Below are 57,671 nucleotides of genomic sequence, written 5' to 3'. Positions count from 1 at the left end.
GTTCTTTCGCGAGCTGTTGATTGGTGTCGAGCAGGGCCAGTCCTTGATCGATATAGCTGCGAATTTCTTGTAGCGCGGGCGGGTTGCGGAACATGCCGCGCATGCGTGTACCTAGCTCGCCCAGCCGCTCATAGATATCCACCAGCTCAATGGCTTCAATGGCAATCGGCTCCTGAGCCTCGGTTACCAGGCGTAGGGATTTACGGTACTCCTGCCAGGCCTCATCGGCGTTGCCGCGTTGCCAGTGTGCGTCTCCCAGTTTAAAGTGCATTCGTACAAGCTCAAATGGCTCCGTCTCCCCTTCTTGCTGAAGCTCCAGGGCGTCATTGTAGGCCTGCAAGGCGCGTAGCGTGTAGTAGCTATGCAAGGCCTGGTCGCCCGCCAGTGTCAGGTATCTGATCGCGCGTTTGCGCAGCTCAGGGCGATCTATAATATGTGCCTGAGACCTGGCTCCACTGCCGAACTCCAGCGGGTTATAGGCCATATTAATAGACCAGTTTACCAGGGCCTGTTGATAGTGATAAGCCAGCAACTCGATGTAGGTATCGCGATCTTCTCGTGTCTTCTCCTCAAGCCATTGGGCCAGTACGGCGTGCTCACGCGAGCGGCGCGTGCGCGGAATATTGTTATACACCACGTCGCGAATGAGAACGTGCTTAAAGGCAAAGGTGCGGTCATCAGGAATAATGTTGCGTGTATGCTTCTCGATTTCAGTGATAAAGTCGCGTTGGATGAGGGCGTCAAGCGCGCTGGTGAGCACTTCTTGTTGAATATCGGGTGCCAGTTCACGCAGTTGCGAGAGCCAGAAGGTGCGCCCGATAATGGACGCATGCTGGAGCACACGTTTCTCAATAAACTTGAGCAGGTCGATGCGGGCCGCGAGCACGCCCTGAATGGTGTCGGGCAGATGCGACATTGGCAGAAGATAGGGCATATTGAGCAATTCATCGGAATGCTCTAAGGGTGAGGCAAACTCACCAAAATCCATCTCGTTATAGCGCCCCAGCCGCCAGTAGTCCTGCCCTGTATTGGGATCGCTTTCATATATCAGCGTGCCCTGATCGATCAGCATGCGAATGATTTCTTCTACAAAGAAGGGGTTTCCCTCGGTGCGGGCCAGGATCGACTGGCGCAGGAACTCAGGGAACTCTTCCGTATTGAGGTGGGCATCAATGAGCTCACTACTTTCCTCGGGCGAGAGGGCATCCAGCTCAATTGTCGTAAAGTTACGGCGGCCTCCACCCCATTCACGCCGCCGCTCAAAGAAATCGGGACGAGCTGGGCAGAGGAAGAGAATCGGCACATCAGTGACGCGGTCGGTCAGGTATTCCAGCAGGTCGAGAAGCGCCTCATTCGCCCATTGTAGATCATCGACGACGATTATAAGTGGTTGCTCCTCCGCCAGGGCTTCCAGAAAGATGCGCCAGGCCCGTAGGAGAGGACCTGCCTGGTTGCTGATCTGCTTGGGACTGAGCTCTTTCCCTTTCTCTTTCTCGGGGCTACCCTGTCGCTCATCCAGGCCACGACCAACGCTACGGATTATGGTGTTAACGATTTCGTCCGCCGACTCGGTGCGATGTGAACGTTGCAGGGCCTGTTTGATGCGCTCAGAGAGGCGGGCCAGGTATTGTTCATTGCTCTCGCTCTCCTCAATAGGTAGGAGTGAGCGCAGGATCTCGATGAGCGGCCAGTATGTGATGCCTTCGCCATAGGGAGGGCAGCGTCCCTTGAGCACGCGGGGAACCACCAGTTTACCATAGGACGAAGCGCTCTTGACCTTTTCCTGCTCGCGCTTAATAAATTCTCTGACGAGTCGTGATTTACCGATGCCGGGTGAACCCAGGATTGTGATGAGATGTGGCTGACGCTCGGCGAGGACGCGCGCATAATTGGCATGAATCAAGGTTAGCTCAAGGGAGCGCCCTACCAGCCTGACCTGGCGGCCCTTGATGCCGCGTGGATGTTGATCTGTGGTTGAAATGCCCTTGCGCTCATTTAGTACGACGCTGGCTGTGATTGGCTCAGCTTTTCCTTTGAGCTGTAAGGGCGCCATAGGGCTAAACTCGAAGACCTCGCGCGTCGTAAGGTAGGTGCGCTCGCCAACGAGAATTGTATCGGGCGCGGCCGCCTGTTGTAGACGCGCGGCTACATTGACTGCGTCACCTGTAATGAGAAAATCCTGTCTCTGGTGCGTATTACTATTGGGAATGGCGACCTCGCCAGTGTTAATGCCGATACGCATTTGCAGGCGCGTGGCCTGTGGATCGAGCCTGCCGCGTTGCTCATTGAATTGATTAAGTGCCGTTTGCATGTCTAAAGAGGCGCGAATAGCCCGGTCGGGATCATCTTCATGCGCGATAGGCGCGCCGAAAACCGCCATGACTGCGTCACCAATATATTTCTCAACGATGCCGCCATGTTTGCGGATTTGCTGCGTCATCAAGTTAAAATAGCCTGTCAGAATGGCACGCATATCTTCGGGGTCCAGGCGATCTGCCAGGGGCGTTGAGCCAGTGATATCGGCGAACATGATGGTGACAACACGCCGCTCCTCAGGTGGCAAAAGGAGAGAGGAAGCCGTGGACGTGGGCGCTGGTAGAGGCGCTGTATTGCTCGGACTTCGTGTCTCTGCCTGTACGACTGACATTGGCGCGGTAGGACCGCCTACGCTGGCCTTTGTTTGTGCCGCCTGTAACCTGGTGCCGCATTCAATACAGAACTTGGCGATGGGCAGGTTTACCGTCTGGCAGTTGGGGCAAACGAGCAGGCGATTCCCGCACTCAAGACAGAACTTCGCATTTGCTGGATTGATTGTCTGGCAGTTGGGGCAACGCATAAATTTCTTAACAGTCCGCATCTTCTGATCCGAAAACCCTGAGCGCGCTTGTCCCCGAATGGGGGGAGCGCTAGTCACGGCAGTGACGTTGGGTTTCGGAATAAGATTATTCTGATCCGAAAACCCTGAGCGCGCTTGTCCCCGAATGGGGGAAGCGCTAGTCACGGCAGTGACGTTGGGTTTCGGAATAAGATTATTCTGCTGATCTTGCAACAAGCTGGCGCCCTTCTGGCAAGCAAGGCGCACGTAGTAATATGGGTAGTAAGCAGGGTGTAGAAACACGCGCCAGCACCCATCAGCTTGTATTGTACAACACCAGGCCCCCAGAAGAAAGGCCAGGGATGAGGTGCGGAGGCACTGGAGGGGTTAAAGCTCTATTTACGGAATAAAAGGTGGGCGCAAAGCGTTTATTCAAACTGCAATGTAACAGACAGAAGTAAGCAAAGTGCCAGGCATAATGGGAAAAAGTATCTTTTATGCTTGACGTTTCAAGATAAGTTCCGTACTATGGGGTCGACGGAAGGGAGTATATGTATGCGGCAAGACTTTTTAGTAGAGTGTCGTAACTATGATAAGACGCTACGTGGCTCGTGGAAGGCACACCAGTTGAGCGCTGAGACGCAAGTGGGGGACGAAGAGGCAGAGGCGGCGCAGGGTTCCTTGCGACTCTGGCTGCCGGCTGGTACACCGATGAATTGGGAGCGAGGGACACGCCCTCTGCGCTCACATTGTCTGCAATTCTTCTGGCCCGAGCGCTGGTACATGTTAAGCGCATTTTATGACGGCGAGAGCCTGATTCATACATACGCCACCATTATTCAGCCTGCTATCCTGGGATATGAGCGCCTTTCCTATGTTGACCTGGATCTGAGCATGCTGGTCAAGCCCGATCTCTCGTACGAAGTCCTGACCCAGGCCGAGTTCGAGCAGGCCGCGGATGCGCTTGGCTATGACGAGGAGACGCGTATCAGCGCCCTTATGGCCCTGCGTACGTTGAGTAGTACCATTCAGCGTAGCCTGGGCGTTTTCTCCGCCGTGCCTCATCGCCTAAAGTCGGATCTTCTTCAATCCCAGCATTCAAAGCATAGCTACAGCTAACGCCATAAGTAAGTAATTCTGATAGGTGGTGTGGTACATGTTGACAGCCTGTGGCTGTCAACATGTACCACACCACCTATCAGGCGAGCGCCGCAGGCGCGAGGAGTCATTGTAAAGAATGTCAGCCGAGAATACCCCTAAGCGGATCGATCATGTGGCTATCATTGTCCGTAACATTGAACAGGCATTAACCTTCTATCGTGATACACTTGGTATTGAGCCGCGCGAGATCAAAGAGGTTCCAAGCGAGCAGGTGCGTATCGCCTTTCTGCCCATGGGTGGTCCCGGCGGTAGCGAAATTGAACTAATTGAGCCTGCCGCGACCAATGCCAGCCTACTCAAGTTTCTAGAGAAGCGTGGAGAGGGCCTACATCATATCTGCCTGGAGGTTGAGCATATCGATAAAGCCTTGCAGGAGATGCAGGCCCAGGAGGCACCCGTACTCGATCAGCAGCCACGCCTCGCCGCCGAGGGCCGCGCGATATTTATCCATCCCAAAGGCACCAATGGTGTCCTCCTCGAACTCCTAGAAAAAAATAAGTAGAAGATGAGAGTGTGTTCGTTGATACGGGCAAAGCCCGTATCAACGAACACACTCTCATCTTCTACTTAAAACATTTATAAGGGGATATTGCCGTGTTTCTTTGGTGGGTTGGAGTCGCGCTTATTTTTTAGCATCTCCAGAGCGTTGATCAGCTTCACACGCGTATGGCGTGGTTCGATAATCTCATCGACATAACCGCGACTGGCGGCGATGTAGGGATTATTAAACTTCTCCGTGTACTCAGCGATCAATTCTTTGCGTCGCTGCTCCGGATCGTCGGCACGCTCGATCTCGTCCTTGAAGAGGATATTGACCGCTCCCTCTGCCCCCATCACCGCGATCTCAGCGGTCGGCCAGGCGTAGTTGATATCGCCCCGGACGTGTTTGCTGCTCATCACATCATACGCGCCGCCGTAGGCCTTGCGCGTAATAACGGTGATCTTAGGCACAGTGGCCTCACAATAGGCGTAGAGCAGTTTGGCGCCATGGCGAATGATGCCTCCATGCTCCTGTCCGACGCCGGGGAGGAAGCCTGGCACGTCAACTAAGGTAAGAATGGGAATATTGAAGCAATCGCAGAAGCGAACAAAGCGGGCGGCCTTGTCTGAGGCATTGATATCCAGGACGCCTGCCAGTGCGCGCGGCTGTTGCGCAACGATGCCTACGGAGCGCCCATTCAGGCGAGCGAAGCCGATAAGAATATTCTGGGCGAAATGTTCCTGGACCTCAAAGAAATTGCCTTCGTCAACAATATGTTTGATGACTGCCTTCATATCATAGGGTTTATTTGAGTTATCAGGAATAATGCTGTCCAGGGCTTCCTCGACGCGGGTGGGACTATCGCTGGTGGCGATGCGCGGAGGATCCTCCATATTATTGGATGGCAGATAGCTGAGGAGCTGACGGAGCTGACGAATGCACTCTGGCTCACTGGGGCAGGCAAAGTGCGCGACGCCGCTGGTGCTATTGTGGATCTGTGCGCCACCCAACTGCTCGAAGGTCACATCCTCGTGTGTGACCGATTTGACGACGTTAGGGCCAGTGACGAACATATAGCTCGTCTCCTCGACCATAAAGATAAAGTCGGTGATCGCGGGTGAGTAGACGGCACCTCCGGCGCAGGGTCCCATGATGGCCGAGAGCTGGGGTACCACGCCCGAGGCCATGGTATTGCGCAGGAAAATGTCTGCATAGGCGCCCAGGCTCACCACGCCCTCTTGAATGCGTGCACCGCCCGAGTCATTGAGTCCGATGACGGGTGCGCCATTCTTCATCGCCATGTCCATGATCTTGCAGATCTTCTCCGCATGTGCCTCGGAGAGCGAACCGCCAAATACGGTGAAATCCTGGGAAAAGACGTAGACGAGACGTCCATCGACATGCCCGTAACCGGTGACAACGCCGTCGCCGGGAATTTTTTGCTCATCCAGACCAAAATCTGAGGCACGATGGGTCACAAACATATCCAGTTCGTTAAACGTACCGGGATCGAGCAGGAGGTCGATGCGCTCGCGGGCCGTTAACTTGCCCTTCTTATGCTGTACCTCGATGCGTTTAGAGCCACCGCCCAGCTTAGACGCCGCTTTGGCCTCGGCTAGATCGGCCAGTTTCTCCTGCGTTCCCTTGGTATGTGTTGTTCCCTGTGAGCTACGTTCGCTAGTGGTCATAAAACTCAATCTCCATTGATCTATGGCAAGAACAGTGCGTACGTATGGCAGTATATCACAGCCCTTTTTAACAGGGCTAGACTTCTCTCGCCTACGGCGCTCGCTGGTGATTGTGGATATGTGCAGCCAGGCAGCCGCAGGCTGCCTGGCTGCACATATCCACAATCACCAGCAATAAAAAGAGCGCCCCCGCAGGGGCGCTCTCAATCGGACGCAAGAGGAACTCACCGCTCGATGGGGGAGCGGACCAGGCTACCCCATTCAGTCCAGGAGCCATCGTAGTTACGGACGTTTGTATAGCCCAGCAATTGTGTGAGAATGAACCAGCTATAGGCTCCACGCTCACCAATGCGGCAATAGGTAACTACTTTGTTTTCGGGTGTAATGCCCTTGTCTGCGTAGAGCTTGCGCAGTTCATCGGCACTCTTGAATGTACCGTCTTCGCGCGCACCAGTGGCCCAGGGAATATTCTTCGCGCCAGGGATATGCCCACCACGCTGGGCGCCTTCCTGGGGATAGTTCGGCATAGCGATCAGCTCACCGCTGTACTCACCTGGGGAGCGTACATCTACGAGGCGCAGGTCAGAATCCTTCAGTTCGACCAGGACCTGGTCGCGGAAGGCCCGAATCTGATCGTTCTCTTCCTGGGCCTGGTAATGGGTGCGCTCGTATGTGGGAACCTCTTTGCTGTAGGCCTTACTGGCATGTTCCCAGGCAGCGCGACCACCATTAAGAATGCGTAGATCCTCATGCCCATAGAGCTTGAAGAGCCAGAAGGCATAGGCGGCGTACCAGTTGTTCTTATCGCCGTAGAGAACCACGGTGGTGTCGTTGGAGACGCCCCAGCGGCTCAACAACTGCTCAAAGCCCTCTTTATCCACAAAGTCGCGGCTCAAGGGATTCTGGACATCGACATTCCAGTCAAGCTTGACCGCGCCCGGAATATGACCAATTTCGTAGAGCAGAACATCTTCATCCGCCTCGATCAGGCGAACACGGGGATCCTGCAAATGATCCTCAACCCAATTAACGTCAACGAGTACCTCTGGATGTGCATACTCTGACATCGCGCTGGCTCCTTTGAAAAGTTGATTAAATAGATCAACAAAGTATTTTTCTCTTGAGCTAAGTATAAGTTCTGGCATAGGTAAATGTCAACCTTTAAAACGAGGTATTTTCGCGAAGGCGCATCAGAAATTGGGGAATAGCCGTCGAGAGGCCGCAAAGTGTTTAATATCGCTTCGGTTGATGCAGTGAAGCCGGTTGGTAGCCTGCAGGCTACCAACCGGCTTCACTGCATCAACCGAAGCGAGCGCCACAGGCGCGGGAGGTTAACCCAGTAATTTGCTCATAGCATTAATTAGTAGGACATAACCACCGTCATACCAACGGGTGCCCAGCTATAGTACCACTGTCCATCGCTGATGCGTGTATTGATACATCCATGTGAGCCAGTTGACTGGGTGCCATCAGGCAATGTATGGGGATTCTGCGTTCCAGGACCAAAGTCATTGTACTCTCGCCAGCCCGCGGTATGGATATAGATGCCGCCAGTGGTGAGCTTGAGCGCGTAATCAACATGCTCAGGCGAATAGTAGTAAGGCGAACCAACTGGCCAGGGAGAGTAGAACGTCAAATTAGCTCCCTTGCTGAGGACAGTGAAGGTACCGGCTGGCGTGTATAGCTCTGGGCGTCCACTTGCGATCGGGAAGGAGCGTACGACCGCGCCATTCTCATAGGCGTAGAGATACTGAGTTGAGAGATTGACAAAGATGACTTTTCCAGTCGCGACGGGTGCGGCAGGAGCTGGCGGTGGTGGCGGCGGCGGCCCAATGACCGGTAAACCAGCAGTCTTTGTAGGAACAGGTGTCGCCTTCGTATTGCTTAGGCGACCACCATAGATGTATTTGGGGTCACTGTTGCGATCAGAGACACGATACCACATCGAGACGCCATTGACCGTTTCTCCCTGTACATTGCCATAGACAGTAACGGCGGTTGCAGGAGCATAACTGGTCAGGATGGTGCCATCTGTATTGGGGGCATTGCGCACGATGGCGGTCCCCGTTGCATACATAGTGTAAGGATTTGTCCAACTAACCTGAACGGTCGTCGCGGGCGTCGATGGCTTGGTCAGGGTAACTGGTTTGCTTAATGTGACTGGAATCTCTTTCGCCTTTTGTGCCAGAGATGTGGTGGTTGGAGATGGCGCTACAGTTGCTGAGGAGGCATTGCCTGCACCACAGCCAGCCAATACAAGAGAGAAGAGAGCCATACACAAAAGAGGAAGAAAGTATTTTCTTCGCATAGTTATTTCCTCTAATTCCTATAAAAATATAGACGCATATAAATGTACGCAAATTATAGGAAAAATACAAACATGCAAATAACGCAAATTTATATGCATCAATATAGACGTGGTAAAACCTGAAGTATTACGTCTACATTACTTCTGGGGCAGACGACAATCGAAGGGCCGTTGAGGCAAGTGGAGGGACTGATAATGATGAAGAAAAGTTGCATAAAAAAGAGGATTGCTCCTATGCAGCCCTCTCTTTTTTATGCAACTTTTCTTTTAGACCACGGTTTTGAGATACTGGCAGTTGTTGTGGACGAGGGACATGATGCTCAGCATGGGGTTGACTCCCGAGGGGGCGGGGAAGAGGCTGCCATCGGCAACGAAGAGTCCCTTGATGCCATAGACCTCGCCGTGTTCGTTGGTGACCGAGGCCTTAGGATCGCTGCCCATGCGGCAGGTGCCCATCTGGTGCGCGGTAAAGGTCATATTGCGGTTGGGTCCCATGCCATGGCGCTCAATGGCGCGATCAAACGCACGCAAGTCCTGTACGCTGACACTGCCATCGCTTCCACGCTTCACGCCTGTGCGTTGATTATGTAGCGTCACGATCTCCCTGGCGCCTGCGGCGAAGTGGATGCGCGCGGACCGGCGTAGCCCGTGCATGAGATGTTTGCGATCATAGACCGAGACGACATAGTTAATGATCGGCTCTCCATGGCGATCAAGGGTGACGCTGCCCTCGCCCTTGTCTCGCGAAAGCACGATCATGGTTGCGATATGCGCTGCCTGGGCCATCTGCTCGCGATACTCGCGCGCGGAGAACCACGGTGTTGCCAGTCCCAGCAGGCCGGGATGAGTGGGTGGCACCTCCAGCTTATACCCATAGTTGGCATCGAGATGGCTAAACTGATCCGAGTATGCCGACTGCATGACGCCCTGCCAGGGATAGACCTTGTCGGGATAGAGACCCGCGAGCGTGGTCGTGGGGTGCAGGTGGAGGTGCTGCCCAATATGCTTATTGGTCAGGCCTGAGCGCAAGAGAATCGCGGGCGTATTGAGGGTTCCTGCCGCTACTACAACCGTTTTCGTGTGTAGAGTAAGCTCATAGGTGCGCCCGCTCTCTTTATTATGTACTGTCGCCAGGACGCCCCTTACCTGTCCATTCTCCATCAGCACCTTATCGGCCTGGCAGTTGACGATGATGCGCGCGCCATGGTCGAAGGCATCCTGCAAGTAGGTCTTCATGGTCGACTGCTTGGCCCCATAGCGGCAGCCATAGCCGCAGGTACCACAGCGCTGGTCACAGCCGACGGCGTTGCGAGGGATGGCCTCCGCGTGATAGTCCAGGGCCTTGCAGCCATCATAGAGCAAGCGGTTCTGGCGGTTATGCGCGCTATTCTCTGTGTTAACCTGGATGCGCTGCTCAACGGCGGCGAAGCTCTCCTGGTACTGCGCATTCGTAAAGCGGCCGCGTAAGCCAGAGATGGCCTCCCATTCTTCGAGCACATCCATGGGTGTGCGAAACGAGGTCGTCCAGTTGACGACGGTCCCGCCGCCAAGCGTGCTGCCCGCCAGGACGACCATGCCCAGGTCCTTCGAGGTTAGCAGGCCGCGATTCAAGTAGAGTTCGGGTGTGGCCTGGGCCTCTTGCAGGGTAAAATTCGCCTCGTTGTTATAGCCACCCTTCTCCAGCACGATCACGCTCTTGCCCGCCATGGCCAGTTCAGCGGCGGCGACCCCACCACCCGCTCCTGAGCCGATCACAATGGCGTCGGCGTCCAGCGTTGTGTCTTCTGTAATGGCCAAGGGGCGGATGGGCTGTGGCGCGTCGGTTGGTGGTGGTGGCGACGCCGGAGTATAGTCGAGCGCCTCCCAGTTGGGATTACGGCCCTCTTCAGTTGGCACAGAGAAGTAGATAAAACCCGCCAGGCGCTTCATGGCCTGATACCCCTGCCGCAACTGTCCCAGGGGGCTATTGGCCATCGCCAGGAGGTAGCGTGTGCGCTTTGCGGCAGAGAGCTCTAGAAACGCTTTAGCGCTACCAGCCAGGAGCAGCCCACTTACGGGACTCGCCATCAAGGCCAGCAACTGGCGAAACTCCGTCTGGGCCTCGAGAGTCTCCTGCGCCAGCGTCTCGGCGATCAGGCGGGCGAGATCGAGATTACGAGCGCTCCGGCGATAGTAGGCTTGCTCCACCTCTGAACTGCCAGCTGGAGGTTCAAGCGAGGGAAATAAGGTCTCACAAACAGCTTCTAAAATAGCGAACTCTTCGGGCGAGAGCCAGCCCGCGACGCGGCTCTCGCCATGGGTCGTAGAGGAGATAGTCGTGGTCATGAAGTGCCTCCTTCATTGGAGTAGAAAGATGACCGTCGATGTTGACAATGAGCCAAGTATACCATACTGCGGCTGTGTCTTTCCTGTATGTAGCAGGTCTGGTTTGGTGAGACAACGCATCTGCATGACTCGAGTCCGAGCTACTTCGCGAACGGCCGGACGGCCTGGTTGGCAGTTCCTTCTGGCGCGGGGATCGACACTGTGGGTAATGTAGTTTCGCTTAGCCAGAGCGGCTCGACAACTGTCAAGATATATGGTCGCCCTACGGGTAGCGATACCTATCAGATAGGCGACGCACCTAATGGTGCGCTCTTCGTCTCTGGCCTTACCGCTACTGACGATAGCAACAACCTCTGGTACGAGATTAACTACAATCATTGCCAGGCCTGGGTGTCTGCCACAGTGGTAACCGTGGTTAAGGCTCCAGGTGGAAGGTATCACCCTAACTAGTTGAGCATACAATGCAGGTACAGTAGAGATACATATTCTAGCGAAACTGCTAGCTAGAGGTATTCTCAGTCTCTACGATGCTTTGTTTGAATAGGGGATTGTAGTGCGGCATTGCTGCACTACAATCCAGCCTACTTTGCAACACGAATATCTATCTGCTAAAAGGATCTTCAGCCAGGAGCATGGGGGTATCCAGGTCGATGAAGTGGAAGCCACCCAGGCCAGCCACAAAATGCGCCGAGGCGCTGATTGCCAGGCGTGACTCGATCATCGCCCCAACCAGAATTCATGGATATCGCTCAGTATGTCCTCTAAGTCATGAGGTTCTATAAACATACCCTCATCAAGAAGAGAAAACTAACCTGATTCGATTTCCGCGTCTATAGTCAGGCTCGCAATCTGCTCACGAGACGCTCTCTTTCAAGCCTTGAGACTAATACCTCTTGTATTGATGACTGGCAAGATGGCATTCGCCTGAGACGATGCGCGTGTTGTTTGAGATGTGCATGCACACTGCCCGACTGAGCACCCTCTTTTCTCATGCTCTTGTGTCTGACAGCAGGCACAATGGGAGTGGTAATCAATGACACGCCCAAGGCGATCAAATTCGATGTGACAGCAATCGAGCACCATCTGCTTCAGCTTTTCGCGTGCTCGCTGCACTCGTGATTTGGCTCCTGAAAACGACAGGTCTAGACGCGTTGCCAGTTCTTTCTGTGAGAGACCTTGCACATCGGTCAGGAGAAGGGCCTCTTGATACGTAGGGGGCAAGCAGGTAATCATCGCAGCGACCGACGCAGCCAACTGTGCCTGGAGATCTTCCTCTGGAATTTCATCGAGGGGCAGCATCTCCTCAGCATCCTCCAGGGGAATATCCTGCCGCCCTTTGCGATAGTGATCAATAATGAGGTTGCGCGCAATCTGATACATCCAGCGTTCTAGTTTCTCCTGTTCGCGCAACGAGTCGATTTGTGTGTGCATTTTGAGGAATACCTCTTGGAGCAGGTCTTCGGCCTGCTCCTGGGTTGCCACGCGTCGGCGAATAAAGCGGTAGAGGGGGTCATGGAGTGTCTGCCAGGCAGACTCAACCGTGTGAAACATCAATTCGTACCTTCTCTTCTGATGGAGATCGTCTGCCTGTATTATGCACAGCACGTCAAGGGCTGAGAAGGGCAATAGATCTGCTCCTCAGCATTCCTCGATCCATCTGTGCCAAGGCGCAACAAAACCGCGTACTTGAGCATGCTGGAAACAAGTTTCATCCATGCGCTTTGTCTCTTGTCTGATGTCCTAGCCAAATGTGCCGCCTGGAAGCGATATAGATGGAGACGGGCCTGTTCATACTCTTGCTGACGCCAGTGCGCTAGTGCTTCTTCTCGAAACATTCTCAATGCCCTTTCTGTTCTTCGAACCATTTCTACTCAGGTAGACGGAGCATAATGAAAAAGGACGCATCTGGACAAGAAGCCATCCTGGTCTGGCTCCGATCACACCCTCTTTGCTTGCCGACTTCATGATCTGTCCACAGAAATTGCATGTGAGAGAGTTGCGTCTTTTGGCGAGGAACTACGTCTACTCAGATGAACATGCCAGAAGGGCATACACAGTTGAATAGATGACACGAACAACAAGGAGTACATATTCATGACTCAGGCCTCCAATTCGTCAAAGCCAGCAGCCAGAGGCGGTTTTCAGCATGGTCTCCCCACCGTTTCCACCTTACCGGTCCAGCAAAGTGGGTGCTGTGGCACGACCAGCCAGTCCGCAAGCACAGGATGTTGCGGAGAGCCCACATCCAGCCAATCTGTCGTTGTCTCAGATGCCCAGGTAACGAGTGGGTGCTGTGGCACGACCAGCCAGTCCACAGCAAGCACAGGGTGTTGTGGAGAACCCACATCCAGCTCTGCCCTCGCCACCGATACGCAGGTAGCAGGCGGGTGTTGTGGAGAACCCGTGCAAGGAGCTTCGCCTGCTGGACAACAGCGATGCTGCTAATAACAGCACCGGGAAGGAGAGACTGCATGATGACTGAGCAATTCGCTCCGCCTGACCTGCTCGCGGCCCTCACCCTTCTCGATTCAGTTCGCATGCTGGAGCACACACACCAGTTGTGTGCCCCAGTGTTTGCTGGTCGACGCGTGGGCACGCAAGGACATACAGAGGCAACGGATTTTCTGATAGAGCATTGGAAGAGCCTGGGGTGGGAGACGACGACACAGGCCTTTCCGCTTTCGGCCCCTGTCTTAGAACAGGCTGCCCCACTGCTGTTGGAACAGGTGACGGCTAAGGGTGAGATCCTCCGAACTTTTGTCCAGCGTACCGAGTACTGTGAGCATCCACGCTCCGCCTTTCAACCAGACATCGTCGAGGGGAGCGTTGTGAGGTTTTCGGAAGAAGGAGCGCTTGATCGCTATCAGGGCGCATGGGTCGCGCTCGATGCCGTTCCTCAGGGGACCGCATTCACGACGCTCGCCGACGAACTCGCACATCAAGGAGCGATAGGTTTGCTGACCCCTCTCTACGCAACCGCTGATGGCTACCTGGTGAAGCGTATCATTGCCGGTACTCCCGTGGCCCTTCCAGTGCTCTCAGTTCGAGCAGACCTGCACGTAGACCTGACGGGCACAAGGATACACGCGCGCGTTCCCGTCTATGCTCACCAGGCCCAAGGGGGCAACGTTCTGGCACACCGTCCTGGAACCGATGAGCATCTGGCAAGTTCTCCCCTGATCCTGGGGGCACATTATGATGGCGTTGGTGATGATGTGGAAGGACCACGCCTTCCAGGAGCGACAGATAACGCGGCTGGTGTCGCGGTCCTCCTTGAACTGGCGCGGGTCATCACGCAGGCTCGCCTCCAGTTCAGGCGCCCACTCCTCTTTGTTGCCTTCGATGCGGAAGAAGTCGGAGTACAAGGGTCCTCTGTCCTGGCTACTCAGCTCAAAGCTCAGGGGAGCACACCGCTCATGCTCAACCTGGATGGGGCTGCCTGCCTCAATGATGCGGTCTGGATTGAGCCAGGCTCGCAGACCGAGCCTTTGCTCCAGCCGCTTGATCAAGCAGGACGTTGGCTCGATATCCCGCTCATCGTCGGCAATATTGCCTCGGATCAGCGACCATTTGTGCAGGCGGGCTTCCCTGCGGTGGGAGTGAGTGTTGGGGCGGCACAGTTGCATACCCCTGGTGATGCGATTGAGCGCGTGCAACCAGAGGCGCTCCGCATCGCAGCGACCCTTCTTCTCACCGCCCTCTGGCAACTGGCGGCGTAAACGCTGAAAAGCATGACCGTGTTGGCAGGCAGGCCTCTCACACGGTCACGCTTTTCCTTTTCTTACAAAGCGTGTGGTGTCCATTGTCTGGCTGGAGGCGTGAGTGTGATGCCAATGCCCGCTAGGAGAAATCCCCCAGCACATAACCAGAATGCGAGGTCGTAGCGACCAAGCAGGTCATAGAGCCAGCCTGCGAGCAGGGGACCTGCCGCATTGCACAGGGCAATGGGCAAGCCTTGCAGGGCTGTTATGGTTCCATACGCTTTCTTGCCAAAATAGTCCGCAACAACGGAGGCTTTCAGCGGGGAGATCGCCCCAAAGGCCGCTCCATAGAGCAGCACATACACCAGTAACCAGGGAACCGATGGGGCCAGGATGAGGACCACGACACCCAGGGCCTGCACAACATGACAAAGACCAAGCAAACGCCGTGGAGAGACGCGTTCGCTCAAGAGATTGAGCCCGACCCGCCCTGGTAAACTTGCCAGCCCTAATCCTCCCGCAAGGGTCGCGGCGAGCACCGGATCATATCCGCGATGGATCAGGTGCGCAATCTGGTGTGTAAAGAGGACAGTATTGCCAAGCATGGCAATGGCAAACGAGACCGTCAACATCCAAAAAGGACGTTGGCGCAAGGCCTCTCGGGCAGTAACCCCGTCTTCTCGCAGGAAGGCGTGTTCTTGCTGCTTCTGTGCTCGTTGTGTGTCCTCTCTCCTTGGCGCTCGCCGCAGCAACAAGCCATGGAGTGGCATGGCAATGACAAGATGAAGTCCCCCAAAGAGAAGAAGCATATGGCGCCAACCCATGCTAGGGAGCAGGACCCCGCCAGGGGAAAGAAGATAGGTGATGCCAGCCCTCCCAGAAAGGTCAGGACCGCAAAGGCTTTGCCTCGCCCCTGTTCAAACCAGGTTGTGATGACGGTAAAGGTGACCGGGTAAAGGAAAAGCGCCATCGCAATGCCCATGCCTGCTGCCCACAGGAGCGCAAATTGCCAGGCAGCATGGGCAGAGGCAAGCCCAAAGAAGGTCAGTCCACCCAGCAGCGATCCCAGTGTCATGAGCAGGCGAGCACCATAACGATCCACCAGGTACCCAACAGGCACACCCAACAACCCGGCGAGGAGCAGGCTGACCGCATAGACACTGGAGATGCTGGCCCGATTCCAATGAAAGGTGTCACTCACGGGAACGACAAGCGTGCCAAAGAGATATTGGGTCGTCCCATAGGAAAGAATCGTTGTCAGGCCCAGGACTCCAACCAATATCCAGCCATAGGAAGAGCGCCTGGAAGCGAGAGGCTCCTTCCCCATTATGGGAGCGTCTGCGAGATGTTGCTGGGAAGAGAGAAGTCTCTCCCCAGCATCGTTGTTAGCCACAGCATTTCCCTGGCGTTACTACCTGGAGACCCTTCCCAGCGAATTGCCTGACCCCGAGATTCAGGGGAATCTCTTCAGGCTCTGCCGAACAGCAGGACCTACCATTATCTACCGAACAGACGCCCGTCTCTGGCAGTTCCAGTTCAACCCGACGCGCGCTCTCCCAGTCGCCAGTGAGGGCAGCCACAATGGAGCGGACCTGTTCGTAGCCCGTGAGCATCAAGAAGGTTGGAGCACGACCATAGCTCTTCATCCCCACGATATAGAAGTTGGATTCTGGGTGAGAGAGTTCATCCACGCCATGAGGAGGGACAGTCCCGCAACTATGCACATTTGGGTCGATCAACGGCGCCAGGGCAACCGGGCTTTCCACCGCAGGATCGAGTGCGAGGCGTAATTCACTCGTGAGCGCCCGGTCGGGACGGAAGCCGGTCGTCGCAATAATCTCATCAACCGCTGGCAATGTCTCTTCATAGCCAACCAGGGAGATACCTTCCTCTGTCTGCACGAGTTTGCGAATCTGAACGTTTGTCACCAATCGTACGTGTCCACGTTCGACCAAGGCGCGAATGCGTGTCCCGAGTTGACCGCGTTCGGCAAGCGCGTCATTCTCACCGCCACCATACATCTGGCCAGTATCACTGTGACGAATCGCCCAGAAGATCTGCGTGGTCGGCACCTCGCGGGCCAACACTTCCAGGTCGAGCAGGGCATTGAAGGCAGAGTGCCCACTGCCAACGACTAGCACGCGACGACCCGCATACCGCGCTCGATCCTTGCCCAGCACATCAGGAATGCCGTAGAAGATGGACCGTTGTAACGCCCATTCACCCACCGCTGGGATGCCCGATGCTCCCAGGACATTCGAGGTTAAATAGGTCCCTGAAGCATCGATTACTGCTTTGGCCAGCACATCGTCCTCCTCACCGCTGGCACGTTCAACGCGAAGCACAAAGGGGGCCTCCTCGCGACCTGGGGTTTTCATTTTGTCATATCCCAGGCGCGTCACCGCCAGGACCCGGCTCTTGAGATGCAGATGGGGTGTGAGTGCTGGCACCTGGGAGAGAGGTTCGAGGTACTGCTCTACCAGTTCGCGCCCCGTGGGATAGCCCTCAGCGTCAGGAGCTTGCCATTCCGTTTCCTCTAACAGGGAGACGGCCTCTTTATCGAGCATATAGCGCCAGGGTGAGAAGAGGCGAACATGTCCCCAGCGCAGAACTGAGGTCCCTACCGTGTCGCCTGCTTCAAATAGAAGCGGGGTTTCCCCCTTGCGCAGAAGATGGGCAGCGGCTGCCAGTCCAACCGGGCCAGCACCAATAATGGCAACTGGAAGCGAAGAGCTGTTTGCAGCAGTCCATGCATAATTCATTGTGTTATCTCCTTCTTAAAAGCATCGCTCTTGTTCTATTTTTGCTCTGCTATAGAGAATGACGAGAAGACGCGCCAAAGGACGCAGGAGCAAGATTGCTGGCGATGAGATATTCGACAATCACCACATCACGCCAGATGCCATCGAGTTGCCCATGTTTTTCGTAGATGCCCACTTCGCGAAATCCCAGTGAGCGTAGCAGGCCACGGCTGGCCTTGTTCTCCACGAACACGCGTGAAACAATTTTCCAGAACCCGGCAGTCGCGCTCTCCTGCATGAGGTGGGTCATGGCCAGGCGTCCTGCCCCCTTGCCTCGCCAATCGCGGCGAACATAGACTGAAAATTCCGCGATACCAGCGTAGCAGGGGCGCGAGCGATAGGAGGAGGTGGAGGCATAGGCGATAATGTCTTGCTCCTGCTCCACCACCATAATGGGATGGATGCCGTCAAACCAGGATGCCACCATGGCCTCGGTACGTAACTGCGTCTCAAACGTCCCCACCCGGTCCTCGATCCCCTGATTGTAAATGGTTGCAATCGCCGAGGCATCGGCAACCGTGGCTACTCGCACTCGCATGCTGCCTCTCCCTGATCCGTGTTTTCGCAGGTACCCGCTTCCGTCGTTAGGGTCTGTAAAGCTTGCTGGAGGAGCTCCAAAGAGGAACGGACCATCTCATGTTGTGCTGCGGGAATATGTTCAAAGGTTTGTGTTGCCAGGTCATTGAGGGTCCTATTCAGCTCGGCCAGACGTGCCTCGCCTGCGGCAGAGAGGGACAGTTGCACTGTTCGCCGATCCCGTGTACTGGGGATTTTCTCTACCAGTCCTTCCTGCACCAACTGCTCGATGGCGCGGCTGGTCCATCCCTTATCCAGGCCAATCCGGCGACTCAGTTCTGCCAACGTCACTTGCCCACTCCGCCCCAGTTCGGTGAGCACCGTACACTGGGTAGAGGTCGTTCCTCCACAATAGGCCACACAATTGCGTTGTAACTGCACATGTAAGCGGGCCACCTCGCGCAACAAGGCCCCTGCCGAGACATGCGATCTCATTGTCTTCCTCCGATCTTTTTCGTTGCTTGACACAACGAGCGATATGGAGAATGTATCATCTCTCTTATATTGTTGTCAATGGCAACGTTGAATGTAGCAACAAACAAAGGGAGACGCACTGTCGTGTGACCATGTTAGCAGTGCAAGCACTGATGTGTTGAGGAATCTTATATATGCCAAAAGGCAGATGCCCTTCAGGATATCTGCCTTTGTCTTTTCTCTTGAACCTCTTCGTATGAACAATTCCTGGTTAGGATACAGATACCCTCCTGGTGACGGTTCCGCTCAAATGGGAATTTTCGCTCTTTTTCAGCAAATTTTCTAGGAATGCTTAAGCTTTCGCTCCTTCTCAGGTCTTCCTGGAGGAAAGATAGGGAAAGCTGCAAGACGAAGGCCACGGCAGATGAGACAAGGATGCGAGCAAAACAAAACGTCTCCTCGCCAGCAATAAAACTGGCGAGGAGACACATACGAACTACAGAAGAAAAGGGCAGGGACTAATGATGCGGTGTTGGTGTCGCTGTTGGTTTGCCCGTGGTCCCGCTACTCCCATGATCGGTCCCGTTAGTGCTTCCGTTGCCACTATTGCTGCTCCCAGGGGTCCCTTGCTGGGTCGGCGTATTCGCTTTCACACAAGCAGAAATGGGATCGTTCGCGCACGTTTTTAGCGCCGCTGCGATGTATGTACTGAGTGTCTCGTCGCTAAGTTTCGCGTTCGCGGCGTTTTTATCCTGCCCAGCCAGGGATTGAGCGTAGGTGAGCAGATCCTCAATTTCGCCATATCCGAGCGCATGTTTGAGCCCTTTGTAGGTCCCAGTATGCAGCGAACAGATCAGTTGAATGGTGGCGCTCTTGCTCTCCGTGCTCAGTGAAAACTTCTTGGCCAGATTCTGGGCTTCAGAGAGCCCTGGGCAGTCATTTTTCTGATCACCTGACTGATTGTTTGTCGTACTCGTCTCGCTCTTGCCGTTCTGATCTTTGCCATGTTGTGTCGCTGGCGTCGAGGTTTGGGTTGGAGCAGTGATAGATTTTGTGATATTCTGTCCCATTGGGGTTGCTGCGAAAGCGACTGTCCCGCCACCAACAACCACAGCGCCCAGCAGGGCGGTGACAACAAGTTTGCCTTTGAGGGCTGCTACAATGGTGCTACCAATACTCATATGTCATACTTTCCTTTTGTCTCAAAAATATGTTCAATCAGTTGCAGGTGGGGAAGACAAGCGACATGGTAGGAGAGATGTTCCCCTCCACCTTCTCCTACCATGCGCTCATCGAGAACACGTGCTGAGCAAGATAAGGCCTTTTCTGGTGCCTCCTTACCTGCACTTGCGTTGTTCAGTTAGAGAGTGGTCTTTTTTTTGTTTTGGTTACGGCCTCCATCCGAAATAGTTCTTTTGGGGATACCTTTGGACGCAGACATGTGCAGATCCTCGACGAGTTGTGCCTGCTCGGAAGAGCGTAACAGAAATTTCTCCCCCTCCCATAACCACGAAGAGCAAAAAGACAACTAGAAGAGTGTAAGGACGCAGCATTATTTAGAAGGGAAGAGACGCGTATGGTTTCCTGGCCATGGTCATCGGAAATGGTGACTTCGGCACATGAGGAGCAGAACATGGTATTTGATCGTCTCCTCAGTTCTGCCAGGCAAGGCGAAGGGGAGGCACTTGGAGCGCTGTATCGTCACTTTCTCCCAGGAATATTTGGGTATATCGCCGCCCGTGTTCCTGACCGTTTTGTAGCGGAAGACCTGACATCCGAGGTCTTTTTAAAAATGGTTGAGGGAATTCACCAGGTCAAGGCCAGGAAAGAAGCCGGCGTTGCGGCCTGGCTTCTGGGCATAGCCCGCAACACCGTCGCTGGCTATTATCGTGGGCAGGAAAAACAGCCTCCACTTCTCTCATTGACACCAGTGTACGAGATGAGCGAACAGCATAACTATGACGGCCATGCCTATGCCTTACCAACGCACCATCCCGAAGATGATCCTGTCCATGTCTTTGAGACACGCGATGAATGGCAACGTGTCGTACAAGCGATGGAGAGGCTGACCGAGGAACAACGACAGGTGCTCGTTGGTCGATTGATTCTGGGATATGATGTCGCGACAGTCGCCAAAATGATTGGGAAAAAGGACAATGCCGTGAAAGCACTGCAATTTCGTGCGTTACAGAGCTTGCAGCGCTTCCTTCATCCACCCACACCAGACAAGAAGCAAACGGAAGGAGCCAAAGCGTCCCAGCGTCGCAAGGTATCCAAACAGGAGAAACGATCATGAAAACCCACGCAGACGATCTCAATCAACGCCTGGAGCAGCAATGGGCACAAGAGCACCGTTTCGAGAACGCTGAGCTCGTCACTCCTGCTGGTCCTGGCAGTACAAAGGATGAGATCGAAGAACTGATCACTGTGGCACAGTATGTGCGCAGTCATCCTGCACTCCAACCCGATGGTGCCTTCGCCCAACGCTTAGAGGGGCGAATTCGTGCTCGCGCATATACTCTCCAGCAAAAGCAAGCCACTGCTCCATGGTGGCGGTTACACTCTCTACGACCATTGGGCGTACAACTGGTACTGGCTGCTGGTGTGTTCCTTTGTCTCGTGTTGGGTACAGGTGTTGCGATGGCGGCGCAGGGAGCGACACCCAACAACCCACTGTATGCGGTGAAAAGTTGGGTACAGCAGATGCAGATAACCTTCACGACATCCCCGGCAGACCAGGCTGAACTCCGTCTGCAAATCGCACGCGATCACCTCTCTGGCTTGAAGACAGTGGCGACCACCTTGCAGGAAGATGCCTATACCCATGAACTGACGACCCTGGAGCAGCAGCTTACCACGGCCTCTCAATCCATTCATGCCATTCCAGCCGGTAAGAATCATGACCGTCTTTCCCAGGAATTCGCCGCACTGCAACAAGATGCACGCCAGACTCTACACACGCTGTTACCCTCCCTGAAGATGTCGGAGCAAGTGACGACCACGGCAGCGCTGGAACAGTTGGGCGAGCAGGTCACGCATCTGCAAACGGTAACGATCATTGTTTCCCTACCACCTCATGCCCAGGCAACACTTCTCCTGAAGGGTGAGCATTTCCAGCCAGGGGCACAGCTCTGGCTGAATAATCAGCGCGTAAGCGCCACAGGGACGCTGCAACATGGCACCTATGTGTTTCTGGTCGATTGGAACAGCAAGCAATCAATCAAGACGGTGAGCTTACTTAATCCCGACGCAACCGTGGTTCAGACAACGGCGATTACGGTCTCTACTGCGTCAAACAGTAGTTCCAATGGAAATTCGAACGGACAGGGAACAGGGAAAAATGGTTCTGACACGTCTGGCAACGGAGACAATACGCATCCCCATGGCCCGGGCGATACGAATACTGGTGGGGGAAAACCCAGTGTGACACCGACTCCTCATCACTAGGAGGGATGGAATGACACCATCCAGTGGATCACAGATCATAGAGAGGATACATGAACGGTTGAGAGAAAGGCACACATCAGGAAGAAGATATGGAGAATGTAATGGTATCGCAGAGAAAGCCGATGTCAACGAGATTCTTGCTCATTGTGGGAGAGAACGAAGCAACATGGAAGGGGCTCCAAAAAGCGATAAAGCAAGAAGCGAGGTATCTCACGCTCGTTGCACAGACGAGTGAAGAGGCCATTCATTTTGCTCGCAACATTCAGCCATCGCTTGTTCTGATCCCGTACCATCTTCCCGACTTGAATGGAATGGAACTCTATCATCGTCTCAAAACAATAGCTCCAGAGAAGGCCTTACCCGCTATTATGATCATGAAAGAGGGCGAAAAGGTGCGTCATGAGCACCTTCCAGAACTTCATTTGCTTGAAGAACCGTATTCTTTAGACATGCTGCTGCAACTCTTGAAACATCTCTCGAAGGGGTAAAAACGGATTTTTGCCTCTGAAGACGTGCATATGGAAGCGCTCAGCAACCATTCCAAGATTGGTTCTCAAATCAAAGCAGGGACGAGCTACTGATACGTAGCTCGTCCCCGCTTTGGTCTTGTAGGCGCTCGTTCCACCTCTTTGTGAGACGAGTAGGAGCGCTAGTGGCTCAAAGCACTCAAGAAGGTTTTCGTCGGTGTTCCAAGGCCCGTGACATCATCATAACCTGAGGTCGTCTGCAAACTGAGCGTCTGGTTCATCGTTCGCAAGGCATAAGCTGTACCAGCGCTTGGGTCGACACTGTTGACATAGTTGGCTCGTACGACTGTTACGGGAGATACCGGGCTCACGATATCAGTGAAGGACGAGGTCCCTGCCAGGCTATACAAGAGTGGGTTTACAAACCCATGGGGATGGCCTGCAGCCTGGTCAGCCAGAGCCATAATACCAGCTATGATGGGAGATGACAGGCTCGTCCCACCAATGCTCGGTCTTCTCTTCCACGAAAAAGCCATGAAACCTACTCTCCTAAAACCTCAAGGGAGCAGGTTTCATGGGTCTCTTTGATTAAAAGGGAGTGATACCATACCCATACGGGAATAAGGCACCCGTGCAGCTATTATTCTGATTGCAGGGTTCTTGCGTCACCGCATTCGGCCAGGTATAGGTCAATTTCCCTTGAAAACCGTAATCGCCAAAAAGGACATCGGTGATGCCTTCGCCTTCCGTTGAGCCTATCCACGAGGCGACGAATGCCGATGATTGGTTCAACTGGGTATTGATGATCATCGGACGCCCCGAGAACAACAAAACGACACACTTCGTGACGCGACTACACACGTCGGAAACCGCCGTTGCGTCGCTGTTGCTGAGTGCCAGGGTATTCGTATCGCCATTGCCTTCGGCATACGGTGTTTCCCCAACCGCGACGATCCCGACATCTCCTTTGTAATTGCCCTTCGTGCGCGTGCCAACGAAGTTGAGTTTCACCGAAGATGAGAGTCCTGCTTGCTGGATGGCCTGCCAGAGCGTTGTTCCAACAGTGGTGGTCCCACTTCCCCCCTGCCAGGAGATCGACCAACCCCCTAACTGGTAGCCCAGATTATCCGCGTGGCTGCCTCCTACCACCAGGGTATAGCTCCCGGTTTTTGATAAGGGGAGGACACCGTTATTCTTCAACAACACTTGCGATTCTCGCTCCGCCTGCCGTGCGACCGCGCGATGTGCCGCCGACCCCACGTTCGGAGTATAGCTGCGATTAGTGGAGGGTTGCGTAAACAAGCCTGCCGCGAACTTCTCCGTCAAGATGCGCGTGACCGCATCATCAATGCGGGACATCGGAATGCTCCCTGCCTTGATTTCGGTATCAAGAGTGCTGATGAAGGTTTTGTACTTGTCCGGGACCATCACCATATCGATGCCAGCATTAATCGCGGTGCGCACATCGTAGTTATAGTCCGAAGAAATCTGGTCGATGGCCTGCCAATCCGAGACCACGAAACCCTGGAACCCTAAATTGGGTGTGCCGTAGCTGTCTGTTCCCGTGCCTTTCAGCTTGGTTGTGATCAGATACTGGTTGGCGTGGTCTTTAAGTCCATTCCAGCTACTATAGGAGATCATCACCGAACCGACCTTGTTTGAGACCGCCGACTGATAGGGCGGGAGATCAATGGCATCCAACTGCTGCTCGGAAATCTGAGCATTACCCTCGTTGAGGTACGGTGACCCGGTCCCCCAGGCAGTATGACCATCGCCGATAAAGTGTTTTGCCGTCGCCAGGATATTGGTTGGTCCCAACGTGCCATTCGACCCCTGGAAACCCACAATGGCAGCGGAGCCATCAGTCGCATTATCAGAAGGATTCTCGCTATAACCCTCGTAGGTACGTCCCCAGCGAATATCCTGTGGCGTACACACACACGGCGCAAACGTCCACCGGACACCAGTCCCTAACACCTCGTCACGGGTCACCTGCTCTACCTGGGTGATCAGTGCAGGATCATGCATCGCTCCCAACCCGATGTTATGTGGAAAGAGCGTCGCGCCATACACGTTGTTATGTCCATGGACCGCATCAGCGCCGTAGATGAGCGGAATGCCCAAGCGGGTCTGGAGGGCGTAGCTCTGGAAATTGTCCACCATATTTGCCCACTGCGTGGCGGTGCCGCCCGCGCCATTAGGACCACCACCACCACCACTTAACACCGACCCGATAAAATAGGTCGTAATATCCGTTATCGAGTTGCCAGCCATGGTAAAGGCGTTTTTCTCTACCTGGGTCATCTGCCCCTCTTTTTCAGGCAGGGTCATTTTCGAGACACAGTCACTGGGTGAAATACACCCAGAGGACAGAGGGGTAAGCAGCGAGGCTATTCGAGCATTTGTAGCAGAAGCTGGCACTACCAATTGCCATAGCAGCAGTATCACAATCACAGGGAGAGCTGTCGTGGCGAAGCGCCTCGGGCGGCAATGCCCGAGTAACTTCAGAGAGAAGGATGTACGCGGTCGCATAAACCTCTCCTTTTTCTTGATCGCTGAGCAAAACGTGACGACGGTGTATCGTTGAGTGAATGCGATTCGACGCTTACGATTGTTTCTCCCATGTTTCTGCAAGAACAGGTACTCTGGGGAAGAGGATGACGGAGAACAACGCCATGTTATTCTCCTCTGTCACACCCGTTTCCCCAGACCCATTCCCTTACCCCTGCCGAAGCGGAGGCATGGGAATCGGCATAGCATAGGTTTGACCACCCACACCTACCCCACCTTCACATGTATTCGGAGGGGTTGTACAGGAGCCACGTGATGAAGGACATAAGCTACAGGCAGCGTGAAGTGCGAGGTGGCTTCCTGCCAAAGGAGATGCACAAATCCTCTCTGTGCATTTATCGAGCATACATCACAAATACGTAGCAATTGCTGCTATATATTTGTTGGCACTAGATGCTCTTAGCTAAGAGTATACGAATAAATAGACAAATGTCAATCCTTTGTTCAGCGATTGTCACTGTATATGTTTCTTGCAGTTCGACTGTGCATTCTCTTCACTGTACGGCTCTTTCGTTCATTCCTCCAGTTCTTCCAACCTGAAAACACATGCCTGGAAGCTCATTCCTACCCCATTTTGGGTGACCTTGGGATGAAGCCGTAACCAACGCCACTCAAAATGCAACTGTACTTACTGTACAGTCATCTCACGCTCGGCCCAGCCGTCGATGCGAAGGGATTGTGAGTACAAACGATACGAACCAACAGAAAGCATGTACCATGAAGAATGAACTCCTGGAAACGTCCTCTTCCACTGGACAGAGAAGACCATATATTCAACGCCTTCCATTCCTCATACCGATCCTCTGCTCCTTCGCGAAACGGGTCATACTCTAAGGCCACAGGGGCGCACGTTTGGACCCAGAATTACTTTGCCATCGATTCCGGCAGAAGGTACGCAGCGAAGAACAGATCACCAGCCAGTGGTCACAAAGCGGCCCCTCACCACCTCGCCACTGCGCCCATTGCCTCTCCCTTCCATCGCCAAGATGTCCTCTCCCCGTCGCATGTCTGCTGAGCCGAGGAAGGCACAGCCAACACCCATCCATGGCGGTTTTCTGAAGGAAGAGATGATGAGGACTATCAAGCTCGTCTGATTCAGACCTTTCCCTTACGAGCTGTGAAGAAAACCCGGGCGAAAAAGAGGTTTTCGACGCTTTTAGCCACATCAGTTCTCTTCTTCGCGGGTATAGTGGCTCTGAGTGCCTGCGTGGTTGTCATGGTTGTGGTTCCCAGCATAACATCGAAGCTCCAAGAGTTAATGGTCTTTCTTATTGTCTGTTCCTATGTTCTCAGCTTCCTGGTAAAACGTTTCTTCGAGGAAGGTAAATAGGCGTTGCTCACGCTTTGAACATGACCTGCTTGCGTGGAGAACGTGAGACACATTCTCCCCTTGCTTTTCGTTGCCTCTCGCGTAGCAGGTCAATTCTCATCATCGTTTTGGCAAAGAAAGCAGAGATGCTGCTGAGCAGGTGCTCTCATACGTGAGACGTTCATTGCTCGAAGCCACTGCTGTTATCGTCGCTCAATGCCCAAGCCACTTTTGACGGTCGAGAGATCATAGGTGCCTCCCCGTTGCTCGTAGCCCCCGGTGAAGGGATCTTCAGCCAGGAGCATGGGGGTATCCAGGTCGATGAAGCGGAAGCCACCCAGGCCAGCCACAAAATGTGCCGAGGCGCTGATCGCCAGGCGTGACTCGATCATTGCCCCGACCATAAGCTGCGTGTTTGTGCTCCGGCAGAGCGCGGCAATGTCCAGCGCCTGCACGAATCCCGACTTCATCAGCTTAATATTGATTACATTTACAGCTCCCATACTGATCAGGCGCCAGGCATCGGCCGGGCTGCTGACGCTCTCATCGGCGGCGATGGGCACCGAGGTGTGGTTGGTAATATAGCGTAGGCCCTCGAAGTCATCCTTAGCGACTGGTTGCTCCAGGAGCAGGGGGCGAATATCGCGATCATTCAGGGCTTCAAGGCAGAGTAGGGCTTCATTAGGGGTATAGCCCTGGTTAGCATCGAGGGTCAGACCTACATGGGGCGCACCACTGCGAATGGCCTCCACGCGGTCAACATCCTCGCGCAGACCTCCACCCACCTTGACCTTAATGCTGCTAATACCCTTCTCGACCGCGTCCTGCGCTAGTTCATAGCCGTGCTCAGGCGAGACCAGGGGGATACTCAAATCAGTCTCGACCGAGCTTGTGGCCCCACCAAAGAAGGTATAGAGCGGAATGCCATAGGAGCGGGTTAGCGCGTCGAGGATCGCCATCTCCATGCCAGTACAGACGGTGGCCTGGGCGTAGAAGTAGCTCCGAATCAGCTTGGCGAGGACACGCCAGTTGGCCACATTCTGTCCACGCAGCAGCTCGGCACAGCCACGAGCTGCTGCCAGAGCGGTTTCCTGGGACTCGCCCGTACTAGGCGGGAAGGGCGCGCACTCGCCATAGCCCACGCTGCCATCTTGTAAGGTAATAGTGATGAGGACGTTGCTTGCGGCATTCACGCTCCCAGTCGCGATAGCGAAGGGCTCCAGAAGGGGAATAGTTAAAGGTTCAACGGTCACAGAGGTAATGGTGGTACGAGCCATGCGAGCTGCTGCCTTTCTGCTTATCATTAATCAATGTACCCCGGCGTGTGGGACGCCCGCCAGAGCATAGCAAGAAATATACTTTTTAGTATGTTGGGAACGGCTTAGATATGCTTGTATTGTATAACATCAGGCAGACTTCCTAATAGCCACCAGGAGCCAGGGGAGCCGGTTACTTATAGCTCATGTGAAGATAAGCGCTTCAGCCAGATGGCTGAAGCGCTTATCTTCACATGAGCTATAAGTAACCCCTACAAACCGAAGCTGGTGCGGTTGCGCTGGCGGTCGGCGTGGCGCTCAAGGGCGAGCTCGACCAGGCGGTCAATCAACTCGGGATAGGGGATGCCGCTGGCCTCCCAGAGCATGGGATACATGCTGACCTTGGTGAAGCCGGGAAGAGTGTTAACCTCGTTAATGTAGACCTTGTTGGTCTCTTTCTCTAGGAAGAAGTCGATGCGCGAGAGTCCACTGAGGTCGAGCGAGGTGAAGGCGATGAGGGCTTGGCGGCGCATCTCTTGCGAGAGCTCCTGCGAGATTTCGGCGGGGATGATGACCTGGGACTTCCCGTCCACATACTTGGCTTTATAGTCGTAGAATTCGTTGCTGGGAACGATCTCGCCCATGACAGAGACAATAGGCTCGTCATTGCCCAGGACGGCGCACTCAAACTCGCGGCAGTTGATGTTGCGCTCAATGATGACCTTGCGGTCGTACTCGGCGGCGACATTGATGGCGTGTACCAGTTCGGCGCGGTCGTGCGCCTTGTTGATGCCCACACTTGAACCCAGGTTGACAGGCTTGACGAAGCAGGGATAATTCAACTGCTCCTCAACGGCGTTAAGGATGCTCTCGGGATCCCGTTCCCACTGGTTGCGGCGGTAGACGAGATACTCCCCAACTGGCAGTCCTGCGCGCTCGAAGATCATCTTCATCTTCTCTTTATCCATGCCCAGGGCCGATCCCAGGACGCCGCAGCCGACGTAGGGGACGTCCGCCATGTCTAGCATGCCCTGCAAGGCGCCATCCTCGCCTGTGGTGCCATGCATGACGGGGAAGATCACGTCGATGGCTCCCTGATTCTCTAGTTGCTCTTGGCTGCCATTGACCGGGATGAGACGGCGCAGGTTGGGGTCGCCGGTAAAGGTAACGGCGGTGCTCTGCTCTAGTTCGGCCTCAGCCTGGGCGCTCTTCTCGGCCTCGATCATGCGTGTTGGTTCGACGCCCAGCAGCCACTTGCCCGTTTTGTTGATGGCGATGGGAACGACCTCGTACTTATCAGAATTAATGTTTGCGATGACCGATTTGGCAGAGTTGAGGGAGACCTCGTGCTCGCCGGAGCGGCCGCCGTAGATTAGGCCAATGCGGATTTTCTTTGCGCCTGGCTCATTATGCTGTGTCACGGATGTGATCCTTTCGTGTTGCGCTGGAAATAGATGTGTTTTACTCTGAGAGCTGTTTGATCAGGGTATCCATGCTGAGGCCGAGGGAGGCCTTGATGAGCACGAGATCATCGCCGCGCACCTGCTCCTTGAGGAGGTCGGCGGCGGCGTGCTTGGCGGCTTCAACCTCGGCGCTGTTCTCCAGGTCAGCGCTATAGAAGTAGGCGTGATCCTGGGACATGCCAGCTTCCAGGGCACCCTCGATAAAGAAGCGCGCTTGCTCACCTATGGCGACGATGTAGTCGACCAGGGAGGCCAGGGCGGCGCCACAGGTACGGTGCTCCTCGCGTGCATACTGCCCTAATTCCAGGATATCACCCAGCACCGCCCAGCGTTTGCCGTGGGGCGCGAGCGTTGATCCATGCATGGCCTGGGCGATGGCGAGGATGGACTGGCGATTGGCGTTATAGGAGTCGTCAATCAGGGTGCTGCCATTGGGGCCGGGCTTGATCTCGCCACGGCGTTTGGCTGGTTTGAGTTCTTCGAGCGCCTGCCGAATAACATCTAGAGGGAGGCCAGCGGCACAGCCTACCGCTGCTGCGGCCAGGGCAATCGCGATGCCATGCTCACCAGGAATATGCAGTTGAACGGGAACCTCCTGGTCCTGATAGCTGAGCACAAAGCTACGCCCAAAGAGCTGGTCGCCGCCAGGCTTGCTGGCGCGGACATCGGCGCCTTCTCCCTGACCGTAGTAGATCACGCGGGCGCTGGTTTTGGTGCTCATGGCGCGCACATTGGGATCATCATAGTTTAACAGGGCGATCCCATCGGGTGAGAGCACCTGGACCAGCTCACTTTTGGCGATAATGACCTGTTCCTGCGAGCCAAAATATCCTAGATGGGAGGCGCCTACATTGGTGATGACCGACCAGTCCGGGCAGGTGATGCCACTGAGCATCTTTAGCTCGCCTACCCATTGCGCGCCCATCTCCAGAACCGCGTAACGATGCTGGGGCTCCAGGCGCAGTAGAGTAAGGGGATAGCCGATCTCCGTGTTATAGGAGGCTAGAGTCTTGAGTGTGGGCGCGTGGCGCTCCAGCACGGCGGCGATGGCCTCTTTGGTGCTGGTTTTGCCATTACTACCGGTAATACCGATATAGGTGGTCTCGGGCTGGCGGCGGGTGCGCGCGTGAGCCGTGGCATGTAGGGCCGCGACTACGTCGGGAACCACGATCTGGAGAAAACCCTCAGGTACATCCTCGATGGGATGTGTGCAGAGGGCCGCGCTGGCCCCAGCCTGGGCCGCTTTATGAATAAAGGCGTGTCCGTCGACTTTGGCGCCTTTGATGGCAATAAAGAGATCACCGGGTTTGACCTGGCGGCTATCGTGATGCGCCTCGGTAAAGGTCATAGCCGGATCGGGTGTTGTTGTGCTCACAAGCTGCACTTGCGCCTGTGCGTTTTGAGATTGCTGTAGGATGTCGGCGAGGGTGAACATAGAGAAGAAAACCTCCACAACCCTATGGTTTTGGTGCAATTATATCATGCTCAACTAGTACCTTCGCACCTGCGGTGCTCAGGGATAAGTATAGAGTAGGCTGTTTGGTGGGCTCTGCCCACCAAACAGCCTACTCTATACTTACTCTATATAAGCTACTTGACAATGATAAGTTAATATGGTAAAACGTAGTCAAGATATGTTGCTATTCGAAAGTAAGTGGCTTGACAAATGCAAGTTGTACATGCTAGAATGTAACTATCATAAAGAAAGTTGCTAACAAAAGCATATTTGCTTTTTTAGGAGGTATATCTAATGGCCTGGGAAATCGATCCTACACACTCACACGTCAATTTCTCCGTGAAACATATGATGTTCAGCACAGTTCGCGGTAGCTTTAAAGTCTTTAGCGGTAAGCTGCACATCGACGAGCAGAATCCTGCCGCCTCCTGGGTTGAGGCCCAGGCTGATACGGCCAGCGTCGATACCAGCGATGCCAATCGCGACGGCCACCTGCGTAGCGCTGATTTCTTTGATGCTGAGCAGTTTCCTGTTCTCTCCTTCAAGAGCACCAATGTTGAGCGTGCGGGCGATGGCTACAAAGTGACCGGCGACCTGACCATCCATGGTGTGACCAAGTCAGTCGTTTTTGATGCCGAGTACCTGGGTCAAGGTAAGAACCCCTGGGGTGCGACCGTGGCCGGCCTGAGCGCGACCACGAAGATCAATCGCCGCGACTTCGGCCTGACCTGGAGCGCCGCTCTGGAGACCGGTGGTGTGCTGGTTGGCGACGATGTCAAGATCGAGATTGACCTGGAGACTCAGAACAAGGGCTAAATCCCTCCTGAGAAGCAGAAAATAAAAAAGAGGCAGCGTGTGCTCTCAAGTTTGAGAACACACGCTGCCTCTTTTTTATTTGAGAATCCCTCCTGCAAAAGAGGGCGTCGACATTGTACAATAGTAGCGACATCGGCCTTGAGAGGCGGTCATCAGTGTCAATGTAGACATTTGTAAGGAGAGAGTGGTATGAAAGCGGTCATTATTACCAGGGCGGGCGGCCCTGAGGTATTAGAGGTACAGGAGATCGCCACCCCCGAACCGATTGGGGACCAGGTCCTGGTGCGCGTGAAGGCGGCAGGTCTCAATCGCGCGGACATCTCGCAGCGTATGGGACACTACCCGGCGCCTCCAGGATATCCAACCATTATTCCCGGCCTGGAGTTCGCGGGCGAGGTGGCGGCGGTGGGCCCCATGGTGCGCCGCTGGCGTCCTGGGCAGCGCGTAATGGGGATTACAGGCGGCGGTGGACAGGCTGAATATTTGCTTATCCACGAGGGCCTGCTGGTAGAAATTCCCGAGAATCTGGACTTTATCCAGGCGGCTGCGATTCCTGAGGTATTCATCACTGCCCATGACGCCTTGTTTACCCAGGGTGACTTGAAGATGGGTGAGCGCCTGCTGGTACATGCCGCTGGTAGTGGTGTGGGGACGGCAGCGATCCAACTGGCAAGCGCTATGGGTTGTACGGTGTATGGCACCTCGCGCACCGCTGATAAGCTTGAGCGCGCCAAAGAACTGGGCCTGGATGTCGGTCTCTCTACCGAGAATTTCGCGCAGGAAGTCAAGGAAATGACGCATGGCGAGGGCGTGCATCTCGTGCTGGACTTTATCGGAGGCCCCTATATGGAGGGGAATCTGGAGGCGCTCGGCCTTTGGGGTCGCCTGGTCTTCCTGGCGACACTGGGCGGAGCCGATGCCAATGTTAACCTGGGCAAGGTCATGGCCAAACGCCTGAGCATTCGTGGTTTTACCCTACGCTCACGTACCCTGGAAGAGAAACTGGCGGCCACGCGCCACTTCGCGGTCCAGGTTGTACCCTTGCTCGCCAGAGGTAAGGTCAGGCCGATTGTGGAAGAGGTCTTCCCCATTGAGCGTATCTCTGAGGCGCACAAGGTGATGCAGGCCAACCGCAACTTCGGCAAGCTAGTGCTGGCCCTGGGCTAAACAAACAATCGGCTAGAGTGTGGAGAGTCACGACGCTGCGAAAGCACGCGTCTACATATGGTTCATGATATGTAGACGCGTGCTTTCGCAGCGTCGTGCTACTTAATGCTATTGCGAATTGCTCTAGGATATGGTGGCTGTGGTGGCAACTGTGCTATGCGTGTATTTTTAGAGTGGTATGAGTGGTATGAGTGGCATGAATAAACCGGCGTGTGCTATTGTTTTGTATAGAGAAAGAACTTCTATGCTTCGAGGTTGAAGCAATGGGTTATAAAGAGGTTGCACTATGCATATCAAGTTGTCACGATTGTTGTGGCGTGGTCTCATTCTGCGTTGTCCCATCTGTGGGAAGGGCAAATTGTTCCGCCGTCCTTTCAAAATGTATGATCAGTGTCCATACTGCGAGTTTCCCTATGAACGTGGGGAAGAGGGGTACTTTACCAGTTCTATGGCCATCAACCTTGTACTCAGCGAGTTCATCGTTGTAGGCTTTACCGTGCCCCTATCGGCCATGCGGACCGTGTCTCTGGCTCTCATCTGGGCCATTGGTATTCCTATGACGGTCTTGCTGCCATTCCTCTTCTTCCATCATAGCCGGAGTTTCTGGTTGTCGATAGATCACTTCTTCAACCCGGTTTCACGTGAACACCTGGAGACACGCACACGTATCTTCGAGCTTTCGAGTAAAGAATAAGAATGTAGCCAGGGGAGGCACGCCTCCCCTGGCTACATTCTTATTCTTTCTCTTTCTCTTCGGCGGCCTTCTTGTGGCGGCGAAGGTGGCGCTTGGCGGCTTCACGCTGTTCTTTGGCCAGGTCGTCCTGGGGATTGAGGTGCAAAGCTTGCTCGGCGCAGGTTAGGGCCTCATCATAATGCTTGAGGCTATTGAGGACATGCGCCTTTTCGCGTAGCGTCCAGGCGTCATTGGCGTCTAGTTGCAGAGCCTTGTCATAGGCCTGAAGGGCTTCTTCATAGCGCTTGAGCTCTTTGAGCGCGAAGCCTCGGCGTCCGTGGGCGAAGGCGTTGTGTGGCTCCAGTTTAACAGCCTGGTCGGACTCATGTAATGCCTCCTCATAGCGCTTAAGCTCATTGAGCACAAAAGCTTTTTCGCGATAGAACCAGGCATTCTTAGGGTCAAGCGCCTGCGCTTGATTGTATGCCTGTAAGACCTCTTCATAGTGACCGAGATTTTTGAGGGCGAAACCCTTCTGGACATAAGCATACATATCGTGCGCATCGAACTGGATCGCCATATTTGCTGCCTCGACTGCCTCTGGATAGCGCTTAAGAAGATTGAGGACGTGGGCCTTCTCGCGATAGGTCCAGCCATCGTGTAGATCAAGAGTCAGGGCCTGGTCATATGCTTGAAGCGCTTCGGCGTGGCGACCGAGATTTTTGAGGGCGAAGCCCCGGCGACCATAGGCGAACTCGCTTTTGGTATCCAGCTCAAGCGAGCGATCGATACATTTGAGCGCCTCATCATAATGCTTGAGCGTGTTGAGGATATGCCCCTTTTCGCGCAGGGTCCAGGCGTTATTGGCATCCAGCTGGAGCGATTGGTCGTAGGCTTGCAGGGCCTCCTGGTAGCGGTGCAGCTCTTTGAGTGTATAGCCCAGGTAGGCATACATCCAGCCATTATTGGTATAACCGAGCTTAATAGCGTCATTGAGTGCCGTCAGGGCCTCCTCATAGCGCTCAAGATGATACAGCGCGAAGCCCTTGCCACCATAGAGCCAGCCGTTGGCGGGATCAAAGTGCAAGGCTTGCTCAAAATATGCCAGGGCCTCGCTATAGCGCTCGATGTCATTGAGCTTGTGCGCGGTCTCTCCATAGAGCCTGGCCTTATCTGGATCGAGAATAAGCGTGGGTTGTTGCGAGACCGGCGTAATGGGCGGTGGCGCGGGGGCTACCTCAGGCGTGGATGTTTGCGCCTGGGAATTAGAAGCACTTCCTGTCGCCATGGTGGTTGGCAGGCGGCGCGTCTTTTTAGAGGTGCTTGCGGCCTGGGGCTGGTTTTGTGCGTCGCCCTGCGTCGTATGGGGGGTACTCTCTGTATCCGCGTCGGCTGAGACAGTTGGCGTGTAGCCCTGAGCGGGTGTAGAGGAGGCTGGCTGGTCTGCCAGGATTGTGGGTGCGATGGCTGGTCTTGCGGGCTGTTCTACCACGCGGGTAGGAGCCAGAGGCGGTTGTTGCTGGTTTGCTGGCTCTACCATAATGGTCGGGGTGAGTCCCTGTGGCTGGGCGGGTGCGGCGTAGATTGTCTGCGTTGTATAGCCAGCGTTGAGTGCCAGGAGGAAGTCCGCCACCGAGGGGAAGCGTTGCTCACGGTCCTTGGCCAGGGTGCGCAGAATCGCCTGCTCTGTATAGGGTGGAATTGTTGAGTTTATCTGTGTGGGTGGGGTCGGTACCACCTTGGCATGCTGGAACCAGATGGTCTCGATACTGGTATCAGTGAATTGAAATGGCAGGCGCCCGGTGAGGAGTTCATAGGCCATGCAGCCGAGGGCGTACTGATCGCTTTTGATACTGCTTAAGCCTTCAAACTGTTCAGGGGCCATGTAAGCTGGGGTACCACTGCGGTTGGCGAGCTGCGTACGCGTCGAGGTAAGAGTTACGGCGATGCCAAAATCGGCGAGCAGCGCCTCGCCCTGGTCGCCAAAGAGGATATTCTCTGGCTTGAGGTCGCGGTGCACCACCGATTGTTGATGCGCATAGTTCAGACCATCGCCGACCTGGTTAAGGATGCGCAGCGCGTCGGCGACGGGAAGAGGCGCCCCTTGCTGCTTGAGCAGGAGATCGCGTAGCGAGCCGCCCGCGGCATAGGCCGCGACGAAATAGGGTACACCTTCATCGAGTCCTGCGTCCTGCACAGGCAAGATATGCGCATGCTTCAGACGGCGTAACAGGCGTGCCTCATCAAAAAACTGCTGCTCGGAGGCCGGATCAGTCAGATTAGTATGCAGAATTTTGAGGGCGACGACAGGTTCATCGGCGAAGATAACATGTTTGGCCTGGAAGACGCTGCCATATGAGCCGCGCTGTACCTCAGCCTGAACAAGGTAGTTTCCAACTTGACGCCCGACGTAGCTCTCCGAATCTGCTTGCGTATTGCTCATAAAGACTTCTACTCCTGGTTAATATATGGCCAGTCTTGCTCAGGTGTGCGAGATGCTCAACATATCCAGGTTTATTATAGAGAGGTGTTACCTATCAAGCAAGAGGTCAAGTTTTCGCGCCTTGCCCTTTTATTTCAGATCGGAACTCGCCCTGTGAGCTCCTTCCTCACTGGGGTAAGAGGTGTGCTGGCCCCAGGCCAGCACACCTCTTACCCCAGTGAGCGCCGTAGGCGCGAAAACGGGGGAGTAAAGATTGCCATATGCTCCATGTGGCGTGATATGATACAGGTCATGATCGGCAACAGCGTTGTTGTTTCTTACGCCAAGTGAGATGTAAGGAGGCATGTATGACGCAGGCGAAAACCCCGAATATGCTAGACTATGAAGCTGAGCGCCGCGCGTTCGCGCTTGAGGTTCCCGAGTATTTTAATTTCGTGACTGATGTGATTGGCAAATGGGCACAGGACCCGCAGAAATTAGCGATGTTGTGGCTAGGACAGGATGGGGAAGAGCGACGCCTGACTTTTGCGCACTTCGCGGAGGCATCGAGCCGGGCGGCGAACGCCTTCTCACTATTGGGGATACGCAAAGGCGATACCGTGCTGGTCATGTTGCCCCGCATTCCCGCGTGGTGGGAGAGTGTGCTGGGATTGATGAAATTAGGTGCCATTCCTATCCCCTCGACGACTCTGCTCACAACGAAAGACATCCAATTTCGTATCAAGGCTGCGGAGGCGCGTGCCATCATCACGGACAGCGAAGGAGCCCGAAAATTTGAGGCGGTGCGTGATCAGTGCCTGACCATCACCCAGGCAATTCTAGTAGATAATGGTGAGCCTGGTGAAGGCTGGCACAGCTATGCGCATATCACAGGCAAGGCTCTGCCAGATTTTGCAGGCCCCAAGACGCGTAGCGACGACCCCTGCCTGATCTATTTTACCTCGGGGACCGTGGGCAACCCCAAGATGGTGCTGCATACCCAGGCCAGCTATCCCATTGGACATACCATTACAGGGAAATACTGGCTCGACCTGCATGAGGACGACCTGCACCTCAATCTCACTGAAAATGGCTGGGCAAAAGCTGCCTGGTCCAGCTTGTTTGGCCCGTGGAGCATGGGCGCGGCCATCTTTGTCCAGGACGCGCGCGGAAAATTTAACGCGCTGGAGACTCTGGAACTACTGCATACCTATCCCATTACCACCTTTTGTGCCGCCCCTACGGCCTATCGTATGCTGGTATTGGATGAGCCACTGGCCTACTTACAGTCTCATCCACCAAAGGCGCTACGCCACTGCGTGGGCGCGGGCGAGCCGCTCAATCCCGAGGTCATTCGTCTCTGGGAAGAGAAGACGGGCCTGACTATTCGTGATGGATATGGTCAGACGGAGACGGTCTTGCTCTGCGGCAATTTCCCTCCTCTCACAGTCAAGCCTGGCTCAATGGGCAAGCCCTCGCCAGGTTTTGAGATCAGCATCATCGATCACGATGGCAGCGAACTTCCACCGCACAAAGAGGGCGATATCGCGGTACGTATCAAGCCCGAGCGTCCAGTGTGGATGTTCCAGGAGTACTGGCGCAATCTTGAGGCGACTCAGGCCAGCATTCGAGGCGACTGGTACATTACCGGTGACCGGGCCTATAAGGACGAAGATGGCTACTTCTGGTTTGTTGGACGGGCGGATGATGTTATCATTACAGCCGGTTATCGCGTTGGACCCTTCGAAGTTGAGAGCGCACTCAAAGAGCACCCGGCCGTTGCCGAGTCGGCTGTTGTGGCCAGCCCTGATCAGATGCGAGGCGAGATCGTCAAGGCATTCGTGATCCTGGCCCCGGGCTATGAGCCAGCGGACTCCCTGGCACGCGAACTACAGGAGCATGTCAAAAACGTCACCGCCCCCTATAAATATCCCCGCGAAATCGAGTTCGTCGAGACACTCCCAAAAACTATCTCCGGCAAGATCCGGCGCGTGGAACTCCGCGAAAGAGAGCGTAACAAAAAGAGCTAGGCTGTATGTAGAGGCATAGAGCCTAGCAGCGTCGGTCAACTTCCATATGTCGCTATAATGCCCAGGTGTATCTCATGGAGTCAGGTAAGTTGGGTGCAGGGATGCCGGAGGCATCCCTGCACCCAACTTACTAAATCCTCATGTATCCTGAGTAGGAGAATGCACGTTTATCTTTGCAATAAAGCGCGATTGGTTGAGGAGAGAGAGGGGAAGCGCACATCTAGAAGAGAAGAGGTGCTATATGTTAACGCGAACCCTTACGCTTAAGACGCTTCTGCGTTCGCTGGGAGTGATATGTCTTCTGCTAAGCGTGTATTGGACTGTGCGCATTGTCATGGCAAACGCGAGTTTGTTGCGGGTGAGCCTTCCTATTGTCGTGCAGGATGTCCTGTGGTGGCGCGACACTATGCTGGGTGATTGGATGACCGGCGTTCCCTTTGGGGGCGTTCTTATTTATCTAGGGATAGGGATTGGCTTACTGGGCATCAGTTCCGAGCGCCCACGCCTGGCATTCTGGTTGCTCCAGGTCGCCGTCTGGTGTGTCGGGATCAACCTGCTCTACCAAACGCCGGGGAAGCGGGTAACCTACGCATGGGAGCATCTACTGGCGCTTGTGGTGCCAGTCAATATGTTCTGGGGGATCGTCACCCTGGCAATCTCACTGTTATTGTTCATCAGTTACATTCCTTTGACACGGTTCTTGCGCCATGTATATGCGCATGCGCATGCGCAGGTGTACCTGGAAAGTGGTAGCAACAGCTAGGTTTCGGTGGACGTTTCTCCATTGTGGATGTATGCCTTCGTAGATATAATAGGGGAAACAGGTTACAGCTATTTTATTGTTTTGCGTTTGTATAAGTAAGGAATGCGTATTTCTATGTTACGGCGATTCTTGCGCTATCGATCTGTGTGGTGTGGTCTGGGAGTGGTCTGCCTGGTGCTGGGAATACTCGGAGCGATAAACGTCGTGCTGGCGCGTTCGGCCCTGCCTTCGGTGAGTTTCTCCTGGATTCTGTCAGATCTCCTCTGGTGGCCGGGATATATCCGTGGCCTGGGCTTTGGAGGCGTGCTGACATATATCGGTATCGGCATCTTCCTACTAGGCATAAGTTCTGGACGTGGGCGTGTGGCATACTGGTGCCTCCAGGCTGCGATCTGGTGCGCGGGTCTGAACACCTGGTACCAGCATGCGGGAAGTTGGGGACCCGGCGCCCTGGATATTATCATGCCAACAAATCTGCTTGGATGTGTGATAACCCTTACCTGCTCGCTAGCGCTCCTGGCTGCATATGTCCCCATAACGCGCCTATTTAGGCGACTCCTGGAGGCAAACTCGGCCGAGAAGGATCTTGAAACGGCTAAGACCACGGCAGAGGCTTAGCTTTCTGAATTGTCTCGCGATCTTTATGTATCGCTGCTCGCCAGTAGATGCGTCAGGATTGCGGGATTATTTTGGGCGCGCTCGATAAAGGTGTCTACTTGCTGCTGACTTAGGGTCCCGTTGTCGACCTCGGGTTGCAGGTTGCTATGGAGTGTATCACTGATCAGTTGCTGTAACTGCGTGCTTGAGACACCATGATTGCTGGCGACCTGCGCGATATCCTCTCCACCTTGCAGCTCCTGGATCAGGGCCTCTGGCGAGGTATGCAGGTCGTTGGCCATCTGTGTGCGTATGGAAGAGAGATGCTGGCGTAGCACTAGCGGCATGGAGTGGCCTGGAAGAAATGGACTCTGTCCACCTGTATTGTTTGCCGCGTGCGGAAGACCGGGAAATTGTATGATGCCTGGGCGTTGTGCCCCATTGGGATGTGGATAGAGGCTATTGAGCCTCGGTATGAAGGCAAGCGTGACGACCGCTACCAGGACGAGAGCTGCCACCAGGGCCGCCGTGGTGATATAGAGCCATTTGCGCATGTGCTGTTTGGCTCTCCTGGGCTGTGGCTGCCAGTAGGGGTAGCGAGCGTACTCCTGGTAAGGGGGGAACGTGGGGTGAGTGGCATAGGGGTCTTGCGCGGTTACAAAGGAACCTTCCTGGCCTGGGTGAGGATAGACTGTCTGGGTCTGCTCGCTATAGTAATTGCGTTGATAAGGGTCCAGGCTGGCGTGTGGCAGCGTTGAAGCGGGAAACGGCGCCTGGTGGTCCTGGTATATTGCCTCTTCATGTGGCTCAGAATATCTTTGTGGCTGGCGTGGATTATGACTGTGCGGTTGCTGCTCCATGAGACGACTCTTCTCCTCTAGGTAGATGCCTGTTCTCTTTCAGTATAAATCTGAGCCGTATTGAATTATTTGAGTGTATGTAGTCACAAAAAAGAGACCGGAACAGCTCCGGTCTCTCGCGTGAAAAAGGTTACTAAGGAATGGGTAGCAAAGGAAGTGGGTTATTTGGTCTTTTTGCCCTTCCCAACGTGATTGATCACTATCTTGAGGTAGTTGGGGTGCTTGCCCATGGCGGTTGTGAATTGGTCAACCTCGCTCTGGGTGAGCTGCCCCTGGCTGACGCCTTGTTTGAGTACGGTCGTCACGGCATTCTGCACGTCTTTTTGTAGGTCCTGCTCAGAGACACCCTGGGCCTTGGCGATATCGACCAGTGTCTTGCCGGATTTGATATCGCTGGTGAGCTGGTCTGAGGTCAGTTTCAGATCTTTCGCGAGTGCGTTTACCAGGTCAGTGCGATGCTGTACCAGGTACTGGCGAACGGCTGATGACTGTGCGCCCTTCCCGTTATAGCCACACCACTGGTGCTTGCCCAGGTTCTGCTTGAGCTTATCTGCCTGAGCCTGGGTGATTTTCCCATCTTTCACCATCTGGTCCAGGATATCCGACGCGCTCTGCTGGTGTGCGTTCTTGAGTTGATCAACAGAGATGTTCAGGCGCTTGGCCATATCTTGCTGAAACTGCTGGCAATATGTAGCATCGCTGGTAGTCGTAGTTGCGCCCTGGTTGATAACGCTACTGGCGAATGCCGATAGTGGTGTAAAGAAGAACGCGCCAAAGAGAGCCGCGACTACAAGGGCCAGGCTCCCCAGGCCGACAAAGATTGTTTTCTTCATGATTTAAACCTCTTTTTTGGATAGCCTATGTATATCTACTTTGCTATTTATCAGGAGTTCTCAGCGCCTACGACGCTTTACAGGGTGGTATGGGATGTGGTATGGCATTGCCTGCGGCAATGCCATACCACATCCCATACCACCAATAAGTTGATACATGCATATTCTATGACGCAAAGGTGAACAAAATCTCTTGTGGGTTTCAAGATTTGCTCAAGATTGCACGTGGGCGGATGAAAAGGTCTTTTTTTCTGTTGAGGCTATGCTAAGATACTGTGTAAAGCGAAAGAATTATGGTGGCTATTGCCTGGTGGGTTTTGGAGTAAAGAGCCATGGCGCAGAAAATTTTGATCATTGAAGATGAAGAAGGTATTATCCATTTACTCAACCTCTATCTTAAGGATGCGGGCTACCTGACCATTGTCGCGCGCGATGGCGCCGACGGCCTGGCGTTGCATGCTCGTGAGCACCCCAACCTGGTGGTCCTGGATATTATGTTGCCCGCCATCGATGGCTTTGAGGTCTGTCGGCGCATCCGGGCCTGGTCACAGACCCCCATTCTGATGTTGACTGCGCGTAGCGCCGAGGACGACCGCATCAATGGCCTTGAATTGGGCGCGGACGACTACTTGCTAAAACCATTTAGCCCGCGTGAGCTGGTCAGTCGTGTGCGCGCCATACTACGCCGTATCCCATCGAGCCAGGAGACTATGCCTGCTTCTAAGGCGACGAAAGAGGATGAGAAGTCGGTTCTGCGCTTCCCAGGACTCTCGGTTGATCTGCTGGCACGGCGAGTGGAGGTGCAGGGGCGTGAGGTTGCGTTGACACCAACCGAGTTCGATCTCCTGGCTTTAATGGCCCAATCGCCCGACCGGGTCTTTACACGCGAGATATTGATGAACAAAGTTTGGGGCTATGACTATCTGGGCGATGGACATACCATCGATGTGCATATTAGCGCCCTGCGTAAGAAGATCGAGGCGGGAGAGCAGCAGCGCTACATCAAGACGGTGTGGCGTGTGGGCTACCGTTTTGAGATAAAGGGTGCTCGTTAGGACAAAGAGCGCGCTTGTTTGAGCAGTATCGGGAGAGAGCGATGACGCAGAAACGTATGCGCTGGTGGCAGAGTATTCGCTGGCGCCTGGCCCTGGGATCGGTTGGGGTCACGATGCTGGCGATGATCCTGCTGGTGGCAACGGCGATTCTGGCTATACTTTACTACTATGATAGTGACCAGAAAACGCAGTTGAATGAGCTATCGGAGACCCGTGCCCAACAGATTGGGCGTGAATATAGTCATCAACTCAGTATTGGCGAGACCAGCGCCGCCGCCCTACAAAAAGCTTCTGTGATGACGCTACCAGTCGCGCCCTTGAAGAACTTACAAGACCAGACCTTTGTGAATGTGGTGTTGGGAGCAAACAATCGAATCGCCTATCCTACGCAGTCAAAAGTGTCATCCAAACAACTGATGCGTACCGCGCAGATACGTGCCATCTATGCCTTTATTACCAAGTACCTGGATCCTAGCCAGAAGGGCAGCGATATTACCCGGTTCCGCAATGATCTTGCCCAGGCGCAGAATGGTGACACCGTCACAGATACTCTAGGTAACAAATTGTTGCCACAATCCTTTATTATGCGGCCACTCTTCGCTGATGGGGACTCACACCACGAGGTTGTGGGTGTGCTTTTTGTCGCCCCCCGTTCGACTGTAGAGCAGTCTTTGCCACTATACATCTCAAATGTGGGGAGTGTGATGCTGCTGGCGCTGGTCGTGGTGGCTCTGCTGGCTGCGCTAGGGGCCATCCTCTTCGCGCGTACGATTACGCGACCGCTGGAAAAAATGACGATCGCGACACGCCAGATGGCCGTAGGCGACTATAATGTCCGTGTACAGGGGCAGGCGATGGGCGAACTGGGCGAGCTGGCAACTACATTCAATGAAATGGCCTCTCAGTTGCACCAGGACGTGGAGGCCCTGCGCGAACAGGAACTCTGGCGCCGCGAGCTGATCATGAATATTACCCATGACCTGGCGACGCCGCTCACCGCCATCGCGGGCCTGGGCGAGGCTATGGTCGATGGGATTAACCAGAGCCGCGAGGATTACGAGGCGACGGGGCGTATCATTGTACGTGAAACGCTACGCCTGCGGCGCCTGGTGAAGGACTTGCATGTCATGGCCAAGGTAGAGGCGGGGGCCCTCCACCCACAACGCACCTCGCTACGGATGGCGGCCCTGGTCGATGAGGCGATAGCGGTCCTGGCCCCCGAATTTGAGCGTGTGGATGTGGAACCGTTGAATAATATCTCCTTTGAACTTCCCCAGGTCGAGGCGGATGCGGATATGATCACGCGTGTTGTCTCCAATCTCTGTGACAATGCGCTCCAACATACGCCGTCGGGAGGGCAGGTCGTGGTCGATGCTCAGGTGCGGGGAGCCGAGTTGCTGATCTCAGTCACCGATACTGGTAAGGGCATCCCCTCTGAGTTGCTTGCGCGCATCTTCGAACGCTTCTATCGCATCGATGGTTCACGCCAGGCACAGGGAGGCGGGGGAAGTGGTCTGGGGCTTTCTATTGTGCGCGCGATTGTCGAGGCCCATGGAGGGCGTGTCTGGGCCGAGAACGCCCCTGGCATGGGGGCGCGTATTATCTTTACTTTGCCCCTGGTAGCCGCTGGCCAGCCCTCCTTTGCCGACGCCACTACGCAACCCCTCCAGAAAATTGGCCTGCTGGCGACATCCCAACCTGGCGGCCCTCCCTCCCAATAAATTGTAGGGTCCAAGCTGGCTTGGACTTTTGCCCGCCAGCAGAGCACTTCCTCCAGCGGGAGAGTCCAAGCCAGCTTGGACCCTACAATCCCACGAGACGTGTCAATTATCCTGATGGGTGGACTGATAATGATATACTGTGAAAAACCATGTTATAGCATATGTTTGTGTGTCGATTAGTTTCAGGATAAAGTATGACGACGCCCATTTCTACTGAGTATGAGGGGAAACTGTCGGCGGGATTGGCGCGCCTGGCCCGTGTGATCAATACCGAAAGTGAGCCTGAGCCTATCTACGAGGCGATTCTGCGCGAGGCACAGTCCCTGGTAGCTTGTGAACAGGCTCATTTGTATATCTATAGTTATGGCCTTGATGGACAGGCGCACCCTTCGTTTCTGGCGACCCTGGCGGCTGCCGAGAGCACTACCAACGCTCCATCGGTCAGAGTTGAGGTCTTATCAGCCGAGCGGGCAGCGTGTCTGATGGCTGAAGAAGAGCTTCTGGCACGAGCGGTAGCACTGAGGGAACCCGTGACTAGCCTGGTGAAGGGAAGCCAGGAGAAGACGCTCGGCGTCTTCCCTTTAGAGGCACGTGGACGGCTTCAAGGCTTGCTGGCCTTGAGGTACACTCGGTGCCTGGTAGACGATGAGATCACTGTGGGTGCGCGCCTGGGGGAATTGTCCGCCACGGCGCTCGCGCTTCTCGCCTCGCAGCGACACCAGCAAGAGGGTGAGGTACGCTTCCTTTCCAGGCTCGCGCATGAGTTACGCTCTCCCTTGAACGCGATAAATGGATACCTGGATCTCTCGTTAAGTGGAGTAGGTGGCGAGTTAAGCGAGCAGCAGCGTGAGTTTATGCAACGTGCGCGTGTAGGAAGTGAATATTTATATGCTTTGCTTGAGGATCTACTCCTGCTGGGGCGCGCGAACACTGGCCAATTGCGGCTTCGCAAACAGGTAACACACCTTTCCGAGCTAGTGACGAATGCGCTTGAAGATCTGGAGTTGACGCTTGAAGATGCGGAGATCCAGGTTAGCACGCAGCTGGTGGCGGACTTGCCGCCTATATATGCCGATCCCATCCGTCTTCAGCAGGTCCTACGCAACTTTTTCTCCTATCTCGTGGCACAGGCCCGACCCCAAGATCAGTTGCTTCTGCTAGCCTCTGTGGAGGCTGAGAGTGAAACACCAATTGAGGGAGATAGACCAGAGGAAAATGGGCGCTGGCTGCACCTGGAGTTAGAGGGTCCACTGGGAGATCACCAGGAGACCCAGGAGAGTGAGAAGGGGGTTCTCGCTTCCGAAACGCTACGTGCCCTCGCCATTGCTCGCCTGATTATAGAGCAGCATGGTGGCGTTTTGATTCAGGAGGAGCGCGCTGGTGGGCGATGCGCGTTGGTGGCGCGCCTGCCCATCGTCTTATCCTGAGCGAGGATGTGCTTGTCCTCTTACGCCTGTGGCGCTCGTTATGTTTGGTAGTGTGATGCGGATTGGCAGCCAATCCGCATCACACTACCATGCCTGATTGCTATGGGGAGAGGATTTATAATAGAGGTGAAGGGAAATTTGAGGGCGTGAATTGGCACGTTTTCGTTATTGGGTAGACAAAAGGCGAAAGAGGAGAGATTGCTGGAGGAACCCTTGACGCGTGGTATTTCGCGTGTTATTCTCAAGTTATCCCATCGTGTTTCTTGGCAGCAGCAAATGCCAGGAAAAATGCGCGGTACTGTACTTGCTTTTCATCAGGAGAAGGAGACCGACTGTGGGTATGCTAAGGATCATGTCTCGTCGTGGTGATGATCGCATCATGTGGGACCCCAAAAAAGTTGAAGCGAATGATCCCGAAGCGTTGGCTGCCGTACATGAGGCGGAACGCATCTTCGAAGAAGCGCGTGTACGTGGCGCAACTGCATTCAAAGTTGTCGAGTCAGGTCCTGTAGAGCGTATTGATAAGTTTGACCATACCGCAGAGCAGATCGTTCTCGTGCCGCGTGTCGTCGGTGGGTGAGGAGAGAACTGCTTATGTTGGAAACGCTGAGTTTGTTTCTCGGCATCTGGCTGCTGTTTCTCCTACTGGCGATCTATTACCTGTCGCAGTCGCCTGACGGACGGGTGGGACGTTTACGCGAGACAGTAAGCGAGCATCTCTCGGCTGAGAGCAGAGCGAAGGCCCTGCTCCAGGAGATGCTCTCAGAGGGCCAGTATCAACAGCTCATAAAATGTGGCTATCTCGAGGTATCGAGTCCATCGTATGATAGCCGCATTTACCGTATACCTGGCTCCGGCGGCCTGGTAAAGGTCTATGAGCGAGGCTGCGCGGTTATGGAGTTGTGTTTGCAGCCAACTGAGCCCCTCCCCGATGGCGATGTCGTGGTAATGCACAAACTGATGATTGAAGCGAACGAAGAGGAGTATCTGCAAAAAGCCAATCATTTTGCGCCTGGCATTATCTCTCTGCGATGCCAGCACCTCTAGCGCATTTCAAGGAGTGGGGAGATAGCTCTAAGTAAAGAGGAGGGATGGGCATGTGGCGGGGCAATTGCCCCGCCACATGCCCATCCCTCCTCTTTACTTATATTAAATATTCTTGCTAAACTTTGTAAAACAGAATACGTATATAGATTGAGAGAAACAACAAAGGCTTTAGTAGCGATTTTTATTTTATTGGCTTAAGTGCAATTTTATGAAAATAGGTGCGTTGGCATAAAGTAAAAAGCCCTCAAAGATTGGTCAGGGAGGAAACTGCCAGGTATGACTGAATGTCCAAATTGTAAAGCACCTGTGCGTGAGGGAATACGTTTCTGTAGCGCATGTGGTCAACGGTTGCAAACGCAATCCTCTACCTCAGATGCGCCCACTGTCCCTGCTTCTGGCGGATTTTCCACCGTCGCTCATACGTTATTGTCGGGTATGCGGCTACAGGGCGGGCGTTATCTCGTCAAGAAAGTGCTGGGCGAGGGAGGCATGGGGGCAGCAGTCCAGGCAACGGACAATCGCCTGGACGATAAACCGGTCGTGATTAAAGAGCTTATTTCAGATTCGACGGATGATGCCCGCTTCCAGGATGACGTGCGCAATTTCAAGCGCGAAGTGGCGATGCTTGCGCATATAGATCATCCGCTTATTCCTAATGTGACCGATCACTTTCAAGAGGGATCGCGCTATTTTATGGTTCAGGAGTATGTGGAAGGGGAGACGCTGGAGGAACGGATTACGCGTCTGAACCAGCCATTGAAAGAGCGCGATGTCTTGATTTATGCGTTGGAGGTGCTGGATGTGCTCGATTACCTGAGCCAACAGACGCCCCCCATCGTACATCGCGACATCAAACCCGCCAACATCATAATCGGGAGTAAAGATAAGAAGGCGCACCTGGTCGATTTCGGCATCGCACGCGCGGAGGTGATGCGTAACGCCCAGCGTAAGCAAACGACCGCGCTGGGAACGCCTGGGTATGCACCTCCAGAGCAGTATCAGGGGAACGCCGATCCTCGTTCTGATCTGTATGCTTTGGGGGCTACGCTACACCATTTGCTCACAAATCGCGATCCCCGGCACTACGCGCCGTTTAGCTATCCGCCTGTACGAACCCTGAATCCACAGCTCTCGCCTGATATTGAGCGCGTATTGGCGCGGGCGCTGCTCAACGATATGACGCAGCGCTACCAGAGCGCCACGGCGCTGCGTCAGGACTTTGTCTCGATTCTACAGCAACGCTTTGGCGTCTCGGATAGCCTGGGGCACTATGGTGCAACCTCTTCAAGTTCGTTGCCTGCCTACTCCGCGCCTACTACGGTAGGTACACCACCAGTGGGGCAGAGCGGTGGGCTAGCGCCAGTGAGGCAGAGCGCTTCTGGTGCGATCCCACCGACAGTACGCATGGCACCGCAGGGGGGAACAAGTGTCACGCCGCCTGTCCTGCCACCTGTGCCACCTGTATATGGCCCTTCCCCCTATATGCCACAACCATTAGCAACGCCAGGCTGGACGGGCCCACAGCCGCAGCCCCGTCGTCGCCAGCCCTGGTGGCTTTTCTTGTTGCTCCTCTTGCTTGTCTGCCTCTTGATTGGTGGGGGTGTGTTTTTCTACCAGGGCTTGCTACAGGGTAAACATACAACCAGGGAGCCGAATAAAGCTGGTTTGGGCGTGACGCAAATAGGCAATGAATTGATTGGTGTGAGCGATGGAAGCTATAGCTTTGATACGGGGCGGGCCAATGGGAGCTTGATGACGCAGGCCGCGGAGCGTTATCGTCAGGGGGATATTGGTGGCGCGACCTCTCTCTGGAGCCAGGCATCGACGCAAGTTACTTCAGATGCCGAGCCGTTGATCTACCTGGAGAACCAGCGCGTCGCGACGATCCCCCATATTACCTTGATTGTCGCGACTATGCTCTCGGGTGATGGCTCATCGGTGGGAGCGGGCCGTGATAACCTCCAGGGGGCCTACCTGGCGCAAAAGGAGTTTAATGATGGCGCTAAGCTGAGCGGGGGCCTCAAGGTGCGGCTACTTATTGCGAACTCTGGCAGTAAATCGACGTATATTAATCAGGTAATCGAGCGTATCAAGAACATCGCGGCAAGCGACAAGACGGTGGTTGGAGTCATGGGCTGGCCCTTTAGTTCGCGCGCGGTCGGCGGTGCGCAGCTATTGGGTGAGGCGCATATCCCTCTCCTCTCACCGACGGCAACCAGTGACCAGCTCACCGGGATCTCGCCCTATTTCTTCCGCGTTGCCCCGACGAACAAGGCGGAGGCTATCGCGGGTGCAAGGTATGTAGCGAACACGCTGCACGCGAAGAGCGTGGCGGTGTTTGTGGACGTGGCTGAATCCTATAGTCAGAGCCTGGCTCAAGACTTTGAGCGCCAGTGGCAAAGTGATGGCAATAAGCTTGCCACCGAGGCACGTTATACCACTAGTAACGGAGCATCGATCATAAAGGCTTTGCCAGGGGTGCTGGCGACACATCCCGATGTGATCTACTTCGCGGGGCACTCGGCTGATGTGAACGTTCTCCTGCTGAATCTGCCTGCGGGAAATATCCAGGTTATGGGTGGCGATGCGCTCTATGAACTTAATGGCTATACCTCTAGCGCGCGTGCTGGCTTTAACCGGCTGCGCTTTACCGCGCTGGCCTACCCGGATGAGTGGTCGGTGCTTGGCAAGGGAGATCAGACCCCAGGCTTCTTCGCGGCTTATAGCGCGACGTATAATCCCAGCGGCAATCCCCCACCGTCAGCCTATGGATATACACGTCCGACCAGCGATGTTATGCTCTCATATGATGCGATGACGACACTGCTGAAGGGGGCGGAGAATATCTTGAAGACGGGCAAGACGCAGATCACGCCGGTTGACCTGAAGAATGGCCTGGCCCAGATCAGTGGCTCTCATGCCTTTCAAGGCGTAAGTGGACAGATTAGCTTTGACCCTAACGGCAATCCGGTGGATAAGGCCGTTGTGATTTTACATGTCTCAAATGATGGTTATATTCAGATGGAGAGTGGAATCGAGGGGCGTTTCTCTCTTCAATAGGAGAGGAGCCTCTCTGCCCTTAAGCAGTGATAAGGCCTCTTCATTTGACGCTGAGGGCAAGTTTGCGTGTATTATGTATATATTATCGTTCCAGGTCGTGGTGATGCGGAGGAGAAGATATTTCAAGATTGTATTCAAGCAAGATCATCACAGGACGTTCTTATTACAGCTCGCGGGAGCAGTAAATGCCCCGCGTTCATTTGCAAAGTGGTAGGCAGAATTCCATGAAATGTCCTTTTTGTGGTACGGATAATGTTCCCGGCGACAGTTTTTGTAGCAATTGTGGTGGTTACCTCGATTCCTCCGCGCCCAGTTCCGTGAGTAGTGGAGGGACGTCGAACACCGCGACGATTGTCAGTACTGCCCCTACGACAGGTGGCGGCCTGGCAAGTTCTGGTTCTCTTATCCCTAACGCAAAGCTCCAGAATGGTCGCTATGTCGTCGAGCAGGTTCTGGGGAGTGGTGGTATGGGGACCGCTGTCCTGGCGAAAGATACACGCGTCTCTAATAAGCGTGTCGTCATCAAAGAGTTGGTCTCCGATAGTAAAGACCCGGTGCAGTTCCAGGAAGATGTACGCAACTTTGAGCGTGAAGTAGATACTCTGGCCAACCTTGACCATCCATTGATCCCCACCGTGACAGATAGCTTTCAGGAGGGGACACGCTACTTCATGGTTCAGGAGTATGCGCCTGGCGAGAATCTAGAGACGCATATCGACCGCCTGGGCAAGGCCATGCCTGAACGCGAGGTTCTGACCTATGCCGTGCAGGTGTTGGATATTCTGGATTACCTGGGGCAGCAGACGCCGCCAATTGTGCATCGCGATATCAAGCCCGCCAATATCATTATTGGCAGCAAGGATAAGCGCGCCCACCTGGTGGACTTTGGTATTGCGCGCGCCGACGCGGCGAAAAACGCGAAAAAGCAAACCGCGGCCCTGGGAACGCCAGGATATGCTCCACCTGAGCAGTATCAGGGGAAAGCTGATGCGCGCTCAGACCTCTATGCCCTGGCGGCGACCATGCATCATCTCTTAACGAACCGTGATCCGCGCAATTATGGCCCCTTTAGCTATCCGCTTGCGCGGTCAGTCAACCCGCAGATCGCGCCCGAGACAGAGCAGTTGCTAACAAAGGCCTTGACAATTGATCCGTCCAAGCGTTTTCAGAGCGCTGCCGAGATGCGCCAGCACATTGAGCAAATCTTGCGCGACCGCTTTAACATGACGCCTGACACGAGCATGTATATGTTCTCGACGTCGGGTTCGATGACCATGCCCGCGGTGAGCACGACGCCCGCGCCTGCAACGCCACCTCCAGCCCAAAATCGTGGACAGCAGCAGGGGGCGCAGCCTATGTTCCCGCCACCCAGGGCGGTGCCTCCTCCTCCACAGCGTCGCTCTGGGAATGGCCTGGGGCGGGGGCTGGCTATCCTGGTTGGAGTGGTGGTCTTGATCCTGCTGGTCATCTTTATCACGCCCTTTCTCTTTAATAGACAGTCGCCCAACACGTCAACGAATAGCCCCGCAGCTTCGCCAGTCGCGACGCAAACCGCTGAGGTCAAGTCCAATGGCATCGGTGTGCAGCAAATCAACAACGAACTTATCGGCTTAAGCGATGGCACGGTGGCCTTCGATACCAACCGACCCGATGGTAATTTGAAAGTAGAGGCCGCCCAGAAACTGAAGAGTGGGGACTCATCGACGGCCCAGTCATTGCTGCACTCGGCACTGGCTCAGGACACCAATGATGCCGAGGCTTTGATCTACCTGGAGAACCAGCACGTTGTAACCTCGGGCGCGCCCTATGTGACGCTCGTGATTGGCGCGACCCTGACGGGGCAGAATAAAGATGTCGTCCAGGCTGGTCGTGATGCCTTGCAGGGCGCGTATGTGGCACAGAAGGAGTTTAATGCCAATAATGGCGCGAAACTCAATGGGACGCTGGTGCGCGTGTTGATCGCCAACGCAGGCTCCTCCTCAACGAATGTCACTCAGGCGGCCAGGCAGATTGTGCAATTCTCGCAAACGGATAAGACCCTGATCGGGGTCATGGGATGGCCCTACAGCGGTTACGCTCAGAACGCGATTGGCGTCTTGAGCACAGCCAAAATTCCCATGCTCTCGTCCACCGCTTCGAGCAATGACCTGACGGGGGCATCGCCCTACTTCTTCCGCGTCGCTCCACCCGATAGTGTGCAGGGACAGGTAGCGGCGCAGTATGCGCTGAATAAGTTGCAGGCGAAGAATGTGGCGGTCTTCGAGGACCAGAGCGATGCCTATAGCCGTAGCCTCGCGGATGCCTTCACGCAAGCGTACCAGAAGCTCAACGGCAACGTGATGGGTCCCTATCAGTATACCAAGGGCAACCAGGCATCAGTAACCTCGCAACTCCAGAATCTAGCCAATGAGTCGACGGCACCTGATGTGATCTACTTCTCAGGCTACTCAGGCGACGTGGCCTTGCTGATGAACCAGGTCGCAGCTAATAGCAAATTTGCCAATACCAAGATCCTGGGTGGAGATGCCCTCTATAACCTGGGAGGATACTCCAGTAGCAGTCGCGCTGGCTTTAACCGCCTGCGTTTTACGGCCTTTGCCTATCCCGATGAGTGGGATGTGCTAGGCTATGGTGGACAGAAGCCAGGCTTCTTTAACGAGTATGGCGCTGATTTCGACCCAAATCAACAGCATAAGGGATCGCCCTACGGCTTTACACGCCCATCGTATAACGTCATGCTGGGCTATGATGCGACGCTCGCATTGATCAAGGCAGCAGGGAATGTAGTAAGTACGGGTAAGAAAACCTTCTCTGGCGATGATATACGCCAGGCATTGCTCAACATCAATGGTGGCAACGCTGTCCAGGGCGTGAGCGGACAAGTTTCACTGGGCCAGGATGGTAACCCGGTCGACAAGGTGGTGCTGATCCTCTATGTCGATGAACAAGGCTATATCCACATGGAAAACCAGCCCGGGGCGGGCAAGTTCCTGGCAAATTCATAGTAGAGCCTCTATAAAAAAGTAGCGTTACGCGGTATGGGCATTCGTCCGTACCGCGTAACGCTACTTTTTTATTTAAGTGAGCTTATCGTGTTTTCTGCGAAGAGGCTGAGAGGCGTTGGATGATCTCTGCCTGCTCCAGGCCTTCAATCTCAACGATCTTCTGTCGCCCGGTTGCTCCACGTACAAGCGTGATAGCACGTTTGGGTAGCGACAGTGTCTCTGCAAGCAGTGCGATCAAGGCGGCATTGGCTGCCCCATCCACCGGAGGAGCGGTGAGACGCGCCTTGATCGCTCCCTCTTCCCATTCAAGTATATTTCTGTTGCTGCGGGGGATAACCCGAACCGGCACCTGCATAGAGTGAACCTTCCTGACCGTTGCGGTTACCAGTTGGGGGGAAGCGCCTGTAGCAACAGGATCTGGATGATGTAGAGCAAGAACCAGGCCAGGATGAACGAGATGTCGAACATCCCAATAGGTTTGACATAGCGGCGAATAGGCACAATAAAGGGATCGGTCACCTTGACGAAGAAGCGGATGAAGGCGTTGCGCTCATCGAGGCCGAACCACGAGGCGACAGCGCGTATCAGCATCGAGAGGAGCAGAAAGCCGATGCCATATTGGACGATGATGTTTAGAATGGGAAAAGGTAACATATACTATTTACTCCTGAACTGTACGAACATCGATCAGCGTGAAGCCCATTACCTGGCGACGAGTAATGCTTGTCACGCGCACACCCTGTAACTCGGGTAGCGTTGTGAAGTGGCGTTGGACATATTCACCAACCGGACGGGCGGCGGCCCAGCCAGCAAGTGAGGAGACCGCGGCGGTTGCCAGGCGCGTGCGGCGTTCGCTGGCGGCCATACCAAGCAGGGTTCCCAGCGTGACCAGCGAGATGCCTACAGAGAGATTGGTTCCGCAATTGGGATGGATTGCTAACTCTTTCTCGCCCGCTTGCAGGCGATGCAGGGCCTCATCAGCCGCGCGGCGAAGCTCTCCAAGGTCGACATCACCAAAGACGATGAAGCCATTAGGATTGGAATGGGCGGCCACGTTTAGCTCAGGAATGCGCTGGCTCAGGATGGTAATAGTCGCATGCTCAAGGGCATGATTCTGGCGTGTACGACGACTAAACAATATACTCTCAAAATTCACTGCGAGCCTCCTTTACGTGTATGCTCGGGCGCCAAAGATTGCCCGCCCAATGCGAACAATGGTGGCTCCTTCCTCTATTGCGATGACATAGTCATTGGTCATGCCCATAGAAAGTTCAGTACAGGTTGGACCCAGAATCTCGTCGCGCAGATGATCGCGTGCCTCGCGTAAGGCACGGAAGAAGGGGCGAACCTCTTCTAGGTCCTCGACCTGTGGCGCGACCGTCATCAGGCCACGTATCTCTAGGTGCGGCAAGGTTGCGACCTGGCGCGCCAGGTTAGGGAGATCAGTGAGCGTGACTCCGGCCTTGCTGGCCTCACTCGCCACGTTGACCTCTAGCAAGATCGGCAGACGACCAGGTTCTTGATCTGTCACCTCCTCTGCCAGCAGGCGGTCAAGCGTCCTGGCGAGATGCAGGCTATCTACACTCTGTACAATATCAAATGCACTCACGACTTTGCGCGCTTTATTCGTTTGCAGGTGTCCAATCATATGCCAGACCAGGTCTGCTGGATGAAAGACTTCTATTTTGCTTAGGGCCTCCTGCACACGATTCTCACCAAAATGTCTTATACCTAGATTATATGCTATCTGTATCATTTCTAGAGGCTTCGTTTTGGAGACCGCCACCAGGGTAACCTCTGAGGGCTCGCGCTGAGCGGTGTGTGCCGCGTCCGCGATCCTTTCGCGCACTTGTTTAATATTGGCGCTCATCTCTGCTATTTGTTGATCGGGTGCTTGATGCTCTATCACGATGACCGCTTTCAGCCTTTCCTCTTGAAATGGATAGTCAGTGTATATATGTCAATTACGTTTGAGGTGTATCCCTGGTTCTATCAGAAGGATTTTTTCACTCTCCTTGAAGCGCGATAAAGACCGCGAAGCGCCCGGTTTTCCCCTGCTCCTTGCGGTGTGAGAAAAAGCGCTCAACATGGCAACTAGTACAGAGGTTCGCCGCCTCAATATGCTCCTCAAGCAGGCCAGCCAGGAGTAACTGGTGGCGGTGCGTCTCTTGCAAATCGAGACGCAGGCTCTCGCGACCCTGTACATCGACTGTGCTAAAGGTCGCTGACTCGCGGACAAGCTCACGATATTGGGGAGCTGTAGGTGCAACGTCGAACAGCTCGCGACCCATAAAAATTGCGCGTACCTGTTCAGAGACCTCGTAGCAGCATGCGCCAATCGTGGGTCCGATACCCGCGAGGATGTCTTCTGGCTGGCAGCCAAAGCGCTCGCGCATCGCCTCAATCGTCGCGGGTCCGATTCCTCGTGCTGTGCCGCGCCAGCCCCCGTGCGCGATGCCGGTGACCTGTTTGACGGGATCATAGAAGACAAGAGGTGTGCAGTCCGCGAACGACATGGCCAGGCCTACACCTTGTTCATGGGTAATGACGCCATCGCCCTTGCGAATCGTCTCAGGCGCCCAGCCTGGTCGATAGTAGGAGACCTGACCCCAGTCGGTACGCCAGGGATCCTGGTAGGTAAACGTATGAATATCTGCTTCGTGGACCTGCCAGAGCGTCACGCAGGGCCGCCCCTCCATATTCATTGCTTGCAGGACCAGTTGGCGATTCTGGATAACGCTCTCCACGGAGTCGCGTAGTGTGCTGAGAACTGGTGTGGAGGTGTTGAGTCCGGTAAAGGGGGCCTCACTCACGCCGCCCGCGCGCGTAAAAACGCCATGGATTAGATTGGTATAGGGGGTAAAAAGCTCAAATTGCAGGTAGTGTAGGTCGCCAAACTGCTGCTCAATCAAGACTCTATCCTTTATGTTCTAACAAAAGAAGTGCTGGCCTGTTCCTCGCTATATGTGTGGCGCGCTTCTCTTATTTCTTATTCGGCCTCTGCTTTATGCTTCTTCATTCTAGCACATCCATCGGGTGTCTCAATCTTTCGCGCCTGCGGCGCTTATGAGTTAAGTCAGTGAAGGACGGGCGCGGGCATTCACCCGCGCCCGTCCTTCACTGACTTAACTGGTGAGTGCTAGAAGCGTTGTAGGGTCCAAGCTGGCTTGGACTATGGTCCATCAGGAGGTTGGGTGGGCTGTGCGGGGAGAGGCATGATGGTTGGCGTTGCGTCAAACTCGGAGGGACCTGTAGGCAGAGGCGTGATGGTTGATGTTGCGCCAGGCTCGGAGGGACCTGTAGGCAGAGGCGTGATGGTTGATGTTGCGCCAGGCTCAGAGGGGCTTGGTGGTGGAGGTGTGTATTCGGTGCCAGGATTGCGGTCCTGGACGTTGCAGCTATGGGTACTGGCAGCCAGCGCAAAGACGCGATTGAGGAGTGGCTGGAGCGCCGCGCATTCTGGGAGTATCACCGCCTGTGTGGTATCAGTTGTGGCGTCATAGATCTCTTGTGCTATGCCATAGTCTTGCTCATTTTGCCCTGGCCCAAGCGTGATACGCTCAATCGTGTGTGTATCGAGGGTGCGCGCGAAATTGGCCAGGTTGAGTAGCTCGCTTGTGTCCAGGTCAGTATAGGTGTCACCCTGCATATCATTGAGAAGGCTGGAGAAATGTGTAATGATATTGGTCAGGGTCAACCTCTGGCGTAATGCCTCCAACACCTGCTGCTGGCGTTGATTGCGGCCAAAATCTCCAACCAGGTCGCCATGCCGCGAGCGTACATACTTGAGCGCCTCGGCTCCCGAGAGATGTTGTGGCCCGGGTGGCAGGTAGAGGCGCGTATAATTGTAAGCATTGTTGTCGGCCTTGTCTGGATCGGCCTGCTGTCTGGTGTCATCGGGATAGGCATCATCCACAATGGGGTGTCGTACCTCGATATCGATTCCTCCCATGGTATTGATGAGCTTAGCAAAGCCATCTAGACCGATCCAGGCGTAGCGATCAATTTTGATACCATAGTCTTCCGCAAGCGTTTTCTCTGTCAGAAGGATACCATCTTCGAAGCGATTGGCATGCTGTGTACCCAGGTAGAAGGCCTGGTCAAGCTTATACATCCCATTGGCTTCAGGAACCCAAACCCAGGAGTCACGTGGGAGTGAGAGCATCGTAACATGATTGTGTATGGGATCCACACGTACGACTATCACAACCTGCGTTAGTACCTGGGGGAAAGTGTATTTTGCATCATTATCGCTCCCCAGGAGGAGAAAGTTCCAGGCATGGCCCTCAATACTCGTAGCCTTGTTGACGGGACGGAGAAATTTTGCCAGCTGAGCCTGTAACGGGTTGCCAAGCTGAAAATAGCCAGCCACGCTGATGAGTACAGCAAGTAGAAAGAAGGTTAAAAAGACATATGAGCCGATATGGGGCTTTTTGTATTGTCTGGAGGCTTGCTTTTGTGGAGACGTAAGCTCAAAATTAAACCCTGAAGGATGTTTGAACTGGTGAGGCTGTGTTTGCCTACTGAGTGCTTGTATATGAGGCTGTGTTTGCCTACTGAGTGCTTGTATATGAGGCTGTGTTTGCCTACTGAGTGCTTGTATATGAGGCTGTGTTTGCCTACTGAGTGCTTGTATATGAGGCTGTGTTTGCCTACTGAGTGCTTGTATATGAGGCTGTGTTTGCCTACTGAGTGCTTGTATATGAGGCTGTGTTTGCCTACTGAGTGCTTGTATATGAGGCCGTGGTGTCTGCTGTAGTTGTGAGCTGAATTGCATATGATCCGAAGGATACTGCTTCATAAACACTTCTCAGTTCTAGCTTGGAGTAATATGGCCCGGGGAGAGCCCTGGCTCGACAAACGCCTATGCCATCAGGTATTTTTTACGCCCATCCAGCCGCAACGCACTGTGCGCGAAGAAGCGGAACAGCTCTGGCATCATGGACGCTTCTTGACGAAAACTTGCCCATATTTATAGTATAGTGAAGGGGAGTATTGATATTCTCCGGGGTACTACGAGGAGGAATGTTGAGATATGGATTTAGCACAGATACAACAGGCATTACAGGCGGAAGGATTGGCGGGGTGGCTCTTTTATGATTTTCGCGGCTCCAATCCGATTGCCTATAAGGTGCTCTCGCTCTCCACGCGCGAGTTCTACTCGCGACGCTGGTTCTATTTTATTCCCGCGCAGGGCGAGCCCACGGCCTGCGTCAGCTCGGTGGAGTCGCATGTGCTGCGCTCACTGCCGGGAAAGCGGCTTGTGTTTCGGACCTGGCAGGAGCTAGAGATGCACCTGGGAGCACTTCTGCCAAAGGGAGGGCGTATCGCGATGGAGTATTCCCCGCGCAACGCCATCCCTTACATCTCGCGTGTTGATGCTGGAACGATTGAACTGGTGCGCGCCTGCGGCGTCGAGGTGGTCAGCTCGGCGGACCTGGCGCAGTACTTTGTGGCGCGCCTGACGGAGGTGCAGGTGCGTGGACATCGCGAGGCGGGTCGCCGCCTGATCGCCGCCAAAGATCAGCTCCTCGCCGAGTTGGGTCAGGATCTACGCGCCGGTCGCGAGTTGCATGAGTATGGGGTGCAGCAGCGCTTTGTCGCCTTGATGCGTTCCATGGGCATCCAGCTCAGTGGTGGTTATCCCATCGTCGCCGTGAATGGCAATGCCAGCAATCCGCATTATGCGCCAGGTGAAGAGCACAGCAGCCCTATCCGCCGTGGTGACCTGCTCTTGCTGGACTTCTGGGGCACGCTAGAGGGCGAAGAGGATGCTGTCTTTGGTGATTATACCTGGATGGCCTTTGCTGGGAGTGAGGACGAGATTCCCCAGAAGCAGCGCGAGGTCTTTGAGGTCGTGCGCCAGGCCCGTGACTCCGCCATAGCCTTTATTCGTGAGCGCCTGGTAGCGGGGACGCGTGTCGAGGGGCGCGAGGTTGATGATGTGGCACGCAAC

General features: G+C 54.6%; 47 protein-coding genes and 2 pseudogenes (2 of these 49 running past the window's edge). 22 read left to right on the top strand and 27 right to left on the bottom strand.

Annotation, left to right across the window (positions count from 1 at the left end):
- Positions 1-3,052, bottom strand: the 5' portion of a protein-coding gene (locus KTE_RS10545) for an adenylate/guanylate cyclase domain-containing protein (protein ID WP_201380818.1). Its footprint begins 1,202 nt before the window's first position; only the first 3,052 of its 4,254 coding nucleotides appear in the window; it begins with the start codon at positions 3,050-3,052; its stop codon lies beyond the left edge, outside the window.
- A 318-nt stretch (positions 3,053-3,370) separates the two neighbouring features.
- Here KTE_RS10545 and KTE_RS10540 point away from each other — a divergent pair, with 318 nt between their 5' ends.
- Both KTE_RS10540 and mce read left to right on the top strand, forming a co-directional pair.
- Positions 3,371-3,934, top strand: a complete 564-nt coding sequence (locus tag KTE_RS10540; RefSeq protein WP_201380816.1) for a DUF402 domain-containing protein — start codon at positions 3,371-3,373, stop codon at positions 3,932-3,934.
- A 118-nt stretch (positions 3,935-4,052) separates the two neighbouring features.
- Complete coding sequence (gene mce / locus KTE_RS10535; protein ID WP_201380814.1) at positions 4,053-4,478, top strand: methylmalonyl-CoA epimerase; 426 nt, start codon at positions 4,053-4,055, stop codon at positions 4,476-4,478.
- A gap of 74 nt (positions 4,479-4,552) precedes the next feature.
- Here mce and KTE_RS10530 read toward each other — a convergent pair whose 3' ends face one another.
- The 4 genes from KTE_RS10530 to KTE_RS10515 form a co-directional block, all read right to left on the bottom strand.
- Entirely contained in the window at positions 4,553-6,145 is a 1,593-nt protein-coding gene (locus KTE_RS10530; protein WP_236600356.1) for an acyl-CoA carboxylase subunit beta, read from the bottom strand.
- Between the two features lie 224 nt (positions 6,146-6,369).
- Positions 6,370-7,212, bottom strand: a complete 843-nt coding sequence (locus tag KTE_RS10525; RefSeq protein WP_201380812.1) for a sulfurtransferase — start codon at positions 7,210-7,212, stop codon at positions 6,370-6,372.
- A gap of 293 nt (positions 7,213-7,505) precedes the next feature.
- The gene (locus tag KTE_RS10520; RefSeq protein ID WP_201380810.1) at positions 7,506-8,453 is read right to left on the bottom strand and encodes a L,D-transpeptidase family protein; all 948 of its coding nucleotides are present in this window, start codon (positions 8,451-8,453) and stop codon (positions 7,506-7,508) included.
- A 267-nt stretch (positions 8,454-8,720) separates the two neighbouring features.
- On the bottom strand, positions 8,721-10,778 hold the full coding sequence (locus KTE_RS10515; protein WP_201380808.1) for a GMC family oxidoreductase N-terminal domain-containing protein: 2,058 nt from the start codon (positions 10,776-10,778) through the stop codon (positions 8,721-8,723).
- Positions 10,779-10,979: 201 nt separating this feature from the next.
- Here KTE_RS10515 and KTE_RS10510 point away from each other — a divergent pair, with 201 nt between their 5' ends.
- The gene (locus KTE_RS10510; RefSeq protein WP_201380806.1) at positions 10,980-11,228 is read left to right on the top strand and encodes a hypothetical protein; all 249 of its coding nucleotides are present in this window, start codon (positions 10,980-10,982) and stop codon (positions 11,226-11,228) included.
- A 160-nt stretch (positions 11,229-11,388) separates the two neighbouring features.
- Here KTE_RS10510 and KTE_RS49545 read toward each other — a convergent pair.
- A pseudogene (locus KTE_RS49545) lies at positions 11,389-11,514 on the bottom strand (dipeptide epimerase); the annotation flags it as partial.
- A gap of 134 nt (positions 11,515-11,648) precedes the next feature.
- Positions 11,649-12,329, bottom strand: a complete 681-nt coding sequence (sigZ, locus tag KTE_RS10500) for an RNA polymerase sigma factor SigZ (protein ID WP_201380804.1) — start codon at positions 12,327-12,329, stop codon at positions 11,649-11,651.
- 543 nt (positions 12,330-12,872) lie between these two features.
- Here sigZ and KTE_RS10495 point away from each other — a divergent pair.
- Positions 12,873-13,223, top strand: a complete 351-nt coding sequence (locus KTE_RS10495; RefSeq protein WP_201380802.1) for a hypothetical protein — start codon at positions 12,873-12,875, stop codon at positions 13,221-13,223.
- A 26-nt stretch (positions 13,224-13,249) separates the two neighbouring features.
- Positions 13,250-14,497: a M28 family metallopeptidase gene (locus KTE_RS10490; protein ID WP_201380800.1), complete on the top strand. Its 1,248-nt coding sequence runs from the start codon at positions 13,250-13,252 to the stop codon at positions 14,495-14,497.
- A 62-nt stretch (positions 14,498-14,559) separates the two neighbouring features.
- Here KTE_RS10490 and KTE_RS10485 read toward each other — a convergent pair whose 3' ends face one another.
- The 6 genes and pseudogenes from KTE_RS10485 to KTE_RS10460 form a co-directional block, all read right to left on the bottom strand.
- On the bottom strand, positions 14,560-15,288 hold the full coding sequence (locus KTE_RS10485; protein WP_236600354.1) for an MFS transporter: 729 nt from the start codon (positions 15,286-15,288) through the stop codon (positions 14,560-14,562).
- Positions 15,289-15,305: 17 nt separating this feature from the next.
- Positions 15,306-15,806 (bottom strand): annotated as a pseudogene (locus KTE_RS47465) (MFS transporter); the annotation flags it as partial.
- A gap of 58 nt (positions 15,807-15,864) precedes the next feature.
- Positions 15,865-17,241, bottom strand: a complete 1,377-nt coding sequence (locus KTE_RS10475; protein ID WP_201380796.1) for an FAD-dependent oxidoreductase — start codon at positions 17,239-17,241, stop codon at positions 15,865-15,867.
- Positions 17,242-17,290: 49 nt separating this feature from the next.
- Positions 17,291-17,818: an arsinothricin resistance N-acetyltransferase ArsN1 family A gene (locus tag KTE_RS10470; protein ID WP_201380794.1), complete on the bottom strand. Its 528-nt coding sequence runs from the start codon at positions 17,816-17,818 to the stop codon at positions 17,291-17,293.
- Complete coding sequence (locus KTE_RS10465; protein WP_201380791.1) at positions 17,803-18,291, bottom strand: MarR family winged helix-turn-helix transcriptional regulator; 489 nt, start codon at positions 18,289-18,291, stop codon at positions 17,803-17,805. The genes KTE_RS10470 and KTE_RS10465 overlap by 16 nt, the downstream gene beginning before the upstream one ends.
- 497 nt (positions 18,292-18,788) lie before the next feature.
- Complete coding sequence (locus KTE_RS10460; RefSeq protein WP_201380789.1) at positions 18,789-19,451, bottom strand: hypothetical protein; 663 nt, start codon at positions 19,449-19,451, stop codon at positions 18,789-18,791.
- Between the two features lie 452 nt (positions 19,452-19,903).
- On the opposite strand from KTE_RS10460, the gene KTE_RS10455 reads away from it, so the two are divergent.
- The 3 genes from KTE_RS10455 (at position 19,904) to KTE_RS10445 (ending at position 22,205) form a co-directional block, all read left to right on the top strand.
- Positions 19,904-20,566, top strand: a complete 663-nt coding sequence (locus tag KTE_RS10455; RefSeq protein ID WP_201380787.1) for an RNA polymerase sigma factor — start codon at positions 19,904-19,906, stop codon at positions 20,564-20,566.
- Complete coding sequence (locus KTE_RS10450; protein WP_201380785.1) at positions 20,563-21,717, top strand: DUF5667 domain-containing protein; 1,155 nt, start codon at positions 20,563-20,565, stop codon at positions 21,715-21,717. Before KTE_RS10455 ends, KTE_RS10450 begins: the two co-directional genes overlap by 4 nt.
- 122 nt (positions 21,718-21,839) lie before the next feature.
- On the top strand, positions 21,840-22,205 hold the full coding sequence (locus KTE_RS10445; RefSeq protein WP_236600353.1) for a response regulator: 366 nt from the start codon (positions 21,840-21,842) through the stop codon (positions 22,203-22,205).
- Positions 22,206-22,366: 161 nt separating this feature from the next.
- On the opposite strand, the gene KTE_RS10440 is transcribed toward KTE_RS10445, so the two are convergent.
- The 5 genes from KTE_RS10440 to murF all read right to left on the bottom strand — a co-directional run bounded on the left by KTE_RS10440 (position 22,367) and on the right by murF (position 30,218).
- Positions 22,367-22,720, bottom strand: a complete 354-nt coding sequence (locus KTE_RS10440) for a hypothetical protein (RefSeq protein WP_201380781.1) — start codon at positions 22,718-22,720, stop codon at positions 22,367-22,369.
- 52 nt (positions 22,721-22,772) lie between these two features.
- Positions 22,773-24,605, bottom strand: a complete 1,833-nt coding sequence (locus KTE_RS10435; protein WP_374226806.1) for a glycoside hydrolase family 3 protein — start codon at positions 24,603-24,605, stop codon at positions 22,773-22,775.
- Positions 24,606-26,267: 1,662 nt separating this feature from the next.
- Positions 26,268-27,341: a dipeptide epimerase gene (locus KTE_RS10430; RefSeq protein ID WP_201380777.1), complete on the bottom strand. Its 1,074-nt coding sequence runs from the start codon at positions 27,339-27,341 to the stop codon at positions 26,268-26,270.
- Positions 27,342-27,592: 251 nt separating this feature from the next.
- Entirely contained in the window at positions 27,593-28,741 is a 1,149-nt protein-coding gene (locus KTE_RS10425; protein ID WP_201380775.1) for a D-alanine--D-alanine ligase, read from the bottom strand.
- Positions 28,742-28,781: 40 nt separating this feature from the next.
- Positions 28,782-30,218, bottom strand: a complete 1,437-nt coding sequence (gene murF / locus KTE_RS10420; RefSeq protein ID WP_201380773.1) for a UDP-N-acetylmuramoyl-tripeptide--D-alanyl-D-alanine ligase — start codon at positions 30,216-30,218, stop codon at positions 28,782-28,784.
- Positions 30,219-30,533: 315 nt separating this feature from the next.
- Between murF and KTE_RS10415 the strand changes: the two genes are divergently transcribed.
- The 3 genes from KTE_RS10415 to KTE_RS10405 all read left to right on the top strand — a co-directional run bounded on the left by KTE_RS10415 (position 30,534) and on the right by KTE_RS10405 (position 32,916).
- A complete protein-coding gene (locus tag KTE_RS10415; RefSeq protein WP_201380770.1) occupies positions 30,534-31,055 on the top strand; it encodes a YceI family protein in 522 nt (173 codons plus the stop codon).
- A gap of 189 nt (positions 31,056-31,244) precedes the next feature.
- Positions 31,245-32,222, top strand: coding sequence for an NAD(P)H-quinone oxidoreductase (locus KTE_RS10410; RefSeq protein WP_201380768.1), 978 nt, complete (start codon positions 31,245-31,247; stop codon positions 32,220-32,222).
- Positions 32,223-32,508: 286 nt separating this feature from the next.
- Positions 32,509-32,916 (top strand): DUF983 domain-containing protein, encoded by a 408-nt coding sequence (locus tag KTE_RS10405; RefSeq protein ID WP_201380766.1) that lies wholly within the window; start codon positions 32,509-32,511, stop codon positions 32,914-32,916.
- A 40-nt stretch (positions 32,917-32,956) separates the two neighbouring features.
- Here the strand turns inward: KTE_RS10405 and KTE_RS10400 are convergent, their stop codons facing one another.
- Positions 32,957-35,338, bottom strand: coding sequence for a tetratricopeptide repeat protein (locus KTE_RS10400; RefSeq protein WP_201380764.1), 2,382 nt, complete (start codon positions 35,336-35,338; stop codon positions 32,957-32,959).
- Positions 35,339-35,685: 347 nt separating this feature from the next.
- Here KTE_RS10400 and KTE_RS10395 point away from each other — a divergent pair, with 347 nt between their 5' ends.
- The 3 genes from KTE_RS10395 to KTE_RS10385 all read left to right on the top strand — a co-directional run bounded on the left by KTE_RS10395 (position 35,686) and on the right by KTE_RS10385 (position 38,728).
- A complete protein-coding gene (locus KTE_RS10395) occupies positions 35,686-37,347 on the top strand; it encodes an AMP-binding protein (protein ID WP_201380763.1) in 1,662 nt (553 codons plus the stop codon).
- Between the two features lie 241 nt (positions 37,348-37,588).
- Entirely contained in the window at positions 37,589-38,110 is a 522-nt protein-coding gene (locus tag KTE_RS10390) for a hypothetical protein (RefSeq protein WP_201380762.1), read from the top strand.
- Between the two features lie 114 nt (positions 38,111-38,224).
- Positions 38,225-38,728, top strand: a complete 504-nt coding sequence (locus KTE_RS10385; protein ID WP_201380761.1) for a hypothetical protein — start codon at positions 38,225-38,227, stop codon at positions 38,726-38,728.
- 23 nt (positions 38,729-38,751) lie between these two features.
- On the opposite strand, the gene KTE_RS10380 is transcribed toward KTE_RS10385, so the two are convergent.
- A complete protein-coding gene (locus tag KTE_RS10380; RefSeq protein WP_201380760.1) occupies positions 38,752-39,567 on the bottom strand; it encodes a hypothetical protein in 816 nt (271 codons plus the stop codon).
- 161 nt (positions 39,568-39,728) lie between these two features.
- Positions 39,729-40,400: a hypothetical protein gene (locus tag KTE_RS10375; RefSeq protein WP_201380759.1), complete on the bottom strand. Its 672-nt coding sequence runs from the start codon at positions 40,398-40,400 to the stop codon at positions 39,729-39,731.
- 332 nt (positions 40,401-40,732) lie between these two features.
- On the opposite strand from KTE_RS10375, the gene KTE_RS10370 reads away from it, so the two are divergent.
- The 7 genes from KTE_RS10370 to KTE_RS10340 all read left to right on the top strand — a co-directional run bounded on the left by KTE_RS10370 (position 40,733) and on the right by KTE_RS10340 (position 51,715).
- Positions 40,733-41,455 (top strand): response regulator transcription factor, encoded by a 723-nt coding sequence (locus KTE_RS10370; RefSeq protein WP_201380757.1) that lies wholly within the window; start codon positions 40,733-40,735, stop codon positions 41,453-41,455.
- Between the two features lie 41 nt (positions 41,456-41,496).
- Positions 41,497-43,176 (top strand): HAMP domain-containing sensor histidine kinase, encoded by a 1,680-nt coding sequence (locus KTE_RS10365; protein WP_201380755.1) that lies wholly within the window; start codon positions 41,497-41,499, stop codon positions 43,174-43,176.
- Positions 43,177-43,370: 194 nt separating this feature from the next.
- Positions 43,371-44,603, top strand: a complete 1,233-nt coding sequence (locus tag KTE_RS10360; RefSeq protein WP_201380753.1) for a HAMP domain-containing histidine kinase — start codon at positions 43,371-43,373, stop codon at positions 44,601-44,603.
- A 340-nt stretch (positions 44,604-44,943) separates the two neighbouring features.
- On the top strand, positions 44,944-45,183 hold the full coding sequence (locus KTE_RS10355) for a hypothetical protein (RefSeq protein ID WP_236037995.1): 240 nt from the start codon (positions 44,944-44,946) through the stop codon (positions 45,181-45,183).
- 14 nt (positions 45,184-45,197) lie between these two features.
- Entirely contained in the window at positions 45,198-45,650 is a 453-nt protein-coding gene (locus tag KTE_RS10350) for a hypothetical protein (RefSeq protein WP_201370794.1), read from the top strand.
- 276 nt (positions 45,651-45,926) lie between these two features.
- Positions 45,927-48,710, top strand: a complete 2,784-nt coding sequence (locus KTE_RS10345) for an ABC transporter substrate-binding protein (protein ID WP_201380751.1) — start codon at positions 45,927-45,929, stop codon at positions 48,708-48,710.
- A 224-nt stretch (positions 48,711-48,934) separates the two neighbouring features.
- On the top strand, positions 48,935-51,715 hold the full coding sequence (locus KTE_RS10340) for an ABC transporter substrate-binding protein (RefSeq protein ID WP_201380748.1): 2,781 nt from the start codon (positions 48,935-48,937) through the stop codon (positions 51,713-51,715).
- Between the two features lie 82 nt (positions 51,716-51,797).
- Here KTE_RS10340 and KTE_RS10335 read toward each other — a convergent pair whose 3' ends face one another.
- From KTE_RS10335 to KTE_RS10310, 6 genes are all read right to left on the bottom strand, one after another.
- Positions 51,798-52,070 (bottom strand): DUF167 domain-containing protein, encoded by a 273-nt coding sequence (locus KTE_RS10335; protein ID WP_201380746.1) that lies wholly within the window; start codon positions 52,068-52,070, stop codon positions 51,798-51,800.
- A 26-nt stretch (positions 52,071-52,096) separates the two neighbouring features.
- A complete protein-coding gene (locus tag KTE_RS10330) occupies positions 52,097-52,369 on the bottom strand; it encodes a YggT family protein (protein WP_007907793.1) in 273 nt (90 codons plus the stop codon).
- A 7-nt stretch (positions 52,370-52,376) separates the two neighbouring features.
- Positions 52,377-52,871, bottom strand: a complete 495-nt coding sequence (locus KTE_RS10325; protein WP_007907791.1) for a DUF6391 domain-containing protein — start codon at positions 52,869-52,871, stop codon at positions 52,377-52,379.
- A 12-nt stretch (positions 52,872-52,883) separates the two neighbouring features.
- A complete protein-coding gene (locus KTE_RS10320) occupies positions 52,884-53,624 on the bottom strand; it encodes a YggS family pyridoxal phosphate-dependent enzyme (RefSeq protein ID WP_201380744.1) in 741 nt (246 codons plus the stop codon).
- 97 nt (positions 53,625-53,721) lie between these two features.
- Positions 53,722-54,627, bottom strand: a complete 906-nt coding sequence (gene pgeF, locus KTE_RS10315) for a peptidoglycan editing factor PgeF (protein WP_201380742.1) — start codon at positions 54,625-54,627, stop codon at positions 53,722-53,724.
- Between the two features lie 260 nt (positions 54,628-54,887).
- The gene (locus KTE_RS10310) at positions 54,888-56,087 is read right to left on the bottom strand and encodes an LCP family protein (RefSeq protein WP_201380740.1); all 1,200 of its coding nucleotides are present in this window, start codon (positions 56,085-56,087) and stop codon (positions 54,888-54,890) included.
- A gap of 663 nt (positions 56,088-56,750) precedes the next feature.
- Between KTE_RS10310 and KTE_RS10305 the strand changes: the two genes are divergently transcribed.
- A protein-coding gene (locus KTE_RS10305) for a Xaa-Pro peptidase family protein (RefSeq protein ID WP_201380738.1) crosses the window boundary here: on the top strand, positions 56,751-57,671 show its 5' portion. Its footprint extends 267 nt past the window's final position; the window shows 921 of its 1,188 coding nt (coding positions 1-921); the start codon lies at positions 56,751-56,753; its stop codon lies beyond the right edge, outside the window.

Origin of the sequence: Ktedonobacter sp. SOSP1-85 (assembly GCF_016587415.1) — a bacterium.
GTDB lineage: Bacteria > Chloroflexota > Ktedonobacteria > Ktedonobacterales > Ktedonobacteraceae > Ktedonobacter.
This window is presented reverse-complemented; position numbering and strand designations above follow the sequence as displayed.

Coding starts and splice junctions, on each gene's coding strand:
- KTE_RS10540 (WP_201380816.1), top strand. CDS start 3,371: ATGCGGCAAGACTTTTTAGTAGAGTGTCGTAACTATGATAAGACGCTA.
- mce (WP_201380814.1), top strand. CDS start 4,053: ATGTCAGCCGAGAATACCCCTAAGCGGATCGATCATGTGGCTATCATT.
- KTE_RS10530 (WP_236600356.1), bottom strand. CDS start 6,145: ATGACCACTAGCGAACGTAGCTCACAGGGAACAACACATACCAAGGGA.
- KTE_RS10525 (WP_201380812.1), bottom strand. CDS start 7,212: ATGTCAGAGTATGCACATCCAGAGGTACTCGTTGACGTTAATTGGGTT.
- KTE_RS10520 (WP_201380810.1), bottom strand. CDS start 8,453: ATGCGAAGAAAATACTTTCTTCCTCTTTTGTGTATGGCTCTCTTCTCT.
- KTE_RS10515 (WP_201380808.1), bottom strand. CDS start 10,778: ATGACCACGACTATCTCCTCTACGACCCATGGCGAGAGCCGCGTCGCG.
- sigZ (WP_201380804.1), bottom strand. CDS start 12,329: ATGTTTCACACGGTTGAGTCTGCCTGGCAGACACTCCATGACCCCCTC.
- KTE_RS10495 (WP_201380802.1), top strand. CDS start 12,873: ATGACTCAGGCCTCCAATTCGTCAAAGCCAGCAGCCAGAGGCGGTTTT.
- KTE_RS10490 (WP_201380800.1), top strand. CDS start 13,250: ATGATGACTGAGCAATTCGCTCCGCCTGACCTGCTCGCGGCCCTCACC.
- KTE_RS10485 (WP_236600354.1), bottom strand. CDS start 15,288: ATGCTTCTTCTCTTTGGGGGACTTCATCTTGTCATTGCCATGCCACTC.
- KTE_RS10475 (WP_201380796.1), bottom strand. CDS start 17,241: ATGAATTATGCATGGACTGCTGCAAACAGCTCTTCGCTTCCAGTTGCC.
- KTE_RS10470 (WP_201380794.1), bottom strand. CDS start 17,818: ATGCGAGTGCGAGTAGCCACGGTTGCCGATGCCTCGGCGATTGCAACC.
- KTE_RS10465 (WP_201380791.1), bottom strand. CDS start 18,291: ATGAGATCGCATGTCTCGGCAGGGGCCTTGTTGCGCGAGGTGGCCCGC.
- KTE_RS10460 (WP_201380789.1), bottom strand. CDS start 19,451: ATGAGTATTGGTAGCACCATTGTAGCAGCCCTCAAAGGCAAACTTGTT.
- KTE_RS10455 (WP_201380787.1), top strand. CDS start 19,904: ATGGTATTTGATCGTCTCCTCAGTTCTGCCAGGCAAGGCGAAGGGGAG.
- KTE_RS10450 (WP_201380785.1), top strand. CDS start 20,563: ATGAAAACCCACGCAGACGATCTCAATCAACGCCTGGAGCAGCAATGG.
- KTE_RS10445 (WP_236600353.1), top strand. CDS start 21,840: ATGTCAACGAGATTCTTGCTCATTGTGGGAGAGAACGAAGCAACATGG.
- KTE_RS10440 (WP_201380781.1), bottom strand. CDS start 22,720: ATGGCTTTTTCGTGGAAGAGAAGACCGAGCATTGGTGGGACGAGCCTG.
- KTE_RS10430 (WP_201380777.1), bottom strand. CDS start 27,341: ATGGCTCGTACCACCATTACCTCTGTGACCGTTGAACCTTTAACTATT.
- murF (WP_201380773.1), bottom strand. CDS start 30,218: ATGTTCACCCTCGCCGACATCCTACAGCAATCTCAAAACGCACAGGCG.
- KTE_RS10415 (WP_201380770.1), top strand. CDS start 30,534: ATGGCCTGGGAAATCGATCCTACACACTCACACGTCAATTTCTCCGTG.
- KTE_RS10410 (WP_201380768.1), top strand. CDS start 31,245: ATGAAAGCGGTCATTATTACCAGGGCGGGCGGCCCTGAGGTATTAGAG.
- KTE_RS10405 (WP_201380766.1), top strand. CDS start 32,509: ATGCATATCAAGTTGTCACGATTGTTGTGGCGTGGTCTCATTCTGCGT.
- KTE_RS10400 (WP_201380764.1), bottom strand. CDS start 35,338: ATGAGCAATACGCAAGCAGATTCGGAGAGCTACGTCGGGCGTCAAGTT.
- KTE_RS10395 (WP_201380763.1), top strand. CDS start 35,686: ATGACGCAGGCGAAAACCCCGAATATGCTAGACTATGAAGCTGAGCGC.
- KTE_RS10390 (WP_201380762.1), top strand. CDS start 37,589: ATGTTAACGCGAACCCTTACGCTTAAGACGCTTCTGCGTTCGCTGGGA.
- KTE_RS10385 (WP_201380761.1), top strand. CDS start 38,225: ATGTTACGGCGATTCTTGCGCTATCGATCTGTGTGGTGTGGTCTGGGA.
- KTE_RS10380 (WP_201380760.1), bottom strand. CDS start 39,567: ATGGAGCAGCAACCGCACAGTCATAATCCACGCCAGCCACAAAGATAT.
- KTE_RS10375 (WP_201380759.1), bottom strand. CDS start 40,400: ATGAAGAAAACAATCTTTGTCGGCCTGGGGAGCCTGGCCCTTGTAGTC.
- KTE_RS10370 (WP_201380757.1), top strand. CDS start 40,733: ATGGCGCAGAAAATTTTGATCATTGAAGATGAAGAAGGTATTATCCAT.
- KTE_RS10365 (WP_201380755.1), top strand. CDS start 41,497: ATGACGCAGAAACGTATGCGCTGGTGGCAGAGTATTCGCTGGCGCCTG.
- KTE_RS10360 (WP_201380753.1), top strand. CDS start 43,371: ATGACGACGCCCATTTCTACTGAGTATGAGGGGAAACTGTCGGCGGGA.
- KTE_RS10355 (WP_236037995.1), top strand. CDS start 44,944: ATGCTAAGGATCATGTCTCGTCGTGGTGATGATCGCATCATGTGGGAC.
- KTE_RS10350 (WP_201370794.1), top strand. CDS start 45,198: ATGTTGGAAACGCTGAGTTTGTTTCTCGGCATCTGGCTGCTGTTTCTC.
- KTE_RS10345 (WP_201380751.1), top strand. CDS start 45,927: ATGACTGAATGTCCAAATTGTAAAGCACCTGTGCGTGAGGGAATACGT.
- KTE_RS10340 (WP_201380748.1), top strand. CDS start 48,935: ATGAAATGTCCTTTTTGTGGTACGGATAATGTTCCCGGCGACAGTTTT.
- KTE_RS10335 (WP_201380746.1), bottom strand. CDS start 52,070: ATGCAGGTGCCGGTTCGGGTTATCCCCCGCAGCAACAGAAATATACTT.
- KTE_RS10330 (WP_007907793.1), bottom strand. CDS start 52,369: ATGTTACCTTTTCCCATTCTAAACATCATCGTCCAATATGGCATCGGC.